Here is a 57,671-nt window from a genome sequence, read left to right on the forward strand (position 1 = left end):
CGCCGTTCCGTCTCGCCCATCAGCGGCAGCGAATCGAGGCGCTGGCTCGGGTTGGCGACCGCCGATGCCAGCAGGACGCGCAGGTGCCCGATCATCCGATCGATGGTTTCAGGCTCGAACAAGTCGCTGTTGAACTCGAGCCCACCGGAGAGGCCTTCCTCCGACTCGCTCAAGCCGAGCGTCAGGTCGAACTTCGACGTCTTGCCCGAGGACTCGGCTGCTTCCAGCGTCAGTCCCGGCAGGCTCACCGCCGAGCCCGGCGCGTTCTGCAGCACGAACATCACCTGGAAGAGCGGACTGCGGCTCATGTCCCGGTCGGGCTGCAGTTCCTCCACCAGCCTCTCGAAGGGTACTTCCTGGTGCGCGTACGCCCCCAGCGTCGTCTCCCTCACCTGCCCCAGCAGCTCGCGGAAGCTCTGGCCCGGTGACAACTTCGCCCTCAGCACCAGCGTATTGACGAAGAAGCCAATCAGCCCCTCCGTCTCCACGCGCGTGCGGTTCGCGATGGCCGTACCGACGCTGATGTCGTCCTGCCCCGAGTAGCGCGAGAGCACCGTCTGGAACGCCGCCAGCAGCACCATGAAGGGCGTAGCCCCTTCCTGCTGCGCCAGTGCCTTCACCGACTCCCACAGTCCCTTCGACCACTGGAAGTTCCGCGTGTCGCCCCGGAAGGTCTGCACCGCCGGACGCGGCTTGTCTGTCGGCAGCTCCAGCGCCGCCGGTGCTCCTTCGAGCTGCTTCTTCCAGTATGCGAGTTGCGCCTCCAGCACCTCGCCCTTCAGCCACTCCCGTTGCCACACCGCGTAGTCCGCGTACTGCAGTGGCAGCTCCGGCAAGGCCGGCTGCCGTCCCCGCGCATAGGCCTCGTAGAGCGCCACCACCTCGCGCACGAGGATGCCCATGGACCAGCCATCCGACACGATGTGGTGCATGACGAGCACCAGCACGTGCTCCTGTGCGGACAGCTTCAGCAGCGTCGTCCGCAGCAGTGGGCCCTGAGCCAGATCGAACGGGCGCAGTGCAGCTTGTTCGGCCAGCCGCTTCGCCTCGGTGACGCGGGCGGCCTCGGACAGCGAGGACAGGTCCACCACGTCCAGTCGAGCCTGCACCTCATGCTGGATGACCTGCACCGGGAGCCCGTTCTCGGTTCGGAACACGGTGCGCAGGGATTCGTGACGGCGGACCAGTGCTTCGAAGCTCCGCTCCAGCGCATGGTGGTCGAGCGTGCCGGCCAGCTTCACGGCGATGGGAACGTTGTAGAAGGCACTGCCTGGTTCGAGCTGATCCAGGAACCAGAGTCGCTGCTGTGCGAAGGACAGCGGCAGGGCTTGATTGCGAGATACGCGAACCAGGGACGGGGCCTTCACCTCGGCCCCCTCGCCCGTTTCGTCCAGCTTCCGCGCGAGTTGCTCCACCGTGGAGGCTTCGAAAACGTCGCGCAGGGGGAGCTCGACCTGGAAGGCCTCGCGCACATGCGACACGAGCTGCGTGGCGAGCAGTGAGTGCCCGCCCAGCTCGAAGAAGTCGTCGTGCAGGCCGACCGACGCGACGTTGAGGACTTCCGCGAAGATGGTCGCGAGCTTCTTCTCGGTCTCCGTACGAGGAGCCTCGAAGCTCTCCGGCTTCGGTGCATGGGCGTCTGGCGCGGGCAGGGCCTTGCGGTCCACCTTCCCGTTGGGCGTCAGTGGCAGCGCGTCCAGCACCACGTACGCCGACGGCACCATGTACTCCGGCAACCGCTGCTTCAGGTGCGTGCGCAGGGTGGCCGCGTCGATGGTGGCTTCCTCCCTCGCAGTCACGTACGCCACCAGGCGCTTGCCCTCGCTGCCGTCCTCTCGTGCGATGACGACGGCCTCGCTGACTCCCGAGTGCTGGGCCAGTGCCGTCTCCACCTCACCCAGCTCGATGCGGAAGCCACGCACCTTCACCTGCGTGTCGCGGCGGCCGAGGAACTCCAGCGTCCCGTCTGGGCGCCAGCGCACCACGTCGCCCGTGCGGTACAGCCGCTCGCCCTTCCCGAACGGGCTGGGCACGAAGCGTTCCGCCGTCAGCTCCGGACGGCCCACGTACCCCACTGCCAGTCCTTCGCCTCCGACATACAGCTCGCCCGGCACGCCCACCGGCACTGGCTGCATGGCGCCGTCCAGCACGTACGCCCGCGTGTTGGTGATGGGTCGACCAATCGGCACCGAAGTACCCAGCGATGCAAGGGTGTCCGCCAGCGCGCCAGCACCGGAGCGACTGGTGGATACAGAGCCCCCATCCATGCGGTGGCACGCGGAGAACGTCGTGTTCTCCGTCGGGCCGTACCCATTGATGAGCACGTGCCCAGTGGCCAGCCTTTCTCGCACGCGGCCTACGGGCAGCACGTCACCGCCCGCGAGCAACTGCTTCACTCCGGCCAAAGCTTCCGGCTGCCGCGCCTGCATCTGCTCGAAGAGCGCGGCCGTCAGCCACAGTGAGGTGATGCCCGCTTCACCCAGCGCACGGCCAAGCTCCTCCAGCGACGGAGTGCCGGCCGGGTACACCACCAACTTCGCTCCGTGCAGCAACGCGCCCCATACCTCCAGCGTCGATGCGTCGAAGGAAATCGGGGCCAGTTGCAGCCACACCTCCTCCGGACCGAAGTGCGCGAAGTCCGTCCCCAGCACCAGCCGCGACACCGCTCGGTGTGGCACTCCAACGCCCTTCGGACGGCCTGTGCTTCCCGACGTGAACATCACGTACGCCAGGTTCGGGCCACCCACTCGCGCAGGAAGGTTGCTCTCGGGCTGGCGTGCAATCGTGGCCCACTCAGAGTCCACGCACACCAGCAGCTCGCCGCCCTCGGCTATCTCGTCCGCCAGCTTCTCCTGCGCCACGAGGACAGCCACTCCCGCCTCGCGTTTCATCCACGACAAGCGGTCCAGCGGGTAGCTGGCGTCCAGCGGCACGTACACACCGCCCGCCTTCAAAATGCCCAGCACGCTCACCACCAACTCCAGCGAGCGCTCCACGCACAGGCCCACCCTCACCTCGGGGCCCACTCCCATTCCCTTCAGGTGGTGCGCGAGCTGATTGGCCCGACGGTTCAGCTCCTCGTACGTCAGCCGCTCGCCTGTGTACTCCACCGCCACGGACTGCGGCGTCCTCTGCACCTGCGCTTCGAAGAGCTCCGCCAGCGACGCCTCGCGCGGGTACTCCGCGGCCTTCCCACTCCACTCCCCAACCAGCCGCCGACGCTCCTCCTCCCCCATCATCGGCAGCGCTTCCAGCCGCTGCTCCGGCCTCGCCACCGCCGACTCCAACAGCACCCGCAGATGCCCCAGCATCCGCTCCATCGTCCCCGCTTCGAACAGGTCGCTGTTGTAGTTCACCGCCGCCACCACTCCCTGCGCCACTTCCTCCACCACCAGCGACAGGTCGAACTTCGACGTCCTCCCTTCCGCCTCCACTCCCGTCAGCGTCAGCCCCTGCCTCAGCTTCACCTCTCCCGTCGGTGTGTTCTGCAGCGTCAGCGTCACCTGGAACAGCGGGCTACGACTCAAGTCCCGCTCCGGCTGCAGCTCCTCCACCAGCTTCTCGAAGGGCACTTCCTGGTGCGCGTACGCGCCCAGCGTCACCTCCCGCACCTGGCCCAGCAGCTCTCGGAAGCTCTCCCGCCCCGTCAGCTTCGCCCTCAGCACCAGCATGTTGGCGAAGAAGCCAATCAGTCCTTCCGTCTCCGCCTGCGTGCGCCCCGCTATCGGCGCGCCCACCACGATGTCGTCCTGCCCCGAGTACCTCGACAGCACCCACTGGAATGCCGCCAGCAGCACCATGAACGGCGTCGCGCCTTCACGCTGCGCCAGGACCTTCGCGCCGTCCCACAGGGACTTTGGCCAATGGAGCTCGACGTGTCCTCCGCGGAAGGCCTGCACCGCCGGACGCGGTTTGTCCGTTGGAAGCTCCAGTGCAGTGGGGACTCCCGCGAGCTGCTTCCTCCAGTAACCGAGCTCAGCCTCCAGCACCTCGCCCTTCAGCCACTCGCGCTGCCAGAGCGCGTAGTCCGCGTACTGCACCGCCAGTTCCGGCAGTGGGGGCGCTCGGCCCTCCAGGAATGCGTCGTAGAGCGCGACGATTTCCCGCAAGAGGACGGTCATCGACCAGCCGTCCGACACGATGTGGTGGTTCACCATCGCCAGCACGTGGTCCTGCTCGGACAGCTTCAGCAAGGTCACCCGCAGCAGCGGCCCGTGCTCCAGGTCGAATGGCCGGTGGGACTCCTGCTCCACGAGCCGAATGGCTTCCGCCTCACGGGCCGCTTCCGGCATCGGCTCCAGGTCTCGTACCTCGAAGCCGAGCAACGGCTCCGGGGAGATGAGCTGAACGGGCCTTCCGTCCCTGAGCCCGAAGGTCGTGCGCAGCGATTCGTGACGGCGCACCAGCTCCTCGAAGCTCTTCTGGAGAACGCCGACGTCCAGCGCTCCCTTCGCGCGGACCACGGATGGCACGTTGTAGAAGGCGCTGCCCGGCTCCAGCCGATCCAGGAACCAGAGCCTCTGCTGCGCGAACGACAGCGGCAGCACTGTCTGGAGGTCCGCACGCCGCTTCAGCGGAGGGGGTGCCAGCACCTGGCTCGCACGTCCCGCGTTTTCGATCCGCTCGCCGAGCCCCGCCACCGTGGGCGCCTCGAAGAGCTCGCGCAGCGGAAGCTCGATTCCAAACGCGCTGCGAATCCGGGAGATGACCTGTGTCGCCAGCAGTGAGTGCCCGCCCAGCTCGAAGAAGTTGTCCTTCGTTCCCACTCGCTCGATGGAGAGCACCTGGGCGAAGAGGCCCGCCAGCAGTTCCTCCGTCGGAGTGCGGGGTGCCTCGTAGTCGGTGTCCGAGGTGCGGGAGGTATCCTCCGGCACGGGCAGGGCCTTGCGGTCCACCTTGCCGTTGGGCGTCAGTGGCAGCGCGTCCAGCACCACGTACGCCGATGGCACCATGTACTCCGGCAACCGCTGCTTCACGTGCGCACGCAGGCTCGCGACGTCGACGGAGGCACCCTCCTTCGCCGTCACGTACGCAACGAGACGCTTGCCCTTGCTGCCGTCCTCGCGCGCGACGACGACGGCTTCGCTGACTCCCGAATGCTGCGCCAGCGCCGTTTCCACTTCCCCGAGCTCGATGCGGAAGCCACGCACCTTCACCTGCGTGTCGCGTCGGCCAAGGAACTCCAGCGTCCCGTCCGCACGCCAGCGCACCACATCGCCCGTGCGGTAGAGGCGGGCTCCATCTCCGAAGGGGCTGGGCACGAAGCGTTCCGCCGTCAGCTCCGGCCGGCCCACGTACCCCATCGCCAGACCGTCTCCGCCGACGAACAGCTCGCCCGGCACGCCCACCGGGACGAGCTGCATGGCGCTGTCCAGCACGTACGTCTGCGTATTGGGGATGGGGCGTCCGATGGGTACCGAAACGCCTGGTTCCCACGGACCCTCCATGCGGTGGCATGCGGAGAACGTCGTGTTCTCCGTCGGGCCATACCCGTTGATGAGCACGTGCCCGGAAGCCAGCCGCTCCTTCACCCGGCCCACCGGTAGCACGTCACCACCGGCCAACAGTTGCTTCACGCGCGCCAGGGCTTCGGGCTGCCGTGCCTGCATCTGCTCGAAGAGCGCGGCCGTCAGCCACAACGAGGTGATGCCGGACGTGTCCAGTGTGCGACCCAGCTCCTCCAGCGACGGCGCGCCCGCCGGGTACACCACCAACTTCGCTCCGTGCAGCAGCGCGCCCCACACCTCCAGCGTCGACGCGTCGAAGGAAATAGGCGCCAGTTGCAGCCACACCTCCTCCGGACCGAAGTGCGCGAAGTCCGTCCCCAGCACCAGCCGCGACACCGCCCGGTGCGGCACGCCCACTCCCTTGGGCCGGCCCGTGCTTCCCGACGTGAACATCACGTACGCCAGGTTCGCGCCACCTACTCGCGCCGGAAGGGTGCTCTCGGACTGGCGTGCAATCGTGGCCCACTCCGAGTCCACGCACACCAGCAACTCGCCGCCTTCGGCAATCTCGTCCGCCAGCTTCTCCTGCGCCACGAGGACGGCGACTCCCGCCTCGCGCTTCATCCACCCCAGCCGCTCCAGTGGGTAGCTGGCGTCCAGCGGCACGTACACACCGCCCGCCTTCAAAATGCCCAGCACGCTCACCACCAACTCCAGCGAGCGCTCCACGCACAGGCCCACCCTCACCTCGGGGCCCACTCCCATTCCCTTCAGGTGGTGCGCGAGCTGATTGGCCCGACGGTTCAGCTCCTCGTACGTCAGCCGCTCGCCTGTGTACTCCACCGCCACGGACTGCGGCGTCCTCTGCACCTGCGCTTCGAAGAGCTCCGCCAGCGACGCCTCGCGCGGGTACTCCGCGGCCTTCCCGCTCCACTCCCCAACCAGCCGCCGACGCTCCACACCGACCATCATCGGCAGCGCCAGCACCCGCTGCTCCGGGCGAGCAATCGCCGACTCAAGCAGGACGCGCAGGTGGCCGATCAGCCGCTCGACGGTTTCGGGCTCGAACAGGTCGCTGTTGAACTCCAGCGAACCCGCCAGACCTCCGTCTCCCGACTCACCCATGGCGAGCGTCAGGTCGAACTTCGACGTCTTGCCCGAGGACTCGGCCCCCTCCAGCTTCAGCCCCTGCAGATTCACCGCCGTGACTGGCGCGTTCTGCAGCACGAACATCACCTGGAAGAGCGCACTCCGGCTCATGTCCCGGTCGGGCTGCAGTTCCTCCACCAGGCGCTCGAAAGGCAGTTCCTGGTGCGCGTACGCCCCCAACGTCGTCTCCCGCACCTGGCCCAGCAGCTCGCGGAAGGTGGGGTTGCCGCCCAGCCGTGTCCGTAGCACCAGCGTGTTGACGAAGAAGCCAATCAGCCCCTCTGTCTCCGCTCGAGTGCGGTTTGCGATGGCAGTGCCCACGCTGACGTCGTCCTGCCCCGAGTAGCGCGAGAGCACCGTCTGGAACGCCGCCAGCAGCACCATGAAAGGCGTGGCGCCTTCCTGCTGCGACAGCGCCTTCACCGACTCCCACAGCCCCTTCGACCACTGGAAGTTCCGCGTGTCGCCCCGGAAGGTCTGCACCGCCGGACGCGGCTTGTCTGTCGGCAGCTCCAGCGCTGCAGGTGCCCCCTCGAGCTGCTTCTTCCAGTACGAGAGTTGCGCCTCCAGCACCTCGCCCTTCAGCCACTCCCGCTGCCACACCGCGTAGTCCGCGTACTGCAGCGGCAGCTCCGGCAACGCTGGCTGCCCTCCCTGCGCATAGGTCTCGTACAGCGCCACCACCTCGCGCACGAGGATGCCCATGGACCAGCCGTCCGACACGATGTGGTGCATCACGAGCACCAACACGTGTTCCTGCTCGGACAGCTTCACCAGGGTCGCCCGCAGCAGTGGACCCTGCGCCAGGTTGAACGGGCGATGGGCCTCCGCTTCCACGAAGCGGTGTGCTTCCTGGGTTCTGTCTGCTTCCGGCAGCAGGCTCAGGTCATTTCGCGAGAGGGCGAATGCCGGCTCCGTCGCGATGACCTGCACGGGAGCGCCCGCTTCGGAACGGAACGTGGTTCGCAGCGACTCATGACGGCGCACCAGCGCGTGGAAGCTCATCTCGAGGGCATCGACGTCCAGGTGCCCCGTCAGCTTCACCACCGACGGCACGTTGTAGAAGGAGCTGCCCGGCTCCAGTTGATCCAGGAACCAGAGTCGCTGCTGCGCGAACGACAGCGGAGGCGCTCCATCGCGCGGCACACGCCTCAAGGAAGGAGCCTGAAGTCCCTTCGTATTCCCAGCCCCTGCCTCTATCCGCGCGGCCAGCTTCTCCACCGTGGAGGCTTCGAAAACGTCGCGCAGGGGGAGCTCGACCTGGAATCCTTCCTTGACGCGCGAGACCAACTGCGTGGCAAGCAGTGAGTGCCCGCCCAGCTCGAAGAAGTCTCCGTGCAGGCCGACCTGCTGGACGTTCAGCACCTCCGCGAAGATGGCCGCGAGCTTCTTCTCGGTCTCCGTGCGTGGAGCCTCGAAGCTTTCCGGCTTCGGTGCATGGGCGTCCGGCGCAGGCAGGGCCTTGCGGTCCACCTTGCCGTTGGGCGTCAGCGGCAGCGCGTCCAGCACCACGTACGCCGACGGCACCATGTACTCCGGCAACCGCTGCTTCACGTGCGTGCGCAGGGTGGCCGCGTCGATGGTGGCTTCCTCCCTCGCAGTCACGTACGCGACGAGGCGCCTGCCCTCGCTGCCGTCCTCGCGCGCGACGACGACGGCCTCACTGACGCCCGAGTACTGGGCCAGCGTCGTCTCCACCTCGCCCAGCTCGATGCGGAAGCCACGCACCTTCACCTGCGTGTCGCGTCGGCCGAGGAACTCCAGCGTCCCGTCTGCACGCCAGCGCACCACATCGCCTGTGCGGTACAGCCGCTCGCCCTTGCCGAACGGGCTGGGCACGAAGCGCTCCGCCGTCAGCTCCGGCCGGCCCACGTACCCCACCGCCAGGCCGTCGCCTCCGACATACAGCTCGCCCGGCACGCCCACCGGCACCGGCTGCATGGCGCCGTCCAGCACGTATGCCCACGTGTTGGTGATGGGGCGTCCGATGGGTACCGAGACGCCTGGTTCCCGCGGACCCTCCATGCGGTGGCACGCGGAGAACGTCGTGTTCTCCGTCGGGCCATACCCGTTGATGAGCACGTGCCCGGAAGCCAGCCGCTCCTTCACCCGGCCCACCGGTAGCACGTCACCACCGGCCAACAGTTGCTTCACGCGCGCCAGGGCTTCGGGCTGCCGTGCCTGCATCTGCTCGAAGAGCGCGGCCGTCAGCCACAACGAGGTGATGCCGGACGTGTCCAGTGTGCGACCCAGCTCCTCCAGCGACGGCGCGCCCGCCGGGTACACCACCAGCTTCGCTCCGTGCAGCAGCGCGCCCCACACCTCCAGCGTCGACGCGTCGAAGGAAATAGGCGCCAGTTGCAGCCACACCTCCTCCGGACCGAAGTGCGCGAAGTCCGTCCCCAGCACCAGCCGCGACACCGCCCGGTGCGGCACGCCCACTCCCTTGGGCCGGCCCGTGCTTCCCGACGTGAACATCACGTACGCCAGGTTCGCGCCACCTACTCGCGCCGGAAGGGTGCTCTCGGACTGGCGTGCAATCGTGGCCCACTCCGAGTCCACGCACACCAGCAACTCGCCGCCCTCGGCAATCTCGTCCGCCAGCTTCTCCTGCGCCACGAGGACGGCCACCCCCGCCTCGCGCTTCATCCACCCCAGCCGCTCCAGTGGGTAGCTGGCGTCCAGCGGCACGTACACACCGCCCGCCTTCAAAATGCCCAGCACGCTCACCACCAACTCCAGCGAGCGCTCCACGCACAGGCCCACCCTCACCTCGGGGCCCACTCCCATTCCCTTCAGGTGGTGCGCGAGCTGATTGGCCCGACGGTTCAGCTCCTCGTACGTCAGCCGCTCGCCCGCGTACTCCACCGCCACCGCGTCGGGCGTCTTCCGCACCTGCGCTTCGAAGAGCTCCGCCAGCGACGCCTCGCGCGGGTACTCCGCGGCCTTCCCGCTCCACTCCCCAACCAGCCGCCGACGCTCCTCCTCCCCCATCATCGGCAGCGCTTCCAGCCGCTGCTCCGGCGTCGCCACCGCCCACTCCAACAGCACCCGCAGATGCCCCAGCATCCGCTCCATCGTCCCCGCTTCGAACAGGTCGCTGTTGTAGTTCACCGCCGCCACCACTCCCTGCGCCACTTCCTCCACCACCAGCGACAGGTCGAACTTCGACGTCCTCCCTTCCGCCTCCACTCCCGTCAGCGTCAGCCCCTGCCTCAGCTTCACCTCTCCCGTCGGTGTGTTCTGCAGCGTCAGCGTCACCTGGAACAGCGGGCTACGACTCAAGTCCCGCTCCGGCTGCAGCTCCTCCACCAGCTTCTCGAAGGGCACTTCCTGGTGCGCGTACGCGCCCAGCGTCACCTCCCGCACCTGGCCCAGCAGCTCTCGGAAGCTCTCCCGCCCCGTCAACTTCGCCCTCAGCACCAGCATGTTGGCGAAGAAGCCAATCAGCCCTTCCGTCTCCCCCTGCGTTCGCCCCGCTATCGGCGCGCCCACCACGATGTCGTCCTGCCCCGAGTACCTCGACAGCACCCACTGGAATGCCGCCAGCAGCACCATGAATGGCGTCGCGCCCTCACGGCGGCCGAGCGCTTCCAGGTCGTGCCACAGCGCCTTCGGCCACAGCACGTGCCGGATCTCACCCCGGTAGGTCTGCACGGCCGGACGCGGCTTGTCCGTGGGCAGCTCCAGCGCCGCGGGCGCCCCTTCGAGCTGCTTCCTCCAGTAACCGAGCTGTGCCTCCAGGACCTCGCCCTTCAACCACTCGCGCTGCCAGAGCGCGTAGTCCGGGTACTGCACACGGAGATCGGGCAGGGGCGATGGACGGCCGAGGGAGAACGCGTCGTACAGCGATGCGACCTCCTGCACGAGGACGCCCATCGACCAGCCGTCCGACACGATGTGGTGCATCATCAGCACCAGCACGTGCTCCTGCTCTCCGAGCCGGAACAGCGACGTCCTCAGCAACGGGCCCTTCGCCAGGTCGAACGGACGGAGCGCCTCATCATCGGCGCGGCGCCGCATCTCCTCCTCGCGCTCCTTCGCGGAAAGCGCGCTCAGGTCCACGAGCTGCAACGTCACCCGGCCCGCCGGTGAGATGACCTGCACGGGCAGGCCTCCCTCGGCGCGGAACGTGGTGCGGAGCGCTTCGTGCCGGCGCACCAGCTCCTCGAAGCTCCGCTCCAGCGCGGTCACGTCCAGTACCCCGGTGAGCCTCACCACCGCCGGCACGTTGTAGAACGCGCTCCCCGGCGCGAGCTGCTCCAGGAACCACAAGCGCTGCTGAGCGAAGGACAACGGCAGGACGTCCTGCCCCTCGGGCCTCCGCTTCAACGCAGGCGCCACGAGGCCTGTCCCCGCTCGCACCGCGCGGTCCACTCGCTCCGCGAGCGTGGCCACGGTGGGCGCTTCGAAGAGCTCCCTCAGTGGCAGGTCGATGCCGAAGGCCCCTCGAATCCGCGAGATGGCCTGCGTGGCCAGCAGCGAGTGCCCTCCCAGCTCGAAGAAGCTCCCATGCACGCCAACCTGCTCGAGCCCGAGCACCTCGGCGAAGAGCCCCGCCAGCGCCTGTTCCGTCGCCGTGCGTGGCGCGGTGAAGGCCTGTGCCTCCGCCGCTCGGAAGTCCGGTGCCGGCAGCGCGGCCCGGTCCACCTTGCCGTTGGGCGTGAGCGGCAGCGTGTCCAGCACCACGAACGCCTGCGGCACCATGTAGTCCGGCAACGTCCGGCCCACGAAGTCGCGGAGCCCGTCCACGTCCATCGCCTGGCCCGCCACGGGCACGGCGTACGCCACCAGTCGCTTGCCGCCTTGTCCGTCGCGCGCCAGCACCACGGCCTCGCGCACCGCAGGGTGACGCTCCAACGCCGCTTCGACCTCGCCCAGCTCCACGCGGTAGCCACGGACCTTGAGCTGATGGTCCACGCGGCCGAGGAACTCGACACGGCCATCCGCCAGCCAGCGAGCCCGGTCTCCGGTGCGGTACATCCGCGCCCCGGGCTCGTCCGAGTACGGGTCCGGCACGAAGCGCTCTGACGTCAGGTCCGGCCGGCCCAGGTAGCCACGGCCGACGACGGCGCCGCCGATGCACAGCTCACCCGGGACGCCCGCGGGCACGGGGCTCAGGCCCGCATCCAGCACGTAGATGCGCGCGTTGGGAATGGGCCGGCCCAGCGGCACGGAGGCGGACTCGCGCCCCTCCGCGCCTCGCGCCACCTTCAGCGTGAGCACACCCACTGTCGTCTCGGTGGGGCCGTAGTGGTTGAACACCTCCAGCGCCGGAGCCAGCGTGTGGACCCGGTCGATGAGCGGCCAGTCCAACACGTCTCCACCGAGCACCAGCCGCTGACGCGGGAGCACCCGCTCCGGACTCCCCGAAGCAAGGAGCGCCTGGAGGTGAGCGGGGACGATCTTCAGGCAGTCCACGGCCTCGCGCTCGAACAGCGCGGCCAGCGCCGCCGGGTCCGAGGCCTGCTCGCGCGACACGAGGTGCAGCGCTCCGCCATGGCAGAGCGCGGGGAACACCGCCGTATTGCCGAGGTCCGCCGCCAGCGTGGACACCGACGCGAAGCTCGCGCCCTCCGGCAGCTCCAGCCTGCGCGAGACACCCTCCACGTAATTGACGAGCTGCCGGTGCTCGATGGCCACGCCCTTCGGCCGGCCCGTGGAGCCCGAGGTGAAGATGACGTAGGCGAGGTTCTCTGGTGCCGCCACGGACACCGGGTTCGCGTCACTCCGTCCCGCCAGCACGGAGGCGTCGGTGTCGAGCCGGATGACCGCTCCCGCATCCCATCCGAGCACCGCCGCCAGGTCCGACCGCGTGACGAGCGCCCGAGCCCCCGCGTCCGCGAGCACGCCCCGCAGTCGCTCCGTCGGGAACGCCGGGTCCAACGGCACGTAGGCACCGCCCGATTTGAGGATGCCCCACAGGCCCACGAGGGCACTCACGGAGCGGTCGAGGTACAGGCCGACGGGAACGTCCGGGCCCACGCCCAACCCGCGCAGGTGGTGCGCCAGCTGGTTCGCGCGGCGATTCAGCTCCCGATACGACAGCCGTGTGTCCTCCGCGACGACGGCCATGGCATCGGGGGTGTGAGCCGCCTGAGCCTCGAACAGGGCATGCACGGTGACAGGCGCGAAGGTGGCTCGGGTGTTGTTCCACGCCACGAGCAGCCGCCGCTGCTCCGCGTCGGCCAACATCGGCAGTTCCGCGAGCCGCGCGTCCGGAGCACGGAGGGCCGCCTCCAGCAGCACGCGCAGGTGCCCCAGCAGCCGGTCCATCGTGTCGCGTTCGAAGAGGTCGCGGTTGTACACGACGGTGACGGAGAGCCCGTGGGGCAGCTCGGTCATCTCGAGCGTCAGGTCGAACTTGGAGGTCCGCGCCTCCAGGTCCATGCCCGACAGCGTCACTCCGGACAGGCGCGACTCCGTCCTCGGCGTGTTCTGCAGGATGAACATCACCTGGAAGAGCGGGCTGCGGCTCAAGTCGCGTTCGGGCTTGAGCACTTCCACCAGTCGCTCGAAGGGAATGTCCTGGTGGGCATAGGCACCGAGCGTCGCCTCGCGCACCTGGGCCAGCAGCTCCCGGAAGGAGGGGCTGCCTCCGAGCCTCGCCCGCAGCACGAGCGTGTTGATGAAGAAGCCGATGAGCCCTTCCGTCTCCGCCCGCGTGCGGTTCGCGATGGGCGAGCCCACGCACACGTCGTCCTGCCCCGAGTAGCGGGACAGCACCGTCTGGAACGCCGCGAGCAACACCATGAAGGGGGTCGCGTTCTCACGGTGGGCCAGCGCCGTCACCGAGTCCCACAGCTCGCGCGGCCACTGGACGTCGAGGCTCTCGCCGAGGAACGTCTGCACGGACGGGCGCGGCTTGTCGGTGGGCAACTCCAGCGCCGCGGGTGCGCCCTGAAGCTGGCGCTTCCACCACGCGAGCTGTGCGTCCAGCACCTCGCCCTTGAGCCACTCGCGCTGCCAGACCGCGTAGTCCGCGTACTGGAGCGGCAGCTCCGGCAATGGCGATGGGCGACCCTGCGAGCAGGCCTCATAGAGCGCCGCCACCTCGCGCACGAGGATGTCCATCGACCAGCCGTCCGAGACGATGTGGTGCATGACGAGCACCAGCACGTGCTCCTGCTCGGACAGCTTCAGCAGCGTCGGCCTCAGCAGCGGGCCCTGGGCCAGATTGAACGGACGCTGGGCTTCGAATGCGATGCGCCGGGAGACTTCCGTGAGCCGCTCGGCCTCGGGGATGGTGGTCAGGTCCTCAGAGGCAATGCGCACCTGGGCCTTCGGGGAGATGACCTGGACGGGCGAACCGTCACGGTCCTGGAAGGTCGTGCGCAGCGACTCGTGGCGGAGCACGAGCTGCTCGAAGGCCTGTTGCAGAGCTTCGACCTGAACCGTGCCGGTCACCTTCACCGCCACGGGGATGTTGTAGGAGTGGCTTCCCGGTTCGAGCTGGTCGAGGAACCACAGCCGCTGCTGTGCGAACGACAGGGGCAGCGTGCCCGTGCGAGGCACTCGCCTCAGCGGAGGTGCCTGGATGCCGGGACCGGCGGCGACCGCGGAGGCCAGCCGCGCGGCCAGCTTCTCCACCGTGGACGCTTCGAAGACGTCGCGCAGGGGCAGCTCGACCTGGAAGACCTCGCGCACGCGCGAGACCAACTGCGTGGCAAGCAGTGAGTGCCCGCCCAGCTCGAAGAAGTCTCCGTGCAGACTCACCGGGTTGATGTTGAGGACTTCCGCGAAGATGGCCGCGAGTTTCTTCTCGGTCTCCGTACCCGGGGCTACGAACTGAGTGGTGGTGGAGTCAACCAACTCCGGCACGGGCAGGGCCTTGCGGTCCACCTTGCCGTTGGGCGTCAGCGGCAGCGCGTCCAGCACCACGTACGCCGACGGCACCATGTACTCCGGCAACCGCTGCTTCACGTGCGTGCGCAGGGTGGCCACGTCGATGGTGGCTTCCTCCCTCGCAGTCACGTACGCGACGAGGCGCTTGCCCTCGCTGCCGTCCTCTCTCGCGATGACGACGACCTCGCTGACGCCCGAGTACTGAGCCAGCGCCGTTTCCACTTCACCCAGCTCGATGCGGAAGCCACGCACCTTCACCTGCGTGTCGCGTCGGCCGAGGAACTCCAGCGTCCCGTCTGCACGCCAGCGCACCACATCGCCTGTGCGGTACAGCCGCTCGCCCTTGCCGAACGGGCTGGGCACGAAGCGCTCCGCCGTCAGCTCCGGCCGGCCCACGTACCCCACCGCCAGGCCCTCGCCTCCGACGTACAGCTCGCCCGGCACGCCCACCGGCACCGGCTGCATGGCGCCGTCCAGCACGTATGCCCACGTGTTGGTGATGGGGCGTCCGATGGGTACCGAGACGCCTGGTTCCCGCGGACCCTCCATGCGGTGGCACGCGGAGAACGTCGTGTTCTCCGTCGGGCCGTACCCGTTGATGAGCACGTGCCCAGTGGCCAGCCGTTCACGCACGCGGCCCACCGGCAGCACGTCACCGCCGGCCAACAGTTGCTTCACGCGCACCAGGGCTTCCGGCTGCCGTGCCTGCATCTGCTCGAAGAGCGCAGCCGTCAGCCACAACGAGGTGATGCCGGACGTGCCCAGTGTGCGGCCCAGCTCCTCCAGCGACGGAGTGCCCGCCGGATACACCACCAGCTTCGCTCCATGCAGCAGCGCGCCCCACACCTCCAGCGTCGACGCGTCGAAGGAAATAGGCGCCAGTTGCAGCCACACCTCCTCCGGACCGAAGTGCGCGAAGTCCGTCCCCAGCACCAGGCGCGACACCGCCCGGTGCGGCACTCCCACTCCCTTCGGCCTTCCCGTGCTTCCCGACGTGAACATCACGTACGCCAGGTTCGCGCCGCCCACTCGCGCCGGAAGGTTGCTCTCGGGCTGGCGTGCAATGGCGGCCCACTCCGAGTCCACGCACACCAGCAGCTCGCCGCCCTCGGCTATCTCATCCGCCAGCTTCTCCTGCGCCACGAGGACGGCCACCCCCGCCTCGCGTTTCATCCACGACAAGCGCTCCAACGGGTAGCTGGCGTCCAGCGGCACGTACACGCCGCCTGCCTTCAAAATGCCCAGCACGCTCACCACCAACTCCAGCGAGCGCTCCACGCACAGGCCCACCCTCACCTCGGGCCCCACTCCCATTGCCTTCAGGTGGTGCGCGAGCTGATTGGCCCGACGGTTCAGCTCCTCGTACGTCAGCCGCTCGCCTGCGTACTCCACCGCCACGGACTGCGGCGTCCTCTGCACCTGCGCTTCGAAGAGCTCCGCCAGCGACGCCTCGCGCGGGTACTCCGCGGCCTTCCCACTCCACTCCCCAACCAGCCGCCGACGCTCCTCCTCCCCCATCATCGGCAGCGCTTCCAGCCGCTGCTCCGGCGTCGCCACCGCTGACTCCAACAGCACCCGCAGATGCACCAGCATCCGCTCCATCGTCCCCGCTTCGAACAGGTCGCTGTTGTAGTTCACCGCCACGGCCAGTCCGTGCGGTGCCTCTTCGGCCAGGAGGGACAGGTCGAACTTGGACGTCTTCTCCTGCGTGTCCATGCCCTCGAGCGTCAGCTCGCGCAGGCGGACTTCCTTCGTGGGCGTGTTCTGCAGCGTCAGCGTCACCTGGAACAGCGGGCTGCGGCTCAGGTCCCGCTCGGGCTGGAGCTCCTCCACCAGCTTCTCGAACGGCACGTCCTGATGCGCGTACGCGCCCAGCGTCACCTCGCGCACCTGGGCGAGGAGCTGGCGGAAGCTCTGTTCCTCCGACACCCGGGTGCGCAGCACGAGCGTGTTGACGAAGAACCCGATGAGCCGTTCGGTCTCCTCGCGCGTGCGGCCCGCGATGGGCGAGCCCACGCTCACGTCATCCTGTCCCGAGTAGCGCGAGAGCACCGTCTGGAACGCCGCCAGCAGCACCATGAACGGCGTGGCGCCCTCCTTCTGCGCCAGCGTCTTCACCGCGCTCCAGAGCTTCTCCGGCCACACCGCGCCCAGCATCGCGCCGCGGAACGTCTGCATCGCTGGACGCGGCTTGTCCGTGGGCAGCTTCAGGGCCCTCGGCGCTCCGGCGAGCTGCCGCTTCCAGTAGCCGAGCTGCGTGTCCAGCACCTCGCCCTTCAGCCAGTCCTGCTGCCACACGGCGTAGTCGCCGTACTGGAGGGGCAGCTCCGGCAGCGCCGGCCGCTCTCCCCGGGCCAGCACCTCGTAGAGCTCCGCCACCTCGCGCACGAGGATGCTCATGGACCACTCGTCCGAGACGATGTGGTGCATCACCAGCACCAGCACGTGCGTCTGGGGCGCGACTCGCAACAGCGTCGTCCGCAGCAGCGGGCCCTTGCGCAGGTCGAAGGGACGCTGCGCCTCCTCCTCCACCCGCTGCGCGATCTCCGCGTCGGACGCGACCTCCAGGTCCACCACCGCGAACGCCAGCGCCGGCTCGGGCGAGATGACCTGCACGGGTACACCGGCCTGGGGGCGGAACGTCGTGCGCAGGGACTCGTGACGGCGCACGAGCTCCTCGAAGCTCCACTCCAGCGCGCGGACATTCAACGGCCCGACGAGCCGCACCACCGCCGGCACGTTGTAGAACGCGCTCCCTGGCTGGAGCTGGTCCAGGAACCACAGGCGCTGCTGCGCGAAAGACAGCGGCAGCTCGCGCGTGCGCGGCTGTGCCTTCATCCGGGGCAACGCCACGTGCTGCCCATGACGCTGTGCCTGGTCCACACGGCGCGCGAGCTCGGCCACCGTGGGGGCTTCGAACAATTCCCGCAGCGCCAGCTCCACCCGGAACGTGGAGCGAACCCTCGACACGAGCTGCGTGGCCAGCAGCGAGTGCCCACCCAGCTCGAAGAAGCCGTCATGGACGCTCACGCGCTCCACGTCCAGCACGCGGCTGAAGAAGCCGGCCAGCAGCTCCTCCGTGGGGGTGCGCGGCGCGACGTACTCTCGCTCGGAGACCACCGTGTCCGGCGCCGGCAGTGCCTTCCGGTTCACCTTCCCGTTCGCGAGCAGCGGGAGCGACTCCAGCACCACGAACGCAGAGGGCACCATCGCGGGCGGCAGGCGCCCGGCGAGGAAGGCTCTCGGGTCCACGGTGATTCGCGACTCCGGCGCGGCCTCCGTTACACGCGGCACGACGTACGCCACCAGCCGTGTGCTTCCGGTCGCGTCCTCGCGCGCGACGACGACGGCCTCGCGGACCTCGGGGTGCTCGGCCAGCGCGGCCTCCACCTCGCCGGGCTCGATGCGGACTCCGCGCACCTTCACCTGGGAGTCCACGCGCCCCAGGAACTCCAGGGTGCCTCCCGCGCGCCAGCGCACGCGGTCTCCCGTGCGGTACAGCCGCGCGCCCGGAGTCTCGCCGAGAGCGTCCGGCACGAAGCGTTCGGCCGTCAGCTCCGGCCGGCCCACGTAGCCTCGCGCGAGTCCGTCGCCGCCGATGAACAGCTCGCCGGGCACGCCTTCCGGAACGAGCTGTCCCTCGGTGTCCAGCACATACGCCTGCGTATTGGCGATGGGCCGGCCGATGGGCGCCGTCGGGCCCTCGCCCGGAGAGCCTCCCAGCCACGCGGTCGCGTCGACGGTGGTCTCGGTCGGCCCGTAGGCGTTGATGAGCTTCGTGGATGGCAGCCGCTCATTCACGCGGCGGACCAGTTCCACCGCCAGCGCCTCGCCTCCGGACACCAGCACGCGCAGCCCCGAGGCGCGCTCCACGTGCTCCTCGTCCAGCAGGACTCGAAGCTGCGAGGGCACGAGCTGAAGCACCGTGATGCGCTGGCGCTCCAGCGTGTCCAGCAGGACGCTCGTGTCGCTGTTCGCCTCGCCAGGCGGGAGCACCACCTGAGCGCCGGCAATCAGTGTGGCCAGCACCTCCGGGACGGAGGCATCGAAGCCCACCGAGGCCTTCTGCAACACGCGGTCTTCCGCGCCCAACTCCAGCGCGGAGATGAACCACGCCGTGTGCCGCGCGAGCGCCCGGTGGGACACGAGCACGCCCTTGGGACGGCCGGTGGAGCCCGAGGTGAAGAGGACATAGGCAGCGTTGTCCGCCAGGACCGCCGGGGCCGCCGCGATGGCGTCGCCTGGAGCGGGCGCGTCCTCATCGAGGAGCACCACCGGAGCATGGGTCGAAGGCAGCGCGTCCTTCAGCGCGCGCTGGGTGAGGAGCACCGCGGGCCGTGCATCCTCCAGCATGTGCGCGAGGCGCTCGCGCGGGGAGTCTGGCTCCAGCGGCACCCAGCCGCCACCCGCGTCGAGGATGGCGAGGAGTCCCACCACCAGCTCGGGCGAACGGTGGGCGAACAAACCCACGAGCACCTCGGGTCCCACTCCCAGCCCACGCAGCCGCGTGGACAGGGCGCGCACTCGCAGCATCAGTTCAGCGTAGGTGAGCTGTCCTCCATCCCAGCGGACGGCCACGGCATCGGGCATGCGCGCCGCACGGGCCGCGAGCCACGCGGGTACTGGCGTCTCACGCGGGTAGGCGCTCGCGGTGTCGTTCCTCTGCACCAGGAGCCGGTGCCGCTCCTCGGCGGACAGCAATGGCAGGTCGACCAGTCGCTGCTCCGGCGCCGCCACCGCCGCCTCGAGCAGCGTCAGCCAGTGGGACGCCATGCGCCGGACGGTCGCCGCGTCGAACAGGTCGACGTTGTATTCGAAGACGCCAGCGAAGCCGTCGGCCTGTTCCTCCAGGGCCAGGGTGAGGAAGAACTTCGCCGCGCCGATCTCCGCCTCCACCGGGTGCAGGGTGAGCCCCGGCAGCGAGCGCTCCGGCATGGGCGTGTTCTGGAGGGAGAACATCACCTGGAACAGCGGCGAGTGGCCCAGGCTGCGCGTGGGGTGCAGCTCCTCCACGAGCCGCTCGAAGGGAACGTCCTGGTGGGCGTAGGCACCCAACGCCGCGTCCCGGACCTGCCCGAGCAGCGTCAGGAACGACTTCTCGCCGGACGGGCGCGCGCGCAGCGCCAGCGTGTTGACGAAGAAGCCGATGAGGCCTTCCGTCTCCGCGCGATTGCGGCCCGCCACCGGAGTGCCGACGACGAGGTCGTCCTGCCCCGAGTAGCGGGACAGCAGCGTCTGGAAGCCCGCGAGGAGCACCATGAACGGGGTGGCGCCTTCCCGCTGCGCCAGGGCCTTCACCGCGTGGGAGAGGGCTCGCGAAAGCCGGACCGGGACGTTGGCGCCGCGGAAGGTCTGCACCGCGGGCAGCGGCCTGTCGGTGGGCAGCGTGAGGACCTGTGGTGCCCCGTCGAGCTGCCGCCGCCACCAGTCGAGCTGTCGCTGCAGCGCGCCGCTCTCCAGCCACCCACGCTGCCAGGCGGCGAAGTCCGCGTACTGCACCTCGAGCTCGGGAAGCGGCGAGGGTCGGCCCAGGCTGAAGGCCTCGTACAGCGCGGAGAACTCGCGGACGACGACGCCGAGGGACCACCCGTCCGAGACGATGTGGTGCATGTTCGCGAGCAGGATGTGCTCCTGCTCGGAGCGCTTGAGGACGCGGGTGCGCAGCAGCGGGCCGCTGCCGAGGTCGAAGGGACGGAGCGCCTCCTCGCGGATGAGCCGATGGACCTCCGCCTCGCTCTGCTCGGGAGGCAGCGCGGAGAGGTCGACGATCGCGAATGGGAGCGCCGGTTGCTGAGAGACAATCTGGACGGGCGAGCCGCCCTCGGTGCGGAACGTCGTGCGCAGCACCTCGTGCCGGCGCACCAATTCGCGCAGGCTGCGCTCCAGCGCATCCACCTGGAGCGAGCCCGTGAGCCGGACCGCCATAGGGATGTTGTAGAAGGGGCTGCCCGGTTCGAGCTGGTCGAGGAACCACAGGCGCTGCTGCGCGAATGACAGGGGCATCGCGCCCGTGCGAGCAACGCGCTTCAGCGGAGGCGCCTGGTTCTCCGAAACGCCTCCCCGCCCCTCCTCAAGTCGCCTGGCCAGCTTCTCGACGGTGGGCGACTCGAAGATGTCCCGCAGCGGCACTTCCACCCGGAAGGTCTCACGCACGCGCGAGACCAACTGCGTGGCGAGCAGGGAGTGGCCTCCGAGCTCGAAGAAGTCCCCGTGCAGGCCCACGGGGTTGACGTTGAGGACCTCCGCGAAGATGGCCGCGAGCTTCAGCTCCGTCTCCGTGCGCGGAGCCTCGAAGCTCTCCGGCTTCGCAGCGTGGGTGTCGGGTGCCGGCAGGGCCTTGCGGTCCACCTTGCCGTTGGGCGTCAGCGGCAGCGCGTCCAGCACCACGTACGCCGACGGCGCCATGTACTCCGGCAACCGCTGCTTCAGGTGCGTGCGCAAGGAGGCCGCATCGACGGTGGCGTATTCCCTCGCCGTCACGTACGCGACGAGGCGCTTGCCCTCGCTGCCGTCCTCTCTCGCGATGACGACGACCTCGTTGACGCCCGGGTGCTGAGCCAGCGCCGTCTCCACCTCGCCCAGCTCGATGCGGAAGCCGCGTACCTTCACCTGGGCGTCGCGTCGGCCGAGGAACTCCAGCGTCCCGTCTGGGCGCCAGCGCACCACGTCGCCCGTGCGGTACAGCCGCTCGCCCTTCCCGAACGGGTTGGGCACGAAGCGTTCCGCCGTCAGCTCCGGACGGTTCATGTAGCCGACCGCCAGGCCTTCACCGCCGACGTACAGCTCGCCCGGCACGCCCGTGGGCACCGGTTGCATGGCGCCGTCCAGCACGTACGCCGACGTGTTGGTGATGGGGCGTCCGATGGGTACAGAGACGCCTGGCTCCCGCGGCCCCTCCATGCGGTGGCACGCGGAGAACGTCGTGTTCTCCGTCGGGCCGTACCCGTTGATGAGCACGCCTCCTGCCGAGAGCCGCTCACGCACGCGTCCCACGGGCAGCACGTCACCACCCGCAAGCAACTGCTTCACACGGGCCAGCGCCTCGGGCTGCCGCGCCTGCATCTGCTCGAAGAGCGCCGCCGTCAGCCACAGCGAGGTGATGCCCGCGTCGCCCAGCGCATGGCCCAACTCCTCCAGCGAAGGAGTGCCCGCCGGGTACACCACCAGCTTCGCGCCATGGAGCAGCGCGCCCCAGAGCTCCAGTGTCGAAGCGTCGAAGGAGATGGGCGCCAGTTGCAGCCACACCTCTTCCGGCCCGAAGCGCGCGAAGTCCGTTCCCAACACGAGGCGCGATACCGCTCGGTGCGGTACGCCCACTCCCTTGGGCCGGCCCGTGCTTCCCGACGTGAACATCACGTACGCCAGGTTGTCGCCGCCCACCCGAGAAGGCGGGTTGGCGTCCGGCTGGCGCACGATGACTTCCCACTGCGAGTCCACGCAGAAGACCGGCTCGGCACTATCCGCGATTTCATCCGCGAACCGCTCCTGGGCCACGAGCAGCGCGACTCCTGCCTCGCGCTTCATCCAGGTCAGGCGCTCCAGCGGATAGCTCGCATCCAACGGCACGTACACGCCGCCTGCCTTCAGGATGCCGAGCACACTCACCACCAACTCCAGCGAGCGCTCCACGCACAGGCCCACGCGTACTTCAGGCCCCACGCCCATCGACTTCAGGTGGTGCGCGAGCTGATTGGCCCAGCGGTTCAGCTCGGCGTACGTCAGGCGCTGGCCTTCGTACTCCACCGCCACCGAGTCGGGCGTCTTTCGCACCTGTGCTTCGAACAGCTCCGGCAGCGACTTCTCACGCGGGTACTCCGCCCGGCGGCCGCTCCACTCGCCCACCACCCGCCGCTGCTCCTCGGCGGCCATGAGCGGCAGCTCCCACAGGCGCTGCTCCGGCCCGGCCACCGCCGACGCCAGCAGCACCTGCAGGTGTCCGAGCATCCGCTCCATCGTCCCGGCGTCGAACAGGTCGCTGTTGTAGTTCACCAACGCGACGACGCCGGCCTCGACCTCTTCCACCACCAGCGACAGGTCGAACTTCGACGTCTTCTCCTCCGCCTCCATCCCCTTGAGCGTGAGCCCTTGCAGCCGGACCTCGGACGCGGGGGTGTTCTGCAGCGTCAGCGTCACCTGGAAGAGCGGGCTGCGGCTCAGGTCCCGCTCGGGCTGGAGCTCCTCCACCAACTTCTCGAAGGACACGTCCTGGTGCGCGTACGCGCCGAGCGTCACCTCGCGCACCTGGGCCAGGAGCTCGCGGAACGTCTGGCCGGCGGATAGACGCGAGCGCAGCACCAGCGTGTTGACGAAGAAGCCAATCAGCCCCTCCGTCTCCGAGTGCGAGCGGCCCGCGATGGGCGCACCCACGCTCACGTCCTCCTGACCGGAGTACCGCGAGAGCACCGTCTGGAACGCCGCCAGCAGCACCATGAACGGCGTGGCACCTTCGCGGCGTCCGAAGGACTCCACGTCGCGCCAGAGCGACTTCGGCCACATCACGAGCCGGTTCGCACCCCGGAACGTCTGCGTCGCCGGGCGCGGCCGGTCCGTGGGCAGCTCCAGCGCGTGCGAGGCCCCGGCGAGCTGCTTGCGCCAGTACGCGAGCTGCGCGTCCAGCACCTCGCCCTTCAGCCACTCGCGCTGCCACACCGCGAAGTCCGCGTACTGCACCGGAAGCTCCGGCAGCGGAGACGGCCGGCCGTGGGAGAGCGCCTCGTAGAGCGCGGCCACCTCGCGCACGAGGACGCCCATGGACCAGTAGTCCGAGACGATGTGGTGCATGACGAGCACCAGCACATGGTCCTGCCCGGTCAGCTTCAGCAGCGTCGTGCGCAGCAGCGGTCCACGCTCGACGTCGAACGGACGCCGCACCTCTTCCTCGGCCCGAGCCTTCGCCGCGGCCTCGCGCGCGTCTTCCGGCAGCGTGCCCAGGTCCACGAGCTCCAGCGGCACGTGGCCCTCGGGAGCGATGACCTGCACGGGCGATCCGGCCTCGGAGCGGAACGCCGTGCGCAGGGACTCATGCCGGCGCACCAACTCCGCGAAGCTGCGCTCCAGCGCACCCACGTCCAGGGCACCGGTCAGCCGCACGGGGGCCCACAGGTTGTAGGACGTGTTCGCCGGGTCCAACTGCGCGAGGAACCACAAGCGCTGCTGTGCGAAGGACAGCGGCGCGACACCGTCCCGAGGCGTCCTCTTCAGTGGCGGAGCCGGGATGCCCGCGACGGCCACTGCCCGCGCCACGCGCTCCGCCAGGGCCGCCACCGTGGGCGACTCGAAGACGTCGCGCAGCGGCAGGTCCACCCGGAACGCCTCACGCACGCGCGCGACGAGCTGCATGGCCAGCAGCGAGTGGCCACCGACCTCGAAGAAGTTGTCATGCAGGCCCACGGTCTCCAGGCGCAGCACCTCCGCCCAGAAGCCGGCGATCATCTGCTCCACCGGCGTGCGCGGCGCGACGTACGCCTCGCGGCGCGACTCCCGCTGCGCCTCCGGCGCGGGCAGGGCCTTGCGGTCCACCTTGCCGTTCGGAAGGAGCGGCAGCTTCTCCAGCACCACCACCGCCTGCGGCACCAGGAAGCGCGGGAGCCGCTGCTCCAGTGCGGCGCGGACCCCGCTTCCCTCCAGCGCCCTGCCCTCCGCGGGCACCACGTACGCCACGAGTCGCTTGTCGCCCGGCGTGTCCTCGCGCACCGCCACCAGCGCCTCGCGCACGCCCGGCTGTCCGAGCAGCGCGGCTTCGACTTCACCCGGCTCGATGCGGTGGCCGCGAATCTTGACCTGCGTGTCCCCGCGCCCGAGGTACTCCAGCGTCCCGTCCCGCCTCCAGCGCGCCTTGTCTCCCGTGAAGTACAGCCGCGCGCCACTCCCGAAGGGGTCGGGCACGAAGCGCTCCGCCGTCAGCTCCGTGCGGCCCAGGTAGCCACGGGCCAGGCCCTCGCCTCCGACGTACAGCTCGCCCACCACGCCCGGGGGCACCGGCTCCAGCTCGCCGTCCAGCACGTACACCCGCACGTTCGTCAGCGGGCGGCCGATGGCGACCTCGCGTCCGGAGTCCTCCGTCGCTGACTGCCGTGCCAGGTCCACCGACGTGGCCACCGCCGTCACCTCGGTGAGGCCGTAGGTGTTGAGGAGCGGCACCGCGCCGCCCACGCGACGGCGCCACTGCGCCACGCGCTCGGGCACGGCGCGCTCGCCGCCAATCACGACCCACTTGAGGCCGGCGGGAAGCTTCGCCTTGCCCGCTTCGAGGCTCGCCGTGACTTCGTGCCAGAAGGCCGTGGGCAGGTTGAGCTGCGTGAGGCCCAGCGTCTCGCACCGGGCGAGGAAGGCATCCGGCGCGTCGAGCATGTCCGGCGTGCGCAGCACCAGCGTGCCGCCGCGCGTGAGGCACGGATAGATTTCCTCCGCGCTGGTGTCCCAGCTGATGGAGGCGAACTGGAGCACGCGGTCTCCCGGCTCCACCGGGAATGCCTGCCACGCCGCTCGGGTGAAGTTCACCAGCGAGCGGTGCTGCACCACCACGCCCTTCGGCCGCCCCGTCGAGCCCGACGTGTAGAGCACGTACGCCGCAGCCTCGGGAGGCACCTTCACGTCGACGGCCCGCGCATCACCGCCCGGGAGTGCGTCCGCGTCCAGCCACACCCGTCCGGAAGCCTCGCCCAGCTTCTCGCGGAACCGGCCGCGAGCGATGACCACCCGCGCGCCGCTGTCCTCCAGCATGAAGGCCAGTCGCTCCGACGGATATTCCGGGTCCAACGGCACGTAGGCGCCGCCCGCCTTCAGCACGCCGAGAATCGACGCCAGCAACTCCACCGAGCGCTCCACGCACACGGCGACGCGGGTCTCCAGCCCCACGCCCAGGCGCTGAAGCTCACGCGCCACCGCGTTCGCTCGCGCATTGAGCTCGCGGTACGTGACGGACTGGCCGCCCGCCACGAGCGCCGTGGCCTCCGGCGTCCTCGTGACCTGCGCCTCGAACAGCGCGTGGATGCTCGTGTCGCGAGGCAGCTCCTCATGAGTCCCGTTCCACTCCACCAGCAGCCGGCGCCGCTCCTCCGCCTTCAGCAGCGGCAGCGCTTCCACCGCGCGGTCCGGCGACTCCACCGCCGCGTCGAGCAGCACCTCCAGGTGTCCCAGCAGCCCGTCGATGGTCTCCGCGTCGTACAGGTCCGCGTTGTACGTGGCCGCGAGCGCGATGCCGTCGGGCCTCCGCGCCATCATCAGCGTGAGGTCCAGCTCCGTGCTCGTCACGTCCGCGTCGAGCATCCGCACGCGCAGCCCGGGGACCTCGCGGACCTGGGGCAGCGCATCGAGCTGGCCGAAGAGCACCTGGAACATCGGCGCCCGCGTCAGGTCGCGCTCCACGTTCAGCGCCTTCAGCAGCGGCTCGAACGGGACGTGCGGATGCGCGAAGGCCTCCACCGTGCCCGCGCGAGCCCGCTTCAACAGCTCGCGGAAGCTCGGGCGGCCGGAGAGATTGCCTCGCAGGACGAGGGGCTCGAAGAAGAGGCCAATCAGCCCCTCCGTCTCCTTGCGGTCGCGGTTCGCATACGGCGCGCCGATGAGCAGGTCCTTCTGTCCGCTGTACCGCGACAGCAGCGCCTGCAATCCCGCGAGCACCGTCATGAAGAGCGTCGCGCCCTCCACTCGGGCGAGCCCTTCCAACCGCTCCGCGAGGCGCGCGGGCAGCAGCGCCTTGCGCTGGTCCGCGCGTCCCGTCGCCGTGCGCCTCGGCCGGTCGGTGGGCAGCTCCAGCTCGTGCGGCGCGCCCTCCAGGCGCTTGCGCCAGAACTCGACGTGCGCGTCCAGCGCGTCTCCGCGCAGGCGGCCCCGCTGCCATGCGGCGTAGTCGGCGTACTGGAGCGGGAGCTCCGGCAGCGGTGACGGCCTTCCCGCGACGAGGGCTCCGTAGAGCACCACCACCTCGTGGGTGAGCACACCCATGGACCAGCCGTCGGAGATGATGTGGTGCAGCACCACCAGCAGCACGTGGCGCTCCGGCGTCATTCGCAGCAGCACCACGCGCGCGAGCGGCCCCTTCTCCAGATCGAATGGCACCGCCATCTCGCGCTGGATGCGCCGGCGCACCGCGGCCTCGCTCCCGTCCTCGGGAGCGTCCTCCACGGTGAAGGGGATGCTGGCCTGCGCATCGATGAGCTGCACCGGCGTGCCGGAGACCTCGCCGAAGCGCGTGCGCAGGGCCTCGTGGCGGCGGGCCACTTCCTGGAAGCTCTTCTCCAGGGAAGGCACGTCCAGGCGGCCGGAGAGCTCCACCACCATGGGTAGGTTGAAGGCCGGGAGCCCGGGCGCGAGCTGCTCCAGGAACCACATGCGCTGCTGGGAGAACGTCAGCGGCAGCGCCGGGCGCGGCTTCTTCTCCAGCCGCTTCGCGAGGAGCGCGAGCTTCTCCTCGCGCGTGAGCGTGGGCTTCTTCTCCGTCTCGTTACCCATGGGACTCAGCTCTCCACGTCGGTCGCGTCCAGCAGCGCGTCCAGTTCCTCATCCGACAACTGCTCCAGCGCGGACGGGTCCAGCTCCCTCGACACCCGGGCAATCGGCGCATCCGCGAGCTGCTTCATCGAGCCCGACATGCGCGACACCACATCCGCCAGCCCCGAGAGGGTCGGCGACTCGAACACCGCCGTGAGCGGCAGCTCCACGCCCAGCGCCTCACGCACGCGCGAGACAATCTGCGCGGCCATCAGCGAGTGGCCGCCCAGCGCGAAGAAGTCGTCCCGCGCGCCGATGCGCGTCCGGCCGAGCAGCTCCGTCCAGATGCCCGCCAACGCCAGCTCCTCCGGAGTCGTCGGGGCCACGTACTCCGCCGCGTTGCCCGTGGGGGCCGCGCGCGCACGGAGCGAGCGCCGATCCACCTTCCCGCTCGGCGTGAGCGGCAGCGATTCCAGCGCCTCGAAGGCGGACGGCACCATGTAGTCCGGCAGCCGCTCCTTGAGGAACGCGCGCAGGGCCGTGGTGTCGAGCACCTGTCCCGGCTTCATGACCACCCAGGCCACCAGCCGGGCCTCCCCCGGAGAGGCCTCGTGCGCCACGACGGCGACGCGCGCCACCGCCGGGTGCTGTGCGAGCACCGACTCCACTTCACCGGGCTCCACGCGGGCGCCGCGCACCTTCACCTGGTCATCGGCGCGGCCCAGGTACTCGAGCTGGCCGTCCGGCAACCACCGGGCCACATCTCCCGTGCGGTACATGCGCGCACCGGGTGTGGCTCCGAACGGGTCCGGCAGGAAGCGCTCCGCCGTCGCATCCGGCCGGCCGAGGTAGCCGCGCGCCACGCCAGGGCCCGCGACGTACAGCTCGCCTCGCACGCCCGAGGGCACCGGGCGAAGCGCGTCGTCCAGCACGTACGCGCGCAGGTTGTCGATGGGCCGGCCAATCGTCACCGGGCCCTCGCACACCTCACCCGCCGTCGCATCCGCCGCCACCTCCGAGGAGCCGTAGAGGTTGAGGAGCCGTGCGTGCGGCACTCGCTCACGGAAGCGCGCGGCCAGCTCGTCCGGCAGCCTCTCACCGCTGGTCACCCACGTGCGCAGGGACTTCAACCGGAGGCCCACGTCGGGCACCTCCAGCAGCGCCCTCAGCAGCGACGGGACGAGCACCAGCCGCGTCACCCCGCGCTGCTCCATCACCTGCACGAGCCGCGCCGGGTCCTTCACCGTGTCATCGGACAGCAGCACCGAGGGCACGCCGGCCAGCAGGGGCCCGAGCACCTCCCACACCGAGTCCACGAAGCTCAGCGCCGTCTTCACGGTGCAGACCTCGCCGGGCTCGAACGGGACGGTGCGCCACATCCACGCGAAGCGGTTGAGCGTCGCGCGGTGCGTGGCCATGACGCCCTTGGGCCGGCCCGTGGAGCCGGAGGTGAAGATGACGTACGCGAGCGCGTCGCCCCCCACCGGAGGAGGCAGAGGATCGCCCGCCTCGGCCCGGTCGTCCTCGAGCCAGAGCACGGGGATGCCCTCGTGGGGCGGCAGCCGGTCCGCGAGGCGCTGACGTGCGAGCAGCACCCTGGGACGGCTCTCCTCCACCATCCACGCCAACCGCTCTCGGGGCCAGGAGGGATCCAACGGCACCCAGGCCGCGCCCGCCTTCAGCACGGCCAGCACCCCTGCCACCATCTCCACCGAGCGGTCCGCGCACAGCGCCACGCGCGCCTCCGCACCCACGCCCAGGTGCTGCAGCGTGCGCGCGAGCCCTTCCGCCCGAGCCGCCAGCTCGCGGTACGTCACCCGCGTGTCCCCGTCCACCAGGGCCAGCGCGTCCGGCGTACGCGAAGCCTGCGCGTCGAACAGCGCGGCGAGGCTCGCCTCCGAGTCGAAGTCGGCACGCGGCCCATGCCCCGAGTCGAGCACGCGGCGCCGCTCCTGTTCGTGCAGCATCGGCACGTCATCGAGCCGCTGCACGCCGGAGGCGAGGCCTTCCATGAGAATCCGCCAGTGCTCCAGCAACCGGGCCATCGTCTCCGCGCCGAAGAGCGCGGGCGCGTAGGCGAGGATGAGGCGCAGCCGGTCGCCCGGCACCACGTAGGCGATGAGCGGGTAGTTGCCCTGCTCGTGGCTCTCCACGTCCCGCACCTCCATCCCCGGGACGCGCTGGCCCAGCGAGGTGTCGAGCGGGTAGTTCTCGAAGATGAGCAGGCTCTCGAAGAGCGGCAGGCCTCGCGGCATGTCACTCCAGCCCTTCACCTGCACCAGCGGGCTGTGCTCGAACTGACGCATCTCCAGTTGTCGCGCCTGGAGCCCCTGGAGCCAGGAGACCACCGAGTCATGGCGCGGCAACGTCACCCGCACGGGCAGCGAGTTGATGAACAGACCGACCATCGACTCCGCGCCGGGCAGGTCCACCGGACGCCCGGAGACGGTGGCGCCGAAGACGACGTCATCCTCTCCGGCGTACCGGGAGAGCAGCAGCGCCCACGCGCCCTGCGCCAGCGTGTTGAGCGTGATGCCATTCTTCCGTGTGAAGGCCTGGAGCGCCGCGGTGGTTTCCGGCGACAACAACAGCTTCTCCTCGCCAGTGACGGCGGCCTCCACGCCGGGCGCGATGGGCCGTGAAGCAGGCAGCGGCGTCGGCGAGATGAAGCCCGCGAGCTCCTTGCGCCAGAAGGCCTCCGCGCGCGACAGGTCCTGCCGCTGCAGCCACGCCATGTAGTCGCGCCACGCGGGAGGACGCGGCAGCGAGGGCTCGCGGCCGGAGGTGAGCGCCTCGTAGCAGGCGAAGACCTGCTGGAGCATGTTGCCCACGCCCCAGCCGTCCATCACGAGGTGATGGTGCCGCCAGAGGAAGCGGTACGCGTCCTCGCCCAGGCGCACCACGTCCATGCGGGCCAGCGGCGCCGAGGAGAGCGTGAAGCCGCGGGCCCGGTCCTCGCGAATCAGCGCGTCCAACCGTGCGCGCTGTTCGTCGGGGGCAAGCCCGCGCCAGTCGTGCTCCGTCCACGGCAGCTCGGCCTTCGCGTGGACGACCTGAAGCGGCTCGGGCAGGCCTTCATGGACGAACGAGGTCCGCAGGACGGCGTTGCGGGCGATGACCTCCGCCCAAGCGCGCCGCAGCGCGGGCACGTCGATCCGGCCTCGCGAGGTCCACGAGAGCTGCTCGTGGAAGACGCCCGAGCCGGGCACCGCCAGCGCGGCGTGGAAGAGCATGCCCTGCTGCAGCGAGGTCAGCGGGTACAGGTCCTCCACGTCCGGGTACTGGCGCAGCGTCCGCTCCAGCGTCGCGGACGAGAGCCGAGCCAGCGGGAAGTCTCCCGGCGAACGGCGCGCCGCGTCCGTACTGCCACGGCCTTCCACCAGCTCGCGCAGCGCGTCCATGAAGCGGTCGGCCACGGTCTGGATGGTGGCGCGCTCGTGGACGCGCGAGCCGTAGACCCAGGTCACCTTCAGCTGGCTTTCGCTCACCACCGCGTTCACTTCGATGCGATGCGGCCGGCGGCCTCCTGCGCCGTGCCACCGACCGCTCGGCTCCTCCGTGAGGGCGAAGCGCTCCGAGCCACGCGCCGCCGCGTCGAGCTGGCCCAGGTAGTTGAAGCCCACCTCCGCGCGGGGCGCGGAGCGAAGCGCTTCGGCCAAGTCCGCGCGCAGGTGACGCAGCAGCCCGTAGCCGATGCCATTGGCGGGCAGCCTGCGCCGCGCATCCCGAAGCGCCCTGAGCGCGTCACCGGGGCTGCCACCTTCCGGCAGCTCCACGTCCAGAGGGAAGGTGCTGGTGAACCAGCCCACCGTGCGGGACAGGTCCACGTCGGAGAACAGCGCCTCGCGGCCGTGGCCTTCCAGCTCCAGCCGCACCTTGCGTCCACCCGTCCAGCCGGAGATGGCCTTCGCCACCGCCGTGAGCAGCACCTCGTCCACGCGAGCCCTGTAGGCCGTGGGCACCTCGGCCAGCAGGGCCCGGGTCTCCAGCTCACCGAGCGTCACCGTGAGCAGTGCCTCGGAGCCAGGGGTGTCCTCTCCGTCGACAAAGTCCACCGGTAGCGACGGCACGTCACCTGTCGCCTTCCAGAGCGGCAGCTCGCGAGCCAGCGACTCCGAGCGGGCGTGCTCCACCAACCGCTCCGCCCACGACTTGAACGACGTCGTCTTGGCCGGCAGCGATACCGGGACGCCGCGCTCCAGTTGCGTGTACGCCGTCTCCAGGTCCTCCAGCAGCGGACGCAGCGAGACGCCATCCACGGCGAGGTGGTGCACCACCAGCAGCAGCCGGCCCGTGCGCCCCTCGCCGCGCTCGAAGAGGACGGCGCGGAGCAGCAGGCCTTCATTCAGGTCCAGGCTCCGATGCACCCTGGCGCCCACCACTTCGAGCGCCTCGCCCTGCTCCGCTTCCGGCACGTTGGACAGGTCCACGCGTCGCAACGTCACAGACTCGGGCACGGGCGCGTTGAACTGGGCCCAGCCTTCCGCCGTGCGGGTGAAGCGCAGGCGGAGCGCATCGTGATGGGCCACCAATGCGTGCAGTGCCTTCTCCAGTAGCGCCGCGTCCACGGGCCGGCGCACCTCCAGCACGGCGGCCAGGTTGTAGTGGTGCGGCTCCGGAAGCGCCCAGTCCTCGAAGAAGATGCGCTGCATCGGCGTCAGCGGCACCGGGCCTTCCACCGCGCCCTGCTCCGCCGTGCCCTGCTTCGCCTTGCCCGCCGCAGCGGCCAGCTCCACGAGCGTCTGCTTCTCGAAGAGCATGGCCGGCTCCAGCGCCAACCCAGCCGCCTTCGCGCGCGAGACAATCTGGATGCCGAGGATGGAGTCGCCGCCCAGCTCGAAGAAGTTGTCGTGCAGGCCCACGCGCTCCACGCCGAGCACCTGCGCCCAGAGCGCCGCCAGCGTCTTCTCCGCGTCGGTCGTCGGCTCGACGAAGGTCTTCCCCGGCCCCACACGCGCGGTGTCCGGCGCGGGCAGTGCCGCCCGGTCCACCTTCCCGGCGGGAGACAACGGGAGCGCATCCAGCGCGACGAAGGCCGCGGGCACCATGTGCTCGGGCAGCCGTTCCTTCAGGAAGCCACGCAGCGCGGTGACGTCCAGCGCCGCCGCATCCGCCACGAGGTAACCCACGAGGCGCTTCGTCCCCGGTGGTTCCTCGCGAACCGTGGCCACCGCGTCGCTCACGCCCGGGTACTGGCGCAGCGCCGCTTCCACCTCACCCAGCTCGATGCGGAACCCGCGCACCTTCACCTGGTGGTCCGTGCGGCCCAGGTACTCCAGCCGCCCGTCGAGGCGATGACGGACGCGGTCGCCCGTGCGGTACAGGCGCGCACCGGACTCACCGGAGAGAGCATCCGGGACGAAGCGCTCCGCCGTCAGGTCCGGCCTGCCGAGGTAGCCACGCGCCACGCCCAAGCCGCCGAGGTACAGCTCGCCCGGCACGCCCGGCGGCACGGGCAGTCCCCGTGCGTCCAGCACGTAGGCGCGCATGTTGGAGATGGGCTGGCCGATGTCCGGCCGATCCGCGTCCAACTCCGTGGAGACGGTCGCGCAGATGGTGGCCTCCGTCGGGCCGTAGCCATTGAGCAACCGCCGCCGCGACGCCCAGCGCCGCGCCAGCTCCGGCGAGCACGGCTCTCCCGCGGAGATGACCGTCTCCAGCGCGGGCAGGCCCTCGGGCTCGAGCTGCGACAGCGAGGACGGCGTGAGCGTCACGGTGGTGATGCCGCGCGCCTCCAGCACCTCGCGCAGCGGCGCGCCCGGCAGCAGCGAGTCGCGCGGCGCGAGGTGGAGCTCCGCACCGGCGACCAGCGTGGAGAGCACCTCCAGCACGGACGCATCGAAGCCGAGCGCCGCCGCCTGGAGCACCCTCTTCCCTGGCCCCACTCCGTGCGCGCGTGTGACGGCGCGCACCGTGTTGACGAGCCCCCGGTGCGGCACGAGCACGCCCTTCGGAGTCCCCGTCGAGCCCGACGTGTAGATGACGTACGCCAGCCCACTGGAGAGCACGCCGGAGCTCGGCGCCGTCGTGGGGTTCCGACTGATGCTGCTCCACTCCGAGTCCACGGAGACGAGCAGCTCATTGCCGGCGGGAAGCTCGTCCGCGAGGTGCTCCTGTGTCACCACCACGGACAGCCCGGCGTCCCGCATCATGTAGGTCAGCCGCGCGCTGGGATACGCGGGGTCCAGCGGGACGAATGCACCGCCCGCCTTCAGGATGCCGAGCATTCCCACCACCAGCTCGGCGGAACGCTCCGCGCACAACCCGACCCGGACCTCCGGCCCCACGCCCACCGAGCGCAGGTGATGCGCGAGCTGGTTGGCGCGCGCATCGAGCTCCGCGTACGTGAGCCGCTGGTTCGGGTCCACCACCGCCACCGCGTCCGGCGACGATGCGGCCTGGGCCTCGAAGCGCTCGTGGATGGACGCGTCCTCGGAGACGGGCTCGCGCGTGTCGTTCCACTCCACCAGCATCCGGTGCAGCTCTTCTCCGGACAGCAGCGGCAATTCGCCCACGCGCTGCGCCGGGTCGGCGGCGATGCCCTCCAGCAGGCGCACGAAGCGCTCCCACAGCAGGTGCACCGTCGCGGGCTCGAAGAGGTCCGCCGCGTACTCCAGGGCGCCGGAGAGTCCGTCCGGCGTCTCGCGCAGCTCCAGAGACAGGTCCACCTTGGTCGCGCCGATGTCGAGCTCGACCATCTTCACGCCGAGGCCCGGCGTCTGCACTTCCACCGGCGGCGTGTTGTGGAACGTCAGCATCGCCTGGACCAGCGGCATGCGGCTCGGGTCTCGCGGCACGCGCAGCTCGTCCACCAGTCGCTCGAACGGAATCTCCTGGTGGGCGTACGCGCCGATGGACGCCACCTTCACGCGGCGGACCAGCTCCACGAAGGTCGGCGCTCCGGACAGGTCGCCGCGAATGGCGAGCGTGTTCAGGAAGCAGCCGATGAGCCCTTCAATCTCGGGGCGGTTGCGGCCCGCGGCGGAGGTGCCGACGATGATGTCGTCCTGACCCGAGTAGCGGTGCAGCAGCGTCTGCAGCGCCGCGGTGAGGACCATGAAGGGCGTGGCGCCCTCGCGGCGTCCCAGCGTCCAGAGCGCGTCCATGAGCGGCTTGCGCACGGACACCTGGATGCGGCCACCCCGGCCCGACCAGCGCACGGGACGCGGGCGGTCGGTGGGCAGCTCCAGCACCTGGGCTCCGGCGAGCTGCTTCTTCCAGTACGCGAGCTGGGCCTCCATGCCCGGCCCGTTCAGCCAGCCGCGCTGCCACACCGCGTAGTCCGCGTACTGCACCGGAAGCGCGGGCAGCGGCGAAGGCCTCCCGGCCGCGAGCGCCTCGTACAGCGTCACCAGCTCGCGGAACAACACGCCGCCGGACCAGCCGTCCGAGGCGATGTGGTGGATGGTGAGGTGCAGCACCGAGGCCGCGTCACCAACGCGAATCAGCACGGCCCGCAGCACCGGCCCGTGCACCAGGTCGAACGGACGGCGAGCATTCGCGAGCGCCAGCCGCAGTGCATCGGCCTCGCGCTCCTCCTGCGTCGTGCCGCGCGCCTCCTGCTGCTCCAGTCGGAGCGGCATCGAGGGAACGATGACCTGGTGCGCGCCGTCTTCCGAGAGCGCGAAGGTGGTGCGCAGCACCTCGTGCCGGCGCACCAGCTCGTTCAGCGCCGTCTCCAGGAGCGGCGCTTCCATCCTGCCCTCCAGGCGGAGGGTGACGGTGTTGTTGTAGGCGATGCCATCCGGGTCGAGCTGGCTGAGCGCCCAGATGCGCTGCTGCGGGAAGGACAGCGGCAGCGGCTGGTCCCTCGGCACATGCACCACGGGCGTGGCGGTCGCGGCCGGCACCTCCGCGACAGGCGCGGGCGGCGCGACCACGGTGTCGCGAGGCTTCGACTGGCGGCGAGCCTTCGCGGTGCGCGACGGCTTCACCACCTCGACCTCTCCCGCGTTGCGGAAGCGGGCGCGCTGTCCCGTCAGGAAGAGGCGGTCCTCCGGGCCTCCGCCCGGCACGGTGATGAATCGTGCACGCGTGGCCTCCTCGTCGTTCCAGAAGCCGCGCGGAATGACAGTGCCCCCAAGTGCGAGCTCGCCCACGACGCCCACGGGCACAGGTGCACCCGAAGCATCGCGGATGAACACGGGAGCCTCGGACGAGGACGGCCAGGCCGCGCCGAGCACGGACGCATCCAACTCCACGCTCCGCGACCCGCTACCAGGGACAACGAGCGCGCCGTGCGTGGAAGCCTCCTTCTCCGCGCTCCGAGCGAACCCACCGGACACTTCCGCACGAGACTCACCACCCAGCACCCACAAACGCACGCCTTCCAGCGCACGTTGCGCACCGGGCAACTCCGCGAGCGCACGGGCCTGGGACGGCGCGCAGCGCAGCGCGGTGACGCCTTCTCCCCGAACGAGCTCCAACAGGTCGCCCATACCGGCATCACCCTCGGCCAGCACGGCCTCCTCGGGCAGGGGCTGTACCTGGGTGCGCCGCACCAGCTCGGCCAGCAGGCGCAGGCTGGACATCGTCGGCTCCAGCGGCACGCCGTAGTCGACGAGGCAGGCAATCTCGTCCACGTCGAGCGAGCGCACGCGCTCGATGATGCGCTCGCACTGCTCCACCGTGCCGAAGAGGCCGCCGTCCTTCAGGTAGTGGTCCGCGGCCTGCCCGAGCATCACCTGCATGTCCTCGGGCGTGAGGCCGCGCACATCCACGCTGCCGTTGATGCTGGACAGCAGGTTGGCGAAGACGTCCACCGAGCTCTGGATGTATTGCTTCAGCGGCTCGCGCGCCGCCGCACGCACCTCGTCCATGTCCTGGCCGAGGAAGGTGTGCAGCATCAGCGTCACCTGTCCGCGCCCCGGACCGTGTCCCGACTTGCGGTACGTCTCGCGGTACAGCGCCACCTTCGCCGCCAGCTCATCCAGGCTGGAGCCCAGGCCAAGGACGTTGGTGAGGATGCCCGCGCCCACCTCTCCGGCCTTGCGGAACGTCTCCGGGTTGCCTGTGGAGGTGAGCCACACCGGCAGCTCCGCCTGCTTCGGCTTTGGCCGCAGCGCCAGCTCCACCTCGTGGCCCGCGCCGTTGCGGCGCTTCACCGTGCCGCCGCGCCACAGCCGCCGCACTTCTTCCAGCCGCTCGATGAGGACCTCGCGGCGGCGCGCGTACGTGTCCGGCGAGAGCGAGAAGTCATTCGCGTGCCAGCCCGTGGCGAACGAGACGCCCACGCGACCCTTGGACAGGTTGTCGACGACGGACCACTGCTCGGCCACCTCGATGGGGTCGTGCAGCGGCAGCACCACACTGCCCGCGCGAATCCGCAGGTTCCGCGTCAGCATCGCGAGCGCGCCAGCAATCACGGACGGCTGCGGGTACAGGCCGCCGAAGGAGTGGAAGCGCCGCTCCGGCGTCCAGATGGCGGAGAAGCCGTTCGCGTCCGCGAACTTCGCGCCCTCCAGCAGCAGCTCGTACTTCTCCTCGCCCAGCGCGTCCTCGTCGTTGGCGAAGTACGAGAGGCTGAAGTCGAGCTTCCTGCGCGTGTCCGGCTTCCGTCCGAGGACGGCGAAGCGCGCGGCCAGCCGCTCGGGAGGGAGCACGACGCGCATGCCGCGCGCCAGCGCCCACAACAGGTCCAGTCCCGTCGGGTCCGACGCGGGGCCGCCCGCCGCCAGCCACACCTCACCCTCCCCTGCCCCCACCCGCGCGTCGAGCGACGACAGCAGGTGCGCGACGTTGCGATGGGTCAGCATGACGCGGCCGCGACCACCCATCGCCTCGGGTGCGGGCACGATGAACGCGAGCCGCTCCGAGGGCACAGTGGCAAACGGCCCTTCCGCCGAGACCTCGCCGTCCACCACCACGGCGCGCACTCCGACCGGGAGCGAGACCGCATCCGAGAGCCGGGCCACCAGCAACAGCCGTGGACCATGGGCTGGCAGCAGTGACGTCAGCTCCAGCACCTCGCCTCGCGTGACGGGGAGGCACGCACCACCCGCTTCCAGCACGCCCCAGAGCGCGATGACCGCTTCGATGGAGGGCTCCAGGCGCAACGCCACGGGGACCTCTGGGCCCACGCCATCGCGCCGCAGTCCGGCCGCGAGCCCCTTCGCCCGAGCGGCCAGCTCACGCCACGTCAGGCGGCGCGCACCGGCGCTGATGGCCACCGCGTCCGGAGTGCGCTCCAGCCGCGTCGCGAGGCGCTCCAACAGCCCCGGCGCGGAACGCTGCTCCACCACGCGCGCCGGCAGGCTCCGCTCCTCGGGCATCGCCAGCGGCAGCCGCGACACCCGCAGCTCCGGGTCCGCGAGCGCCGCGCCGAGCAGCGACTTCAGGTGACCCGCCATGCGCGCGATGCGCGACTCGTCGTAGAGCTCGGTGGCGTACTCGATGAAGCCGTGGAAGGTGCCGCCCTCCAGCTCATGCAGCAGGAGGGTCAGCTCGCCCAGCGTCGCGCCGAACTGCGCGGGCGTGCCCGGAACCTCCACCAACTCCATGTCGATGCCCGGCAGGGATGGAGGCGTGGTGACGACATTCGCATGCAGCACCAGCGCCGCGTCGCACAGTTGAGAGCGGTTCGGGTCTCGTCCCGGCGCCACGATGGGCAGCAGGTGCTCGAACGGCACGTCCTGATGGCTGGACGCGCCGATGGTGACCTCGCGCGCCCGGGCCACCAGTTCGCGGAACGACGGGTCACCGGACGCATCGGTGCGCAGCGCCATCGCGTGGGCAACGAAGCCGATGAGCGGCTCCAGCTCACCCCGGGCGCGGTTGCCCACCGGCGTGCCCACCACGATGTCCTCGCGCCCCGAGTAACGGACGAGCAGCGACGACAGCGCAGCCAGCAACGTCATGAATGGCGTCACGCCCTCGCGATGGCTGAAGGCGTAGAGCGCCGCGCTCAGCTCGCGCGAGAGGGGCACCGGGAAGCGGGCGCCGCGCAGACGTGTGCTCGCGCCTCGCGGCCGGTCCGATACCAGCTCCAGTGACGGCGGCAGGTCCGCCAGCACCTCGCGCCAGTACGCATCCTGCGTCGCGAGCGTGCCTCCGGCCAACGAGCGCCGCTCCCATGCCGCCGCGTCCACGTACTGCACGGGCAGCTCCGGCAGCGGCGCCGGCCGGCCCTCGCGGAACGCCTGGTAGTTCACCGCCGTCTCGCGGAAGAACGCCACCATCGACAACGTGTCCGACGCGATGTGGTGCACCGTTAGGAGCATCAGGTGCTCCGCGTCCGCCAGCCGCAGCAGCCGCGCGCGGACGATGGGGCCTTGCTCCAGCGAGAACGGCAACACCGCTTCTTCGAGGGCCAGCCGCAGCGCCTCGGCCTCGCGGTCTCCCGCATGGCCGCGCAGGTCCACCACCGGCACCTGGATGCGGACCTCGGCGGCAAAGCGCTGGCGCACGCGGCCGTCCTGCACGGTATACGTCGCGCGCAGCATCTCGTGCCGGCGGATGACCTCGTTGACGGCGCGCTCCAGCAGCACCACGTCGAGCGTCCCCTTCAGCCGCACGGCCAGGGGCATGTTGAGGGAGGGGTTGCCCGGGTCGAGCTGCTCCATCCGCCAGACGCGCTCCTGCACGACGGACAGCGGGAGCTCGCCGTTGCGGTCGATGCGCACCATGACCTCCGGTGCGCCCGCGCCCGTCGCGGGGAGGGCCTGCTGGAGCATCGCCTCGATGCGCCGCGAGATGCCCGCCACGGTGGGCGCCTCGAACAGCGCGCTCAGCGGGAGCTGCACGCCGAACGTCTCGCGCAGGCGCGTCAGCATCTGCGCCGCCATCAGCGAGTTGCCGCCCAGCGCCAGGAAGTCATCGTCGGGGCCGATGTCCACCGCGCCCAGGCGCTCGCGCCAGATGGCCATGACGCGCTGCTGGATTTCGCTCGCGGACGTGGGAGGCACCGGCACGGCCGCGGCCACGAGCGACTCGGCCATGGCCGCCGTCGCGGGCTGGGACTCCGGAGCAGGCGTGGCCTGTACGAGCAGCGCCACGGGCTGATGGTCCAGGCGGCAGGACTTCTCCTCGAACGGATACGTCGGCAGCGGGACGCGGTGGCGCTTCTCTCCGCCGTGGAACTTCTCCCACGACACGTCCACGCCCGCGCTCCACAGGTCGCCGAGCGACTGGAGCAGTCCCCGGTAGTCCCCTTCCGCCGGACGGCGGCGCAGCGATGGGACGGCGACGAGCGACTTCTCCTGCCGCGCGCGGAGGCGGGTCAGCGAGGTGAGGTCCGTGCCCGGGCCCACCTCCAGCAGGACGGAGCAGCCTTCACCAATGAGCACCTCCAGGCCCTCGGCGTAGCGGACCGGCTGGCGCATCTGCCGTGCCCAGTACGCCGGGTCGGTGGCCTCCTCGGGACGAATCCACGTGCCGGTGAGGCTGGACACGAAGCGCAGCTCCGGCGTCTTGAGGCGCAGCGAGGACACCGCTCGCGCCAGGTCCGGCATCAGCGGCTCCACGGCGCTGGAGTGGAACGCATGCGCCGCGGGCAGGCGCACCACGCCCACTCCGCGCCCGGAGAGCGAGGCCTCCAGCCGGGTGATGGCCTCCACGGGGCCCGAGACGACACACCGGCCTGGCCCATTCACCGCCGCCAGCGCGAGCCCGTCCGTGAGCAGCGGAAGGACCTCTTCCTCCTTCAGCCCCACCGCGAGCATCGCTCCGGGAGGCATGCGCGCCATCAGCGCGCCGCGCACCACCGCGAGCCGCAGCCCGTCCTCGGGAGACAGCACACCCGCCACGCAGGCCGCCGCGTACTCGCCGTAGCTGTGGCCCAGCAGCGCGTGGGGCCGCACGCCCCAGGACATCCAGAGCCGAGCGAGCGCATGCTCCACGATGAAGAGCGCGGGGAGCGCCACGCGCGGATCGGTCAGCTTCCTGGCCGCAGCCTCCACCTCCTCCGTCCTGGCCAGCAGGAGCAGCCGCACCTCCGCCGCCAGCGACGGCTCCAGTCGGGCGAGCGCCGCGTCCACGTCCTTGCGGAAGCCCGCCTCCGCAGCGTGCAGCTCACGTCCCATGGCCACGGCCTGCGCACCCTGCCCCGGGAAGAGGAAGGCCACGCGCCGGTTGCGGCCCGCCTCCACGGCGGCAGGCGTCTCCAGCGCCTGCGCCAGCTCGAAGCGGTCCGCCGCCACCACGGCGCGGCGGTACTCGAAGGCACGCCGCCCCACATTGCGCGTGAAGGCCGTGTCCTCCAGGTCCACGAACGGCGTCGTCTCCACATGCGACGAGAGCCGCCGCGACATCACCTCCAGCGCGGACGGGGTGCGCGCGGAGAGCGTCACGACCTGCAGGGGACGCGAGCTCCGGAGCGCCGGCTCGACCCGAGGAGCCTCCTCCACCACCAGGTGAGCGTTGGTGCCGCCAATGCCGAAGGAGCTGACGCCCGCGCGCCGCGGCCGCTCACCACGCGGCCAGGACCGCAGCACCGTGTTGACGAAGAAGGGGCTCTTCTCGAAGTCGATTTCGGGGTTGGGCTTCTCGAAGTGGAGGCTCGGTGGCACTGCCTCGTGCTGGAGCGACAGCACCACCTTGATGAGCCCGGCCACGCCCGCCGCCGCGTCCAGGTGGCCCATGTTCGTCTTGAGCGAGCCGATGGCGACGTCACCCTTGCGCTCCGACGTCTTCCGGAATGCGCGCGTCAGCGCGGCAATCTCGATGGGGTCTCCAAGCGACGTGCCCGTGCCGTGGGTCTCGACGTAGTCGATGTCGTCACCGCCGAGTCCCGCGTAGGCCAGCGCGTCCGCGATGACCTCCGTCTGCCCCTCGATGCTGGGCGCGGTGTAGCCGACCTTCTGCTGGCCGTCGTTGTTGACGGCGGAGGCCTTGATGACCGCGTGGATGTGGTCGCCGTCGCGAAGCGCGTCCGCGAGCGGCTTGAGCACCACCACGCCCACGCCGTTGCCCGCCACGGTGCCACCGGCACGGTGGTCGAAGGCACGGCAATGCCCGTCCGGCGAGTAGATGAGCCCTTCCTGGTACACGTAGCCCGTGCGCTGCGGGCTGGCGATGCGCACCGCGCCCGCGAGCGCGATGTCCGACTGCCGCGTGAGCAGGCTCTGGCAGGCCATGTGGATGGCCACGAGGCCGGTGGAGCACGCGGTGTAGACGGCGACGCTCTCACCCCGGAGCTGGAGCTTGAAGGACGCCTTCATCGCCAGGCTCTCGGGCCCGGAGGTGGCCAGGTCCAGGCCCGCGCCGCCGTCCTTGCGCGCCTCGCTCAGCAGCGACAGCAGATGGCCCGTCGAGCCCGCACCCGCGTACAGCGAGATGCGGCCCTTGTAGCGCGAGGGGTCATAGGCCGCGTCCTCCAGCGCCGCCCACGCGCACTGGAGGAACAGGCGCTGCTGCGGGTCCATCCACTGCGCCTCGCGCAGCGGGATGTCGAAGAAGCCGTGGTCGAAGCGGTCGGCGCCTTCGAGGATGCCTCCAGCGCGAACGAAGCGCGGGTGCTTCCACAGCTCCTCGGGAACGAGCGGCGAGCGCTCCGTCTCATCCTCGGACCAGGACGAGATGGACTCCACGCCGCCGGCCAGGTTCAGCCAGAACTCGGTGAGGTCCTCGGCGCCGGGGAAGCGCCCGTCCATGCCGATGATTGCGATGTCGTTCCCGGTGTCTTCGGCCTGCATGTCATCGACCTCAGCCATTGCCGTGATTCCCTCGTCGGCCCTGCCGCCGGAGCGCCTGCCGCCGCTGCTGGGCGCGGTCCACGTGGGCCTCGTTGTCCTGTGCGTCCGCCGGCTCGCCGTCCCGTTCCAGGGACAGGGCGAAGGCGCGAACCGTGGGGTATTCGAAGAAGCGCGTCGCCGGGATGTCTCGCCGTAGCGAGTCCCGGAGCAGCGCGCACGCCTTGACCACGGACATGGAGCTGCCGCCCAGGTCCGCGAAGAAGTGGTCCTCCACACCGACGCGCTCGACGCCCAGCACCTTCGCCCACAGCTCCGCGACCTGGCGCTCCAGCGCCGAGGTGGGCTCCACGAAGGTGCTCCCCGCCGGGCGTGACACGTCGGGCTCCGGCAGCGCCGCCCGGTCCACCTTGCCCACGGGCGTCAGCGGAAGCGTGGTCAGCGGCACCAGCGCGGACGGCACCATGAACTCCGGCAGTGAGTCCGCGAGGAAGCTCCGCAGCGCGCGAGGCTCCAACGTCTCTCCCGGACGAGGCACGGCGTAGGCCACGAGCCGCTTGCCGCCCGCGGGGTCGGGCTTCGCGACAACGACCGCCTCGGCCACCGCCGGGTGCTTGCGGAGCGCTTCCTCCACCTCGCCCGGCTCCACGCGGTAGCCCCGCACCTTCACCTGCGCGTCGAGCCGCCCGAGGAACTCCAGCGTCCCGTCCTCGCGATAACGGACCTGGTCGCCGGTGCGATACAGCCGACCGCCCTCCTCCGGACCGAAGGGATTCGGGATGAAGCGCTCGGCCGTCAGCTCCGGCCGCCCGAGGTAGCCCCACGCGAGGCCGTCGCCGCCGATGAGCAGCTCGCCCGGCACGCCGACGGGGACGAGGCGCAGGCCCGCGTCCACCACGAACACGCGCGTGTTGGCGATGGGCCGACCGATGGGCACCGCGCCATCCGCGATGGCGCCCTCCATCACATGGCACACGGAGAAGGTGGTGCCCTCCGTGGGGCCGTAGCCATTCACGAGCACGCCGCCGCGCGCGAGCCGCTCGCGCACCACGGCCGGCGGCAGCACGTCGCCTCCCGCGAGGAGTTGCTTCACTCCGTCCAGCGCATCCGGCCTCGCCGCGGAGATGGCTTCGAAGAGCGCGGCCGTCAGCCACAGCGTGGTGACGCCGTGGCGCACGAGCACGTCCTTCAGCGAGTCCACCGTGGGCGTCGTGGGTGGGAAGAGGACCAGCTTCGCGCCGTGCAGCAGCGCGCCCCATAGCTCGAAGGTGGCCGCGTCGAAGCAGATGGGCGCGAGCTGGAGGAACACCTCGTCCGAGCCCCAGCGTGCGAAGCGCGAGCCCAGCACGAGTCGCGCCACCGCGCGCTGCGGAACGCAGACGCCCTTCGGTCGTCCGGTGGAGCCGGACGTGTACATGATGTAGGCCAGCGACTCCGCCGGCACCGTCACGCCCGGAGAGGACTCGGGCTCGTGAGCCACCTCGTCGCGAGACTCGTCCAGCAGCACCACCGTGGCGCTTCCAGAAGGCAGCAGCTCCAGCACGGAGCGCTGCGCGAGCACCACCGGCAGGTGCGTGTCCTCCACCATGAAGGCCAGCCGCTCGCGCGGGTACGTGGGGTCCAGCGGCACGTACGCGCCGCCCGCCTTGAGGATGCCGAGCATCCCCACCACGAGGTCCAGCGAGCGCTGCACGCACAGGCCCACCGGCGTTCCCGGCTCCACGCCCCGCTTGCGCAGGTACCACGCGAGCTGGTTCGCCCTTCGGTCCAGCTCGCCGTACGTGAGCCGGTCACCCTCGCACTCGGCGGCGACGGCGGCGGGCGTGCGCGCGGCCTGGGCCTCGAAGAGCGCCGCGAGGCACACCTCGCGCGGGTACTCGGCGGTGGTGTCGTTCCAGTCCACCAGCAGGCGCTGGCGCTCCGCCGCGTCCATCATCGGCAGGTCGCTCACGCGCTGGCCGGAGTCCGCCATCGCGCCTTCCAGCAGCACGCGCAACTGGTTCATCAGCCGCGTGGCCGTGGAGGGCGTGAAGAGGTCCGCGTCGAACTCCAGCGTTCCGGTGAGCCCGTCCGTGGTGTCGAAGAGCGACAGCGTGAGGTCGAACTTCGCCGTGCCCGTGGAGACCTCGACGTAGCGGAGCGCGAGCCCCTCGGGCGCGATGTCCCGCGGCGTCTCCTCGTTCAGCGCCAGCACGACCTGCACCAGTGGCGCGTGGCTGAGGCTGCGCGGAGGCTGAAGGGCTTCGACCAGCTTCTCGAAGGGCACGTCCTGGTGCGAGTACGCATCGAGCGTCGTCTCGCGCACCCGCTGGAGCAGCTCGCGGAAGGTGGGGTTGCCTTCCAGCCGCGTGCGCAGCACCAGCGTGTTCACGAAGAAGCCGATGAGGCGTTCGAGGCCCGGATGGTGACGGCCCGCGATGGGCGAGCCCACGCAGACATCCTCCTGGCCCGACACGCGGGACAGCAGGAGCTGGAAGGCGGCCAGCAGGCCCATGTACGTCGTGACGCCCTCGCGGCGGCAGAAGGCCCGGAAGTGCTCGGAGAGCTCGGCCGGTAGGTGGACGCCGACGGTGTCACCTCGGAAGCGCTGAAGGTTCGGGCGCGGGAAGTCCGTGGGCAGCTCCAGGACCGGCGGGGCTCCGGCGAGCTGCTTGCGCCAGTACCGGAGCTGCGATTCGAGCGATTCCCCCTGCAGCCATGAGCGCTGCCACACCGCATGGTCCACGGGCTGGAGCATGGGCTCGGGCAGCGGAGACGCGCGCCCGTGCAGCTCCGCGTCGTACAGCGCGGACAGCTCACGGATGATCACGCCCAGGGACCAGCCGTCCGAGATGATGTGGTGCAGCGTCAGGACCAGGAAGTGGCGCGTCTCTCCCGTGCGCAGCAACAGCGCGCGGAGCAGCGGGCCCTCCGACAGGACGAATGGGCGGCGGACCTCCTCGTCCGCGGCGCGCAGGGCCTCCGCTTCGCGAGCGGACTCCGGGAGGCCGCGCATATCCACCACCGGCAGGGCCACGGGGACGTGCGCGTGGATGACCTGCACCGGCTCGCCCGAGTGGCTCGAGAAGGTGGTCCGCAGCGACTCGTGACGGCGGAACAGTCCGGCCAGGGCCCGCTCGAACGCGGGGACGTCCAGGGGACCGTCCATCCACGCGCCCCACGGGACGTTGTAGAGCGCCGTGCCCGGCTGGAGCTGCTCCAGGAGCCAGAGCCGTTCCTGCGGAGCGGACAGGGGCATGGACTCCGCGCGCGGAACGCGGACAATGGGCGGCAGCGCGCCTTCGCTCCGCTGGCGGGCCGCACGGACCCGCTCGGCCACGTGCCGCACGGAGGCGTCCTTGAAGAAGTCGCGCAGCGACAGGGACACACCGAGGCTGGCGTGGAGCCGCGAGACGAGGCGCGTAGCCAGCAGCGAATGACCACCCAGCTCGAAGAAGCTGTCAGTCACCCCGACGCGTTTGACGCCGAGCAGCTCCGCGAAGAGCGCGGCGACCTGCTCCTCTTCAGGCCCTCGCGGCGCTTCGTACTCTTGGGATGCCGTGCTCGTGGATTCGAAGGGCGCAGGCAGTGCGCCGCGGTCCACCTTGCCGTTGGGCGTGAGCGGTAGCCGCTCCAGCGCGACGAAGGCGGACGGCACCATGTACTCGGGCAGCTTCTGCTGGAGCACGGTGCGCAGCGAGGCGGTCTCCTCCGCCGTCGGGCCCACCACGTACGCCACCAGGCGCTTGTCCCCGGGCACGTCCTCGCGAGCCAGCACCACGGCTTCCGTCACCCCGGGCACCTCGCGCAGCACGGCCTCCACTTCACCGGGCTCGATGCGGAAGCCGCGCACCTTCACCTGGAAGTCGATGCGGCCCAGGAACTCCAACGTGCCATTCGCACGCCAGCGGGCCCGGTCTCCGGTGCGGTAGAGGCGCTCGCCCGGCGTGGTGCCGAAGGGATGCGGGATGAACTTCTCCGCCGTCAGCTCCGGGTTGGCCAGGTAGCCCCAGGCAAGGCCCGCGCCTCCGACGTACAGCTCACCGGGCACACCCACCGGCACCGGCCGCAGCGCGGTGTCCAACACATACGCGGTGGAATGAGGCACGGGACGGCCGATCGGCACCGAAGCCCCCACGGCGTCACCGGCCCGCAGCGTGTGCGTCGCGGAGAAGGTGGTGTTCTCCGTGGGGCCATAGCCGTTGATGAGCACGGCGTCGGAAGACAGCCGCGCAAGGTGCTCGCGCACGCGCTGCACCGGCAGCACGTCACCACCGGCCAGCACCTGCCGCACCCCGGCCAGCGCAGAGCCCTGATGCAGCACCATCTGCTCGAAGAGCGCCGCCGTCAGCCACAGCGTGGTGACGCCCGACTGCGCGAGCAGCTCGCCCAGCTCCTCCAGTGAGAGGGCACCGGGAGGCGCGATGACCAGCCGCGCGCCGTTCAGCAGCGCACCCCAGATCTCCAGCGTCGAGGCATCGAACGCCGCCGGGGCGAGCTGGAGGAAGCCCTCCTCCGCGCCGAAGCGCATGAACGCGGTGTCCTTCACCAGCCGCACCACGCCCCGGTGCGGTACGCAGACACCCTTCGGCCGTCCGGTGCTCCCGGAGGTGAACATGACGTACGCCAGCGCGTCCTCGCTGACTCGCACGCCGGGCGAATTCGTGGGCTGGCGGATGATGCTGTCCCCATCCGCGTCCAGCTGCAGGTGCTTGCCACCGTGCGCTTGGAGCTCCGGCGACAGGGACTGCTGCGTGAGCAGCACGTCGACTCCCGCCTCCCTCAGCATCCACGCGTTGCGTTCCGGAGGATGGCGGGCATCCAGCGGCACATAGGCCGCGCCGGCCTTGAGGATGCCCAACATGCCGACGATGAGCTCCGGCGAGCGCTCGACACAGAGGCCCACGGTGGCGCCCGGCCGCACGCCCAGCTCCCGCAGTCGCCACGCCACCTGGTTCGCCCAGACGTCGACCTCGGAGTACGTGAGCGAGACGTCACCGGAGACCACCGAGACCGCCGTGGGCGTCCGTGCGACCTGGGCCTCGAACAACGCGGGCACGGTGCCGGCGGGCCGGGAGCCTTCCCCTCGCGCGTTCCACTCCACCACCACCTGACGCCATTCCTCCTGCGGAATCAGAGCCAGGTCGCGGACGCGCCGCTCCGGGTCGCGCACGCCGTCCTCCAGCAGCATGCGCAGGTGGCTCAGCAACCGCGAGGCCGTCTCCGGCTCGAACAGGTCGGTGCTCACCTCGAGGTTGGTGGCGAAGCCCTCCGGTGTGTCCGTGAGGTTGAGGCGCAGGTCGAACTTGGCCGTCTGGCTCGGATGCTCCTGGACGCGGAGCCGCAGGCCCGGCATGGAGATCTCCGGCAGCGGGTCCTCCTGCAGGACGATCATCGCCTGAACGAGCGGGCTGCGCCCCAGGTCGCGCTCGGGCGCGAGCGCCTTCACCAACTCCTCGAAGGGCGCGTCCTGGTGCGCGAAGGCGCCGAGCACCGTCTCCCGCGCGCGGCCCACGAGCTCGCGGAACGTCGGCTCTCCGGAGGTCGACACGCGCAGCACCAGCGTGTTGACGAAGCAGCCGATGAGCCCTTCCACCTCGGTCCTGTCACGGCCGGAGACGGGCGTACCGACGCACAGGTCTTCCTGCCCGCCATGCCGGGACAGCAGCGCGGTGAAGCCCGCCAGCAACACCATGAAGGGCGTGACGCCCTCGCGCAGGGCCAGGGCCTTCACCTGCCGGGACAGCTCGGCGCCCAACATCGCACCGCGGCTCGTTCCCCGGCTGCTCCTCACGGCGGGGCGCGGATGGTCCGTGGGCAGCTCCAACGCCCGGGGGGCACCACTCAACCGCGCGCGCCAGTACGCGAGCTGTGACTCCAGCGCGGCCCCGTGCAGCCACTCACGCTGCCATGAAGCGAAGTCCGTGTACTGCACCGCGGGCTCGGTGAGTGGCGACTCGCGCTCCGCGGAGAAGGCGCGGTAGAGCGCCGCCACCTCGCGCACCAGCACGCCCAGAGACCACCCGTCCGACACGAGGTGGTGCAGCACCAGCAGCAGCGAGTGCTCGCGCGCATCGAGCTGGAACAGCATCGCGCGCAGCGGAGGACCGGACGCGAGGTCGAAGGGCCGCAGCGACTCCTCCCCTACCCGCCGCTCGACCTCCGCCGGGCGCGCGGACTCGGAGACCGCTGTCAGGTCCACCCGAGCCAGCGAGAGCCGGACCTCGGGGGAGATTCGCTGGACGGGCGTGCCGTCCTCGTCGCGGAAGATGGCGCGGAGGATGGCGTGGCGCCGGACGACTTCGCGCAGGCAGCGCTCCAACACGCCCGCGTCGAGCGCGCCCTCCACGCGGACCAGCACGGCCTCGTTGTACGCGGCACCGTCCGGTTCGAGCTGCTCCAGGAACCACAGTCGCTGCTGCGCGAAGGACAGCGGCAACGCGCCCTCGCGGGAGCGCGGAACGAGCGGCGGCACCCGGCCCGACATGCGCGGGAGCGCATCGATTCGCGCGGCGAGAGCGGCTGGAGTCGCCGCCTCGAACAGCTCGCGCAGGTGCAGCTCCACGCCGAAGGACTCGCGGATGCGCGACGCCGCCCGGGTCGCGAGCAGCGAGTGACCACCCAGGGCGAAGAAGTCATCCTCCGCCCCCACGCGCGGGACGCCCAGCAGCGACGACCACAGCTCCGCCACGCGCCGCTCGGTCTCCGTCCGGGGCGCGACGTACTCGCGGGCCTCGGCGCGCACGCCCTCGGGGGCCGGGAGCGCCTTGCGGTCCACCTTGCCGTTCGGCGTCAGCGGGAGCGCGTCGAGCGACACGACATTCGAAGGCACCAGGTGCTCGGGCAGGGAGCGCCGCGCGAAGGCACGCAGCGTGTCCTCGGAGAGCGCGGCATCCGGCCGGGGCACGACGTACGCCACGAGCCGCGCGCTTCCAGGCACATCCTCCCGGGCCACCACCACCGCCTGCCGCACGCCGGGATGCCGCGCGAGCACGGCCTCAATCTCTCCCGGCTCCACGCGGAAGCCGCGGACCTTGAGCTGATGGTCCACGCGTCCCAGGAACTCCACCGTGCCGTCCGCACGCCAGCGCGCGCGGTCCCCCGTCCGGTACATCCGAGCACCGGCGTAACCGCCAAACGGGTCCGGCAGGAAGCGCTCCGCCGTCAACTCCGGCCGAGCGTGGTAGCCGCGCGCGACACCCACGCCGCCGATGAACAGCTCCCCGGGCACACCGATGGGCACGGGCCGCAGCTCCGCATCCAGCACGTAGAGCGAGGTGTTGGCGATGGGCGTCCCGATGGGAACCGGCCCCGGCTCCGAGCCCACGCGGTGCGTGGAGGACCAGATGGTCGTCTCCGTGGGGCCGTACATGTTGAGCAGCGCCCCACCCACGGTGTCCCGAAGCTTCGAGGCCAGCTCCACCGGGAGCGCCTCACCGCCCACCAGCATCCGCTCCAGGCCCGCGAGCGCGCCCGGTGCATCCGGCTCCAGCAGCAGCGCCTGCGCGAGCGAGGGCGTCACCTGGAGGTGCGTGACTCCATGCCGCCGGAGCTGCGCGGGTACCGTCCCGCCATCCCGGCCCTGGAGGCGGAAGTCGCGCTCGCAGCGCTGCCGCACGGCGTCCAGCGCGGGCAGGTGGGCCAGCACCGTGTTCGTGTCCACGCCGAAGTCGATGAGGCACGCCACCTCGTCCACGCCGAGCGCATCGATGCGCGCCAGCTGCTCGCGGCACGTGCGCGGGGTGCCGAAGAGGCCGCCGCTCTCGAAGAACCGCGCGAAGGCCCGGTCCATGATTGCGTTCAAGTCCTCTGGCCGGACGACACTCGGGTCCAGGTCCACGCCGAGCGTGCGTCCCAGCCCGCGCATCAGGTCCGCGGAGCTGCTGAGGTAGCGGCGCAGCGGGCCCTCCACCGTCTCACGCACGCGCTCCGCGTCGTGCCCCACGAAGGTGTGGAGCATCAACGTCACGTGCCCCTCACCCGGGTGGCCCGCCTCGCGCCATGCCTCGCGGTAGAGGGCGAGGCGCTCGCGCAAGTCCTCCCAGCGCTGGCCCAGCAGGTGCGTGAGCACGCCCGCGCCCATGCGCCCCGCGTCCCGGAAGGTGTCCGGGTTGCCCGCGGCGGTGAGCCACACGGGCAGCTCGCGCTGCACGGGACTGGGACGGATGCGCACCTCGACGGGGACGCCGGTGCCGTTGGGCAGCATCACGGCGTCGCCGCGCCAGAGCCGCCGCACGAGGTCCAGGTCCTTCCGGGTCTGCTCACGCCGCTCCGCGTACCGCTCGGGCGCGAGCACGAAGTCATCCGCGTGCCAGCCCGCGGCCACGGCAACACCCACGCGCCCGTTGGACAGGTTGTCGACGAAGGACCACTCCTCCGCCACGCGCACCGGGTGATGCAGCGGCAGGACGACGCTGCCGGCGCGGATGTCCACGCGCCGGGTAACCGCGGCGACCGCGGCGCTCGTCAGCGCGGGGCTGGGGTAGAGCCCGCCGAAGGAGTGCAGGTGTCGCTCGGGAGTCCACACGGCCTCGAAGCCATGCTCGTCCGCGAAGCGAGCGCCTTCCATCAGCAACCGGTACCGCTCCGCGCCCGGCGTTCCATCATCCGCGGCGAAGTAGAAGAGGCTGAAGCCCAGAGGCTTGCGGCGCGTGATGGTGGACCTGCGAGGCGCGGCGGCCAGGGCCCCCTGCTCTCCCTGTACGGCGACCTTGAAGCCGCGCGACAGCGTCCAGAGCAGCTCCAGCACGGAGATGTCGAAGGACACGCTCGTCACCGCGAGCCACGTCCCCGGCGCCGCACCGACGCGGGCATCCATGCCGGTGAAGAAGCTGGCGACGTTGCGGTGCGGAATCAGCACGCCCTTCGGACGCCCGGTGGAGCCGGACGTGTAGAGCACGTACGCGAGGTTGTCGGGCCGCACACCGCAGGCGGGAGGCGTCTGCGCCTCGTCGGGCCCGCCGGGTGGATCCAACAGCACCACGGTGCGTCCACTGGCCTGGAACGCGGAAGCGAGGTGCCGGTGCGCGAGCACCACGGGCGCCGCGGCGTCCTCCAGCATGAGCGCCAGCCGGGTCTCGGGATACGACGGGTCCAGCGGCAGGTACGCGCCGCCCGCCTTGAGGATGCCGAGCAGTCCCACCACGAGGTCCACCGAGCGGTCCGCGCAGAAGCCGACGATGCACTCCGGCCCCACGCCCTGCTCGCGCAGCCGCCAGGCCACCGCGTTGGCCCTGCGGTTCAACGCGCCCCAGGTGAGCTCCACGTCGCCGCAGACCAAGGCCACCGTCTCGGGCGAGCGCGCGGCCTGGGCCTCGATGAGCGTGTGGATGCATGCATCCTCGAAGTCGGTGCGCGTGTCGTTCCACTCCACCAGCACCTGGCGCCGCTCGGACTCGGGGAGGAGCGGAAGCGCGGTGACGCGCTCGTCCGGATTCGCGACGACAGCCTCCAGCAGCACCTGCAACCGCTGGGAGAACCGCGACGCGGTGGCCGCGTCGAAGAGGTCCGTGGCGTATTCGAGCCAGCCATCCAGGCCGTCAGCACCGCGCGCGAGCGAGAGGGTCAAGTCATAGGGCGTGGCACCGGGGTCGACGTCCACGCGGCGGGCGTCCAATCCCGGAAGCGCGAGCGAAGCCGCCGGCTCCGGCTGGAGCACGAACAGCACCTGGAACAGCGGCGCGCGAGAGCGGTCTCGCGCGGGCTGCACGGCATCCACCACGCGCTCGAAGGGAACGCCCCGGTGCGCGAAGGCATCGAGCGTGGCCTCGCGCGTACGGCCCAGCAGCTCACGGAAGCGAGGCGCACCGGCCAGCGAGCCACGGAGCACGAGCAGGTCGAGGAAGCATCCAATCAATCCCTCCAGACCGGCCCTGTCGCGCCCATTCACGGGCGTGCCGATGCAGAGGTCGTCCTGCCCCGAGTGACGCGACAGCAGCACCTGGAAGGCCGCCAGCAACGTCATGAACAGCGTGGAGCCCTCGCCCCTTCCGAGGGCCTCCAACCGGGCCGTGAGGGACGCGGGTACGCGCAGCGGAACCCGAGCGCCCCGGTAGGAAGGCACGGGCGGGCGCGCATGGTCCGTCGGAAGCTCCAGCGCCGCCGGAGCCCCCGCCAGCCGCTGCTTCCACCAGTCCAGCGAGACGGAGTCTTCGAGCTGGCGGCGCCACCGTGCGAAGTCGGCGTACTGGAATGGAAGCGGCGGCAGTGCAGCCGTGCCCGCGAAGAGCGCGCTCAGCTCGCGCGCCAGGATGGCGAAGGAGCCTCCATCCGAGACGATGTGATGCATCACCACGACGAGCAGGTGCTCGTGCGCGTCGAGGCGAATCAGCGTGAGCCGGAGCAGCGGCCCCTTCGCGAGGTCGAACGGAGCGCGAGCTTCTTCCCCCGCGAGCCGAAGCGCCTCCGCCTCACGCTCCGCCGCAGGCACCTCGCGAAGGTCCACGCGACGAATCACCGGCGCCGGTGCTAGCGCGGTGACCGCGGAAGGCGTCCCGTCCTCCTCGCGGAACGTAGCGCGGAGGACCGCATGCCGGGCCACGATGGCCGCGAAGGCGGACTCCAGCGCTACCTCATTCAACGCACCACTGAGCCGCACCGCCGCGGGCAGGTGGTACGCGGGACTGCCGCGATGAAGCTGCTCGAAGAGCCACAGTCGCTGCTGAGCGGCCGTGAGTGGAGCCGGGCGCGCATCATCACCACGGACCAACGCCGGAAGCGCCGCCGCCCCCCGCGCCTCGAAGAGCGTGCGCGCAAGCTCGGCCACGGTGGGGCCCTGGAGCAGGACCTCCATGCGGAGGACGGTGCCCAGTGATTCGAGGTCGTTCGCCAGCTCGACGGCGCCGAGTGAATCCAGACCGAAGGACGTGATCGGCACATCACGCGCCAGCGTCTCCGGTGACACGCGGAGCCGGCCCGCGATGCGCGCCAGCAACCACGCCTCCAGCTCCTCGACGGTGGTCGGCTGCGAGGGCGCGGCCGGAGCAACAGCCCGTGCGCTCCCCTCGCCCGCGTCCGACTCTCGCCACGTCATCACCGCACGGGTCGTCCCGGCGAGCAGCTCCGCCCGGCACGCACGGCGCTGAATCTTCCCGCTCGACGTCTTGGGCAGCGCGCCCGGCTCGATGAGCACGAGCGTGTGGAGCTGCACCTCGTGCGCCTCGGAGAGTCCCCGGCGCACGGCGGCCACCAGCTCCTCGGGCGTCCACGGCTTGCGAGCGTCCACCTCGTACATCACCGCGAGCCGCTCCTCGCCCTCCACCTCGATGGAGAACGCGGCGCCGCACCCGGGCCTCAGCGCGGCGTGGCTGCGCTCAATCGACAGCTCCAGGTCCTGCGGGTGCAGGTTGCGCCCGCGGAGGATGATGAGGTCCTTGCGCCGGCCCACGACGAACAGCTCACCGTCGCGCAGCAGGCCCAGGTCTCCCGTGCGCAGGAAGCGCCGTCCACTCGCGTCGTCCGCGAGCGTCGCGCCGAAGGCCGCCTCGCTCTCCTCGAGCCGCTCCCAGTAGCCATGCGCCACGCTCGGGCCCGACACCCAGATTTCGCCCACCCGATCCGGCGGGCACGCGCGGCGCGTCTCCGGGTCCACGACGAGCAGCGTCTGGTCCGGCATCGTCCCGCCGCACCCGACGAGCGGACGCGACCCGGGCCCCTCCGCCCGCTCCACCGCCTCGTTCCGCTCCAGCGCCGACGCGTCCCAGGTGCGCGTGAGCACGCCCTCGCCCTTGCGCCCACCCGAGGCGATCAGCGTGCCCTCCGCGAGGCCATAGCAGGGATACAGCGCACCGCCCTGGAACCCGGCCGGAGCGAACGCCTCGACGAAGCGCGACATCACCTCGGGGCGGATGGGCTCCGCACCGCAGAAGGCCAGCTCCCAGCGGCGCAAATCCAACCCCTCGCGCTCACCGGGAGGCACCTTCCGCACGCACAGGTCGAAGGCGAAGCAGGGGCCGCCGCTGATGGTGCCGCCGAAGCGGGTCAGCGCCTCCAGCCAGAAACGCGGCCGCCGGAGGAACGCGAGCGGCGACATGAGCGCCACGGGGATGCCCGCGTACAGCGGCTGGAGGATGCCGCCGATGAGCCCCATGTCGTGATACGGCGGCAGCCAGATGACGCCCACGCTGTCGTCGCGCACCTCGAACGCGTGCGAAATCAACTTCAGGTTGTGCAGCAGGTTGCCGTGGCTGAGCCGCACACCCTTCGGGTCGCCGGTGGACCCCGACGTGTATTGCAGGAACGCCAGCGTGTCCCACGCGGGCGACGGCTCCGGCCGCTTCCACCCCGCCTCCGTGCCCTCGGGCAGCGCATCCGTCGCCACCCAGTGCAGCGAGGCCAGCTCCGGCGCGCCCTCGAAGAGGCTCTCGCCCATCTCCTGGATGAAGGCCGTGGTGAGCACGACGCTCGCACGCGCGTCGCGGATGATGGCGCGCAGCCGGGGCAACGTCCGCTCCAGCCGCATCGGGTCCGGTGGGTATGCGGGCACGGCGACCAGCCCGGCGTAGAGACACCCGAAGAAGCCCGCGATGTATTCGAGCCCCGGCGGATACAGGAGCACCGCCCGCTCGCCCGCGCGCGAGAGCGCCTGGAGCGCCGCGCCGATGCGACGGGCGCGCAGCTCCAACCCGGCGTGGCTCAGGACCGCGTCGTCGCCGCCGTCCTCGAGGAAGGTATAGAGCGCTGTCTCACCGTGCGTCTCAGCGCGGGTTTCGAGCAGCTCCAGGAGTGTCGCAGCCGGGGGGATTCGCACGCGCGGTGAGAACATGGTCGCCAGAGGGGGGAAGAGCCTGGATATCTCCGCTGGTGAGGACTCTGCAAGATAGGCTAAGAACGCGAGAAATCCGGCTCTGTTTCAGGCGGAAGGAATCGACTTCGTGAACCTGCTCCTCCTGCTCCTGCGCAGGTCACGCGGAGCCGTGGTACTGGCAGTGTGTTTCGGGCTTGTGACGGGTGCCGCGAGCGCGGGGCTCATTGCCCACATCAACGCCGTTCTATCGAGCGGCGGAACGCTGTCCGACCGCGGCACGGTGCTCGGGTTCGTGGCACTGGGAGTGCTGATGCTGGGCTCCCGCATCGCCTCGCAGTTGTTGCTGACGCGGCTCCAGACGGGCACCACCTTCGCCCTGAGGGATCAGCTCAGCCAGCGCATCCTCGCGACACCGCTGCGCCGGCTGGAGGAGCTGGGCACACATCGGCTGCTGGCGACGCTGGTGGACGATGTCCAGGCCGTCACCCAGGGGCTGTTGTGCCTCCCGCCGCTGCTCATCAACGGCGGCATCATCCTGGGATGTCTCACCTGGCTCGCGATGATGTCTCGCGTGGTGTTCTTCGCGCTGCTCGTCTTCGCGGTGCTCGGTGTCTCCAGCTACCTGCTCCCCACGCGTCGCATCGTCGGGCTGCTTCGTGAGTCCCGGCGGACGGATGACCGCTTCTTCAGGGACCTGCGCTCACTGACGAACGGGCTGAAGGAGTTGAAGCTGCACCGCGAGCGCCGGGCGGCCTTCCTCACCCAGGAGCTGTTCCCCACGGCGGAGGAGCTGAAACAGATCCAGGTGCGCATCTCCACGCTGCACACCTTCACGACGAGCTGGGGCATGAGCCTGTTCTTCTTCTTCATCGGGCTCCTGCTCTTCGCGCTGCCGGGCATCGCTCCGGTGTCGCCGTCGACGCTGGTGGGCTACACGCTCGCCGTCCTCTACCTCCAGCAGCCGCTCGACTCGACGATGACGCTGCTGCCCATGCTGGGCGCGGGCACCGTCGCGCTCCAGCACATCGACGCGCTGGCGCTCACGTCCCCGGCGCCGGAAGGCGAGGCACCCCCTCCCGCAAGACTCACCGCGTCACCGTCCCGAATCGACCTCGTCGGCGTCACCCACGCGTACCGGCGCGAGGGCGAGGACACACCCTTCACGCTGGGTCCCATCGACCTGACGCTCCGGCCGGGTGAAATCCTCTTCGTGGTGGGCGGCAACGGCAGCGGCAAGACGACGCTCGCCAAGCTCATCACCGGCCTCTACGCACCGGAGTCCGGGGAGCTGCGCGTCGACGGACGGCCCATCTCCGACGAGGAGCGCGAGCACTACCGCCAGCTCTTCGCGACGGTGTTCTCCGACTTCCACCTCTTCGACACGCTGCTGGGCCTGGCGCCCGGCGCGGAGGCGGAGCGGGCCCGCGCCTATCTCCAGCGGCTCCAGTTGGAGCGCAAGGTGCGCATCGACGCGAGCGGTGCGCTCTCCACCACGGAGCTGTCCACGGGCCAGCGCAAGCGGCTGGCGCTGCTGACGGCGTACCTGGAGGACCGGCCCGTGTACCTCTTCGATGAGTGGGCCGCGGACCAGGACCCCATGTTCAAGGAGGTCTTCTACCGGGAGCTGCTGCCGGACCTGAAGGCGGCCGGCAAGGCCGTGGTCGTCATCAGCCACGACAACCGGTACTTCGACGTGGCGGACCGGCTGGTGCGGTTGGACTCTGGCGCCATCGTCGCGGACGAATCCCAAAAGCGGAACACCGACGGGGCCGAGCCACCGTCCCCGGCCCCCACGGCTGCAAGTGGCACGGGCTTCCGCCTATAGTCGCGCCACTTCACGTTTCCGCCCTGCCTACCTCCATGAAGAAGACGCTCTCCCTCATGACATTGCTCGCCGCCGGCGCCAGCCAGGCCGCGGGCTTCCAGATTGACACCCAAAGCGCACGCTCGACGGGCATGGGCAACGCGTCCACCGCCGCGCTGGACGACTCGTCGGCCATCTACTCGAACGCCGCCAACATCCTCGGCGTGAAGAAGCTGGACATCACCGTCGGCGACACCGGCATCCTGCCCAGCCTCGAGTTCACCCCGACGGGTGGCACGGCGCAGGGCCAGAAGATGACGCTGTCTCCGCCGCCGCACGTGTTCGTCGTCTTCCGCCCCTTCGAGAAGGCGGCGTTCGGCGTGGGTGCGTACACGCCCTATGGCGCGCGCAGCCGCTGGGTGGATGACTTCGTGGGCCGCTTCAAGGGCCGCGAGTCGAGCCTCGCGTCGTATTACATCAACCCCACCTTCGCGTATCAGGTGCTCGAGAACCTCCGCCTCGGCGTGGGCCTGGACGTGGTGCGCAGCACGGTGGAGCTGAAGCGCTCGCTGAACTTCGTCGAGAGCGAGGGCGAAATCCACCTGGGCGGCGGCGCCTGGGGCGTGGGCTTCAACGCGGGCCTCCAGGCGGAGGTGCTGCCGGGCGAGCTGTCGCTGGGTGTGCACTACCGCAGCGCGGTGTCCACCACGTTCAAGGGCAACGCGGACTTCCAGAACGTGCCGACGGAGTTCCAGACGCGGCTGGTGGACCAGGCGGTGGAGGCGGACGTGAAGTTCCCGGCGACGCTGTCGTTCGGGCTCGCGGCCGTGCCCATGGAGCGGCTGACGGTGGCGTTCGACGTCCAGCTCGTGGATTGGGCCAGCTTCCAGGCGCTGACCATCGAGTTTCCCGGCAACCCCGAGCTGAACAACCCGGTGGCCAAGAAGTGGGTGGCGAAGGCGAAGTACCACCTGGGCGCGGAGTACGGCCTGACGCCGGAGGTGCAGCTGCGCGGCGGCGTCGTGGTGGACCTGTCGCCCAGCCCCGCGGAGACGCTGACGCCGGACCTGCCCGATGCGGACCGCTACAAGTTCACCGTGGGCGCCGGCTACAAGCTGGGCAACCTGCGCGCGGACGCGGCGTACCAGTTCGTGCTCCTCGCGAAGACGGAGAGCAAGGCGCCGGGGATTGATGGGACGTACTCCGGCACCGCGCACGTGTTCGGCGTGACGCTGGGTTATTCGCTGTAGACGGTAGCGGTGCGCTCCAGCTTCTGGAGGAGCTGGAGCGCTTCCTTGTCATCTCCGGCTCCGCGGGAGGAAATCCCTCTCAACTCATTTCATGAGCATGCGGAGCACACGATAAATCCTGGCACCAGAAAGCCAACCAAAGTCAGACATTCCCTGGCATCAACTCCAGGGTGCGCTGCAGCCGTTCCATCCCCATCTGCACCAGCTCGCGGCGCAGCGCCGGTTCGCCCATGAAGAACTTCCGGAACACGTCGCGCTCCAGTCGCATCAGCACGCATGGCGTCAACGCCTCCACCGTGGCGGTGGCCACCCGGCTGCGCAGCATGGAGACCTCGCCGAAGACAGCGCCCTCCTCCAGGTCCGGATAGGAAATGATTCCGCCCCCGGAGTGCG

6 protein-coding genes (2 of these 6 only partly in view) are annotated in these 57,671 nt (G+C 70.5%); 2 read left to right on the top strand and 4 right to left on the bottom strand.

Annotated features, from left to right (window positions below):
• The 3 genes in view from ACVTJA_RS28390 to ACVTJA_RS28400 are tightly spaced (at most 5 nt apart) and all read right to left on the bottom strand, a layout consistent with a single transcriptional unit that may run on beyond the window.
• Positions 1-26,894: the 5' portion of a non-ribosomal peptide synthase/polyketide synthase gene (locus ACVTJA_RS28390; protein WP_465824253.1), read on the bottom strand. The gene continues 5,764 nt to the left of window position 1, outside the view; the window shows 26,894 of its 32,658 coding nt (coding positions 1-26,894); the start codon lies at positions 26,892-26,894; its stop codon lies off the left edge, out of view.
• A 5-nt stretch (positions 26,895-26,899) separates the two neighbouring features.
• Positions 26,900-41,521 (bottom strand): type I polyketide synthase, encoded by a 14,622-nt coding sequence (locus tag ACVTJA_RS28395; protein WP_465824255.1) that lies wholly within the window; start codon positions 41,519-41,521, stop codon positions 26,900-26,902.
• The gene (locus ACVTJA_RS28400; RefSeq protein WP_465824257.1) at positions 41,514-54,227 is read right to left on the bottom strand and encodes an amino acid adenylation domain-containing protein; all 12,714 of its coding nucleotides are present in this window, start codon (positions 54,225-54,227) and stop codon (positions 41,514-41,516) included. Before ACVTJA_RS28400 ends, ACVTJA_RS28395 begins: the two co-directional genes overlap by 8 nt.
• 124 nt (positions 54,228-54,351) lie before the next feature.
• Between ACVTJA_RS28400 and ACVTJA_RS28405 the strand changes: the two genes are divergently transcribed.
• A complete protein-coding gene (locus ACVTJA_RS28405) occupies positions 54,352-56,049 on the top strand; it encodes a cyclic peptide export ABC transporter (protein WP_465824259.1) in 1,698 nt (565 codons plus the stop codon).
• A gap of 56 nt (positions 56,050-56,105) precedes the next feature.
• Positions 56,106-57,278 (top strand): OmpP1/FadL family transporter, encoded by a 1,173-nt coding sequence (locus tag ACVTJA_RS28410; protein WP_465824262.1) that lies wholly within the window; start codon positions 56,106-56,108, stop codon positions 57,276-57,278.
• Between the two features lie 142 nt (positions 57,279-57,420).
• On the opposite strand, the gene ACVTJA_RS28415 is transcribed toward ACVTJA_RS28410, so the two are convergent.
• Positions 57,421-57,671, bottom strand: the 3' portion of a protein-coding gene (locus ACVTJA_RS28415) for a cyclic nucleotide-binding domain-containing protein (RefSeq protein WP_465824264.1). Its footprint extends 631 nt past the window's final position; the window shows 251 of its 882 coding nt (coding positions 632-882); the start codon falls outside the window, past its right edge — the gene reads right to left on this strand; its stop codon occupies positions 57,421-57,423.

This window comes from Pyxidicoccus sp. M6, from assembly GCF_055568925.1.

Excerpts from the sequence above, each read along its gene's own strand:
- ACVTJA_RS28395 (WP_465824255.1), bottom strand. The coding sequence starts at position 41,521 with ATGGCTGAGGTCGATGACATGCAGGCCGAAGACACCGGGAACGACATC.
- ACVTJA_RS28410 (WP_465824262.1), top strand. The coding sequence starts at position 56,106 with ATGACATTGCTCGCCGCCGGCGCCAGCCAGGCCGCGGGCTTCCAGATT.